The 41462-nt window shown below is 58.1% G+C and carries 32 protein-coding genes, 5 tRNA genes and 1 rRNA gene; 24 read left to right on the top strand and 14 right to left on the bottom strand.

The features are described from left to right. The 10 genes from ABHR75_RS00850 to ABHR75_RS00805 all read right to left on the bottom strand — a co-directional run bounded on the left by ABHR75_RS00850 (position 1) and on the right by ABHR75_RS00805 (position 11562). Positions 1 to 74, bottom strand: a tRNA-Ile gene (locus ABHR75_RS00850). 4 nt (positions 75 to 78) lie between these two features. Continuing rightward, positions 79 to 154, bottom strand: a tRNA-Ala gene (locus tag ABHR75_RS00845). 67 nt (positions 155 to 221) lie between these two features. After that, a tRNA-Ile gene (locus tag ABHR75_RS00840) sits at positions 222 to 298 on the bottom strand. A 300-nt stretch (positions 299 to 598) separates the two neighbouring features. Then, on the bottom strand, positions 599 to 3310 hold the full coding sequence (gyrA, locus tag ABHR75_RS00835; RefSeq protein WP_346963454.1) for a DNA gyrase subunit A: 2712 nt from the start codon (positions 3308 to 3310) through the stop codon (positions 599 to 601). A 41-nt stretch (positions 3311 to 3351) separates the two neighbouring features. Next, the gene (gene gyrB, locus ABHR75_RS00830) at positions 3352 to 5382 is read right to left on the bottom strand and encodes a DNA topoisomerase (ATP-hydrolyzing) subunit B (RefSeq protein ID WP_346963406.1); all 2031 of its coding nucleotides are present in this window, start codon (positions 5380 to 5382) and stop codon (positions 3352 to 3354) included. Between the two features lie 105 nt (positions 5383 to 5487). After that, positions 5488 to 6051 (bottom strand): DciA family protein, encoded by a 564-nt coding sequence (locus ABHR75_RS00825; RefSeq protein WP_346963405.1) that lies wholly within the window; start codon positions 6049 to 6051, stop codon positions 5488 to 5490. Continuing rightward, positions 6038 to 7144 carry a DNA replication/repair protein RecF gene (gene recF, locus ABHR75_RS00820; RefSeq protein ID WP_346963404.1) on the bottom strand — a complete coding sequence of 369 codons (1107 nt, stop codon included), beginning with the start codon at positions 7142 to 7144 and terminating at the stop codon, positions 6038 to 6040. Before recF ends, ABHR75_RS00825 begins: the two co-directional genes overlap by 14 nt. 9 nt (positions 7145 to 7153) lie before the next feature. Continuing rightward, positions 7154 to 8257 carry a DNA polymerase III subunit beta gene (dnaN, locus tag ABHR75_RS00815; protein ID WP_022094338.1) on the bottom strand — a complete coding sequence of 368 codons (1104 nt, stop codon included), beginning with the start codon at positions 8255 to 8257 and terminating at the stop codon, positions 7154 to 7156. A gap of 236 nt (positions 8258 to 8493) precedes the next feature. Beyond that, positions 8494 to 10218 (bottom strand): DnaA ATPase domain-containing protein, encoded by a 1725-nt coding sequence (locus ABHR75_RS00810; RefSeq protein ID WP_346963403.1) that lies wholly within the window; start codon positions 10216 to 10218, stop codon positions 8494 to 8496. A gap of 15 nt (positions 10219 to 10233) precedes the next feature. Continuing rightward, positions 10234 to 11562, bottom strand: a complete 1329-nt coding sequence (locus ABHR75_RS00805; protein ID WP_346963402.1) for an ATP-binding protein — start codon at positions 11560 to 11562, stop codon at positions 10234 to 10236. Between the two features lie 345 nt (positions 11563 to 11907). Between ABHR75_RS00805 and rpmH the strand changes: the two genes are divergently transcribed. The 9 genes from rpmH to ABHR75_RS00760 all read left to right on the top strand — a co-directional run bounded on the left by rpmH (position 11908) and on the right by ABHR75_RS00760 (position 16947). Next, positions 11908 to 12042 (top strand): 50S ribosomal protein L34, encoded by a 135-nt coding sequence (rpmH, locus tag ABHR75_RS00800; RefSeq protein ID WP_019127408.1) that lies wholly within the window; start codon positions 11908 to 11910, stop codon positions 12040 to 12042. Between the two features lie 20 nt (positions 12043 to 12062). Then, positions 12063 to 12401, top strand: coding sequence for a ribonuclease P protein component (gene rnpA, locus ABHR75_RS00795; RefSeq protein WP_006236191.1), 339 nt, complete (start codon positions 12063 to 12065; stop codon positions 12399 to 12401). Then, positions 12398 to 12622: a membrane protein insertion efficiency factor YidD gene (gene yidD, locus ABHR75_RS00790; protein WP_022093804.1), complete on the top strand. Its 225-nt coding sequence runs from the start codon at positions 12398 to 12400 to the stop codon at positions 12620 to 12622. The genes rnpA and yidD overlap by 4 nt, the downstream gene beginning before the upstream one ends. Before the next feature lie 29 nt (positions 12623 to 12651). Then, the gene (locus ABHR75_RS00785; RefSeq protein WP_346963401.1) at positions 12652 to 13422 is read left to right on the top strand and encodes a YidC/Oxa1 family membrane protein insertase; all 771 of its coding nucleotides are present in this window, start codon (positions 12652 to 12654) and stop codon (positions 13420 to 13422) included. 45 nt (positions 13423 to 13467) lie between these two features. Continuing rightward, complete coding sequence (locus tag ABHR75_RS00780; RefSeq protein ID WP_022093802.1) at positions 13468 to 14037, top strand: Jag family protein; 570 nt, start codon at positions 13468 to 13470, stop codon at positions 14035 to 14037. 101 nt (positions 14038 to 14138) lie between these two features. Beyond that, positions 14139 to 14870: a 16S rRNA (guanine(527)-N(7))-methyltransferase RsmG gene (gene rsmG / locus ABHR75_RS00775; RefSeq protein ID WP_346963453.1), complete on the top strand. Its 732-nt coding sequence runs from the start codon at positions 14139 to 14141 to the stop codon at positions 14868 to 14870. 134 nt (positions 14871 to 15004) lie between these two features. Then, positions 15005 to 15805: a ParA family protein gene (locus ABHR75_RS00770; RefSeq protein WP_117746861.1), complete on the top strand. Its 801-nt coding sequence runs from the start codon at positions 15005 to 15007 to the stop codon at positions 15803 to 15805. A 43-nt stretch (positions 15806 to 15848) separates the two neighbouring features. Next, entirely contained in the window at positions 15849 to 16703 is an 855-nt protein-coding gene (locus ABHR75_RS00765) for a ParB/RepB/Spo0J family partition protein (protein ID WP_195622379.1), read from the top strand. Beyond that, positions 16693 to 16947 (top strand): hypothetical protein, encoded by a 255-nt coding sequence (locus ABHR75_RS00760; RefSeq protein WP_346963400.1) that lies wholly within the window; start codon positions 16693 to 16695, stop codon positions 16945 to 16947. The genes ABHR75_RS00765 and ABHR75_RS00760 overlap by 11 nt, the downstream gene beginning before the upstream one ends. 194 nt (positions 16948 to 17141) lie before the next feature. On the opposite strand, the gene rlmN is transcribed toward ABHR75_RS00760, so the two are convergent. After that, on the bottom strand, positions 17142 to 18194 hold the full coding sequence (rlmN, locus tag ABHR75_RS00755; protein ID WP_346963399.1) for a dual-specificity RNA methyltransferase RlmN: 1053 nt from the start codon (positions 18192 to 18194) through the stop codon (positions 17142 to 17144). Positions 18195 to 18279: 85 nt separating this feature from the next. Here rlmN and ABHR75_RS00750 point away from each other — a divergent pair, with 85 nt between their 5' ends. Both ABHR75_RS00750 and ABHR75_RS00745 read left to right on the top strand, forming a co-directional pair. Then, the gene (locus ABHR75_RS00750) at positions 18280 to 19245 is read left to right on the top strand and encodes a D-alanine--D-alanine ligase family protein (protein ID WP_346963398.1); all 966 of its coding nucleotides are present in this window, start codon (positions 18280 to 18282) and stop codon (positions 19243 to 19245) included. Beyond that, complete coding sequence (locus tag ABHR75_RS00745; RefSeq protein ID WP_346963397.1) at positions 19239 to 22133, top strand: helicase C-terminal domain-containing protein; 2895 nt, start codon at positions 19239 to 19241, stop codon at positions 22131 to 22133. Before ABHR75_RS00750 ends, ABHR75_RS00745 begins: the two co-directional genes overlap by 7 nt. Here ABHR75_RS00745 and ABHR75_RS00740 read toward each other — a convergent pair. Together ABHR75_RS00740 and ABHR75_RS00735 are read right to left on the bottom strand one after the other, a co-directional pair. Beyond that, on the bottom strand, positions 22130 to 23047 hold the full coding sequence (locus ABHR75_RS00740) for a helix-turn-helix transcriptional regulator (protein WP_346963396.1): 918 nt from the start codon (positions 23045 to 23047) through the stop codon (positions 22130 to 22132). The two genes, ABHR75_RS00745 and ABHR75_RS00740, sit on opposite strands and share 4 nt — an antisense overlap. Next, complete coding sequence (locus ABHR75_RS00735) at positions 23034 to 24056, bottom strand: helix-turn-helix transcriptional regulator (RefSeq protein ID WP_346963395.1); 1023 nt, start codon at positions 24054 to 24056, stop codon at positions 23034 to 23036. The genes ABHR75_RS00740 and ABHR75_RS00735 overlap by 14 nt, the downstream gene beginning before the upstream one ends. A 198-nt stretch (positions 24057 to 24254) precedes the next feature. On the opposite strand from ABHR75_RS00735, the gene ABHR75_RS00730 reads away from it, so the two are divergent. Then, positions 24255 to 27431 (top strand): prolipoprotein diacylglyceryl transferase, encoded by a 3177-nt coding sequence (locus tag ABHR75_RS00730; RefSeq protein WP_346963394.1) that lies wholly within the window; start codon positions 24255 to 24257, stop codon positions 27429 to 27431. A 21-nt stretch (positions 27432 to 27452) separates the two neighbouring features. Next, entirely contained in the window at positions 27453 to 27671 is a 219-nt protein-coding gene (locus ABHR75_RS00725) for a hypothetical protein (protein WP_022094153.1), read from the top strand. Positions 27672 to 27737: 66 nt separating this feature from the next. On the opposite strand, the gene ABHR75_RS00720 is transcribed toward ABHR75_RS00725, so the two are convergent. Further along, complete coding sequence (locus ABHR75_RS00720) at positions 27738 to 31169, bottom strand: SpaA isopeptide-forming pilin-related protein (protein WP_346963393.1); 3432 nt, start codon at positions 31167 to 31169, stop codon at positions 27738 to 27740. 297 nt (positions 31170 to 31466) lie between these two features. Here ABHR75_RS00720 and ABHR75_RS00715 point away from each other — a divergent pair. From ABHR75_RS00715 to ABHR75_RS00665, 11 genes are all read left to right on the top strand, one after another. Then, a tRNA-Gly gene (locus ABHR75_RS00715) sits at positions 31467 to 31541 on the top strand. 425 nt (positions 31542 to 31966) lie between these two features. Then, positions 31967 to 33313 carry an adenylosuccinate lyase gene (purB, locus tag ABHR75_RS00710; RefSeq protein ID WP_055251306.1) on the top strand — a complete coding sequence of 449 codons (1347 nt, stop codon included), beginning with the start codon at positions 31967 to 31969 and terminating at the stop codon, positions 33311 to 33313. A gap of 128 nt (positions 33314 to 33441) precedes the next feature. Further along, positions 33442 to 33705, top strand: a complete 264-nt coding sequence (locus ABHR75_RS00705; RefSeq protein ID WP_346963392.1) for a TIGR03905 family TSCPD domain-containing protein — start codon at positions 33442 to 33444, stop codon at positions 33703 to 33705. Continuing rightward, positions 33705 to 34916, top strand: coding sequence for a hypothetical protein (locus ABHR75_RS00700; protein WP_346963391.1), 1212 nt, complete (start codon positions 33705 to 33707; stop codon positions 34914 to 34916). Before ABHR75_RS00705 ends, ABHR75_RS00700 begins: the two co-directional genes overlap by 1 nt. Before the next feature lie 153 nt (positions 34917 to 35069). Next, positions 35070 to 35792, top strand: coding sequence for a response regulator transcription factor (locus ABHR75_RS00695; RefSeq protein WP_006236208.1), 723 nt, complete (start codon positions 35070 to 35072; stop codon positions 35790 to 35792). An 11-nt stretch (positions 35793 to 35803) separates the two neighbouring features. After that, on the top strand, positions 35804 to 37369 hold the full coding sequence (locus ABHR75_RS00690) for a sensor histidine kinase (protein ID WP_117584007.1): 1566 nt from the start codon (positions 35804 to 35806) through the stop codon (positions 37367 to 37369). Positions 37370 to 37487: 118 nt separating this feature from the next. Next, entirely contained in the window at positions 37488 to 38366 is an 879-nt protein-coding gene (locus tag ABHR75_RS00685) for a phosphoribosylaminoimidazolesuccinocarboxamide synthase (RefSeq protein WP_250787730.1), read from the top strand. Next, entirely contained in the window at positions 38367 to 38942 is a 576-nt protein-coding gene (locus ABHR75_RS00680; RefSeq protein WP_346963390.1) for a hypothetical protein, read from the top strand. An 89-nt stretch (positions 38943 to 39031) separates the two neighbouring features. Beyond that, entirely contained in the window at positions 39032 to 40312 is a 1281-nt protein-coding gene (locus tag ABHR75_RS00675; RefSeq protein WP_346963389.1) for an aminopeptidase, read from the top strand. A gap of 28 nt (positions 40313 to 40340) precedes the next feature. Further along, a tRNA-Lys gene (locus ABHR75_RS00670) sits at positions 40341 to 40413 on the top strand. A gap of 775 nt (positions 40414 to 41188) precedes the next feature. Continuing rightward, positions 41189 to 41462 (top strand): 16S ribosomal RNA (locus ABHR75_RS00665); the annotation flags it as partial.

Genomic DNA, 41462 nt, shown 5'->3' with positions numbered 1-41462 from the left:
TGGACCTGACAAGATTCGAACTTGTGACCTCCCGGTTATCAGCCGGACGCTCTAACCAACTGAGCTACAGGTCCATCATGGTGGAGGTTAGGGGGATCGAACCCCTGACCTCAGGCTTGCAAAGCCCGCGCTCTCCCAGCTGAGCTAAACCCCCACGGAGAAAGTAATAAACACCCCAGCGGCGACTCGGCTCTCGCTGGGGTGTTTATTGCGAAAGAAAGTGGTGGACCTGACAAGATTCGAACTTGTGACCTCCCGGTTATCAGCCGGACGCTCTAACCAACTGAGCTACAGGTCCATCGCGCAAGGGATATATTAGACGAGTCGTTACGCGCGCGTCAACAACTTTTTTGAAAAACTTTGGAGGGTGTCGGCCCCGGCTGCCCGGCGGCATGCGAAGTCGCCTGCTCAGACAGTCCTGCTCGCACGGAGAGCACATTAAGTGCTCTCCGGCTCGTGCGGAACTCGCGATCGACTTCGCATGCCGCCGGGCAGCCGGGGCCGACGTGGGGTTCAAAGGTTTTCAAAAAAGCGGTCGACGCGCAGTGCGCCGACCGCCGATATATGGGGTCTGATAATTTTAACCAGCTAGAGTCTCTTACTCGTCGAGGAGATCTTCTGGCATGTCGTTGCCGTCGCCTAGGTCGACTGGGGCCTCTTCGGCGTCGGCTGCAGCCTCGGCATCTTCGCCTTCGAGCTTTTCCTTGGCGGCCGTCATGCGGGCTACGGCGCAGATGCGGTCGTTGTCGTCGACGGCCATCATCTTGACGCCCTGGGTGGCGCGACCGGTTTGGCTGATCTCGTCGGTCTTGACGCGAATGACCGTCGCGCCCTCCGTCACGATGAACAGCTCATGCTGCGGGCCCACCGTCTTCATGGCGGCGAGGTTGCCCTTGCGCTCGGTCATCTGGATGGTGTAGACACCCTGACCGCCGCGGTTCTGCTCCGGGTAATCCGAGACCGGCGTGCGTTTGCCGTAACCGCGCTCGGTAATGACAAACAGGTCGCCGTTACCGTTGGTAATCTCCATACCAAGAACGCTCACGCCTTCCTTCATGCCAATGCCGCGGACACCGCTGGTATCGCGACCAGTGGCGCGCACCTGGTCCTCGGGGAACATAATCGCCTTGCCCGCGGTGGTTGCCATGATGATCTTGTCACCCTCGCGCACGCGACGCACAGCGAGCAGCGCGTCGTCGTCCCTCAGGTTGATGGCGATCAGGCCGTCGCGGCGGCTACGGTCGTAGGCGCTCATCACGGTCTTCTTGACCATGCCACTCTTGGTGGCAAACATCAGGTACTCGTCGGCGGGGAACTCGCGGCAGCTGATGACGCTCGCGATCTTCTCGCCCTCCTCGAAAGGCAGCAGGTTGACGATCGCGGTGCCGCGCGCCTGGCGCGTGCCAACCGGCAGCTCGTGCACCTTCAGGCGATAGACCTTGCCCTTGCTCGAGAAGAACAGCACGTACTCGTGTGTGGATGCGATAAACATCTCGTCGATAACGTCGTCCTCTTTAAGGTTGACGCCCGACACGCCCTTGCCGCCACGCTTTTGGGCGCGATAGGCGGCCACCGGGATGCGCTTGACGTAGCCGGTGTGGGTGATGGTCACGACCATGTCCTCGTCGGCAATCAGATCTTCGACGTCCAGGTCCTTCTCGACATGGCTGATCTCGGTGCGGCGCTTGTCGCCGAACTTCTTGGAAATCTCGCGCATCTCTTCCTTGATGACGCCCAGGATTTTCTCCTCGTGCGCCAACAGGTCCTCGTAGTAGGCGATAGCACGGCGCAAGCCGTCCAGCTCTTCCTGAATCTTGTCGCGCTCCAGGCCGGTCAGGCGGCGGAGCTTCATCTCGAGGATGGCCGTAGTCTGCTCGGGCGTAAAGCCAAAGCGCTCGATCAGGCGACTGCTGGCCTCGGAATCGGTCTGCGAGGAGCGGATGATGCTGATGACCTCGTCGATATGGTCGAGAGCCATCAGGTAGCCCTCGAGGATATGGGCACGCGCCTGGGCCTTCTTGAGGTCAAAGCGGGTGCGGCGGGTGACGACGTCGACCTGGTGGTCGATGTAGTGCTGCAGCATCTCGCGCAGGCTCAGGCATTTTGGAACGCCGTTGACAAGCGCCAGGTTGTTGGCACCAAAGGTCGTCTGCAGCGAGGTATACTTGTACAGGTTGTTAAGCACGACCTGCGGGATGACGCCCTTCTTGAGCTCGATGACCAGACGGATACCCTTCTGGTTGGATTCATCGCGCATATCCGAGATACCCTCGATGCGCTTGTCATTGACGAGCTGGGCGATTTTCTCCTGCAGGGTGCCCTTGTTGACCATGTAGGGAATCTCGGTAAAGACCAGGCGGCTGCGGCCGGTCTTGGTGGATTCCACGTGGGCCTTGGCGCGCACGGTAATGGAGCCGCGGCCGGTCTCGTAGCTCTGCCTAATGCCGGCGCTACCCATGATGATGGCACCGGTGGGGAAGTCCGGACCGGGCATGATCTGCATGAGCTCGTCGACGGTGGCGTCGGGGTTGTCGATCAGGTAGCAGGTGGCCTCGATCGCCTCGGTGAGGTTGTGCGGGGCGATGTTGGTGGCCATGCCGACGGCGATACCCTGGCTGCCGTTGACCAGCAGGTTGGGGAAGCGCGCAGGCAGCGCCTGGGGCTCGGCGAGCGACTCGTCGTAGTTGGGCTGCCAGTCGACGGTGTCCTTCTGCAGGTCACGCAAGAGCTCCATGGCGGGCTTCGCCAGGCGGCTCTCGGTGTAACGCATGGCGGCGGCGCCGTCGCCGTCGATGTTGCCGAAGTTGCCGTGACCGTCAATGAGCGGCGTGCGCATGGAGAACCACTGCGCCAGGCGGACCATGGCCTCATAGACCGCGAAGTCGCCGTGCGGATGGTACTTACCGATAACTTCGCCGACCGTCCAGGCCGACTTCTTGTGCGGACGGTTGGGGTAGATGCCGCTCTCGTTCATTGCGTACAGGATGCGACGGTGCACCGGCTTTAAGCCATCGCGCACGTCCGGCAGGGCGCGCGCCGTGATGACCGACATCGAGTACTCGATGAACGACTGCTTCATCTCGCGGCCGAACTCTGAAATCTGGAGCTGGCCGCCGTTTATATCCTCGCCGGCCGAGGCACCACGATCGACTTCGCCAAAGCTCTCCTCGAGCTCACCGTCGTCATCCTCTTCCTCATCATCATCGGCATCGGGGTTATAGGCATCCGGATCGCCGTCCTCGCCCTGCTCGGCGCGGGCGAGCAGGCGCTTCAGATCGTCGGGCATGCCGGCGTCGCTGGCCTCGTCCATACCCTCGTTATTGTTGATATCGTCTGCCACGTTACCTCCTCTTAAGCATCAAGGAATCGTGCATCATGCGCGTGTTTTTCAATGTACTCGCGGCGATAGCCGACCTCGGAACCCATGAGCTCGCGCACGGCGCGGTCCGCCACCACGGCGTCCTCGATCGTCACGCGCTGTAGGATGCGGGTCTTGGGGTCCATCGTCGTCGAGGCAAGCTGCTTGGGATCCATCTCGCCCAGGCCCTTGTAGCGCTGGACGGTGTAGCCCTTGCGTTTCTTGGTGATCTTGCCATCCTTGGCCTTGCCGTCCTCGTCGTTGTCGTCGGGGTTCAGTCCCAGGCTCTGGATGGTGTCGCGCAGGATCTCGTCTTCGGGCTGGCGGCCGTTGGGATACACGTAGTGAATCTTGTTGCGCACCTTGATGCCAAAGATGGGCGGGCACGCGACGTACACGTAGCCGGCGTCAATCAGCGGGCGCATGTACTTGTAAAAAAACGTCAGCAGCAGGATGCGGATGTGCGCACCGTCGACGTCTGCATCGGTCATGATGATGATCTTGTGGTAGCGCGCCTTGGTGATGTCAAAGTCGCCGCCGTCGCCGGCGCTCGTCGTGACGCCGCAGCCGATCGCGGTGATGAGTGACTGGATGGTGTCGCTCGAGAACGCACGATGATCGCCCACGCGCTCGACGTTCAAAATCTTGCCGCGCAGGGGTAGGATCGCCTGGATGTCTCGGCGACGGCCATCCTTGGCCGAGCCGCCTGCCGAGTCGCCCTCTACGATAAAGAGCTCAGTCAACTCGGCGTCGCGCACCGAACAGTCGGCGAGCTTGCCGGGCAGCGACGCCGTCTCGAGCAGGCTCTTGCGGCGGGTCGCCTCGCGCGCCTTGCGGGCGGCGTTGCGCGCCTTGCAGGCCTGTTGGGCCTTCTTGACGATCTCGCGAGCGGGCTTGGGATGCTCCTCGAGGTAATCGACAAGCCCGTCGGTCACGATCTTGAGCGTCAGCGCGCGCATATAGGAGCTGCCGAGCTTGGCCTTGGTCTGGCCCTCAAACTGCGGATCGGGCAGTTTGACCGAGATAACGGCCGACAGGCCCTCGCGCACATCGTCGCCGGTCAGGTTGGCGTCTTTTTCCTTGAGCAGGTTCTGCTTGCGAGCGTAATCGTTAATCACGCGGGTGAGTGCGGTACGGAAGCCCTCGAGGTGCATGCCGCCCTCGGGGGTGTAGATGTCGTTGGCAAACGACATGACGTTCTCACCGTAGCCGCTATTCCACTGCAAGGACACCTCGACCTCGCCCATCTTGGTCACGGGCGCATCCGGATCCGATTTGCCCTCAATATAGATGGGTTCCTTAAAGGCCTCGGGGACATCCTTGCCCTCATTGAGGAACTTAACGAAGTCGATAATGCCGCCGGCGTAGCAAAACTCCTCCACATGGGGAGTCGCCTCGCGCTCGTCGGTCAGCACGATCTTGAGGTTCTTGTTGAGGAATGCCGTCTCCTGCAGACGGTTGTGCAGCGTGTCGAAATCGTAGATGCAGGTCTCGAAGATCTCGTCGTCGGGCCAGAAGCTGACAGTGGTACCCGTCGTCTCCGAAGTGCCCACGACCTCCATCTTCTTGACGGTCTTGCCGCGCGAAAACTCCATCTCGTAGATGTTGCCATCGCGGCATACCCGTACGACCACACGCTTGGACAGGGCGTTGACGACGGAGATGCCCACGCCGTGCAGGCCGCCCGAGACCTTGTAGGCCGAGTTATCGAACTTACCGCCGGCGTGCAGGATCGTCATGACGACCTCGAGCGTCGGGATCTTTTTGATGGGATGCTCGTCGACGGGGATACCGCGCCCGTTATCGACGACCGTGATGGAGTTGTCGGCGTGGACCGTCACCTGGATCTCGGTGCAGAAACCGGCCATGGCCTCGTCGACGGAGTTGTCAACGATCTCCCACACCAGGTGATGAAGACCGCTGGCGCTCGTCGAGCCAATGTACATGCCCGGGCGCTTACGAACGGCCTCGAGACCTTCGAGAATCTTAATCTCGCCGCCATCGTAATCGTTTTCGTTTGCCACACGTCCTCCTTCAGTCAAGAAAATGTGTACAGCCTTACTAGTTTATCGTAAAAAAATACCCTCGGGAACGAGGGTATTTGGCTCTACAAGGCCACCAGATGCGATTTAAGGCTCTTTTTTGCTTTGCACGCCCTTGGCCCACTCGGCACTGGCTCTCATGGCATTCTCGAGGGCCTCGCGCAGTTTTTGGTCTTCGATGGGCGCCACTTGGCGCTCAATCTCGGTGCGCTCGGCCTCACTTAGGTCGGCGTGCGGAGCCGGCGGGCGCTCGGTCGTCGCCGGACGCAGGCGCTCCTTGGCGGCGGGCGGCGTGTGACCGGGCGCGGTGGTTTTGAACACCAGGCCGTCCACATGCGCACCGGCGCGCTCCATGCGCGCGCGGATGATCTCGCGCAACAGCGTCATTTCCTGCGTCCACGAGGGCGAATCGAGATATACCAGCAGCTCATTGGACTCGGGCAGGTAGCGCAGGCCCGTCACATGCCGCCCCTCGCGCGTGCCCGAGCACACCGCGTTCCACGCGCGATAGACCGCGCGCGACTCCTCGGCAGCCTCCATCTGCGCGCGGCGCTCAGGTGTTGCAGCCGCCAGGATGCGCTGGCGCTCTGCGTTTAAAAACCCACTGAAGGCGACCGTTTCGCTCTCGCGCTCGTAATTAGCACGTCTCACCCATGCTCACCACCTTGGATCGATCAAGCAGGTCATCGGTAAAATACCCCAGGTTGGTCGTGGTTATGACCGTCTGGATATCATCGCCGATCAGCCGCAGAAAAGCGCCGCGACGCTCGCCGTCGAGCTCGCTCATCACGTCGTCCAAAAGCAGCAGTGGGGCGGTGCCCAGGACATCGCGAGCCACGGCCACCTCCGCCACCTTCCAGGCCAGAACCAACGTCCGCTGCTGACCTTGGCTGGCAAATGAACGGGCGGATCGACCCGCCACGGCAAACTCAATCTCATCGCGATGCGGTCCCACCAACGTCACGCCGCGGCGAATTTCCTCGTCGGCGTGCTCATCAAGGGCAGCCAGCATGCGCTCGTACGCCCAGCCCTTCAGCTCTTCGCGATCCTCGACCTGGGGCAAATCCCCCAGCGTGGACGTATAGGTCACGTTGGCGGCCTCGCCGGACGCCACTTGCCCGTAGGCAGTGTGCACATGGCCCGCCAGCCGGTCGAGCAGGGCCAACCGGTGCACGAGCAGGGCCGAGCCCGCGCGGGCAATCGAATCGTTCCACGCGCCGAGCATCTCGCGGCAGCACCAGGCCTCCTTGAGCAAGGCGTTACGCTGGGTCACGCAGCGCCCATAGGTGCTCGCAAGATCGGCATAGCGTGCGCTCAGTTGCATGCCAAAGTCATCGAGGGCGGCACGGCGCACACTGGCGCCTCGCTTAACCATGTCCAGATGGTCGGGGCAAAACAGCACGCTCGGCAGGACCCCGCGCACACCGGCGGCAGAGCATCTCTTGCCGTTGCGGCTAAACGAGCGCTTACCGTCCTCCGCGCTCAATCCCATATCAAGCACGCGGCCGTCGCCCTCGAGCCTCAGCTCGACCTTGCACGAGCCCGCGCCGTCATGGACGAGCTCGGCGGCGGTCGGATGCCTAAACGAGGCGCCGCTCGTCAGCAGCTGCAGCGCCTCTATAAGATTGGTCTTTCCCGCCGCGTTGGGTCCCGCAAGTATCGTCACGCCCTCGTCCAGGGCAAGGCGATAGCTATCGAAGCTGCGGTAGTGCGCGACGGAAAGATCGCGGGCGAACATGGTCATGGCGCAACGCTAGATGCGGACCGGCATGACCAGGTACAGGTAGTTGATCTTGTCGTAGGACTTGAAGATGCCCGCCTGCGAGTAGCTCTTGAGCTCCAGCGTGATCTCCTTCTCCTTGGATAGGGCATTGAGGCAGCCGAAGATGTAGTGGTAGTTGAAGGCGATGGTGCCCGACTCGCCCTCGGCCTCGACATCGATCGTCTCCTGCGCAAGGTCCTGGTCATTGGAGATGGAGGACAGGCCCATCTGCCCGTTCTCGACATCGATCTCGAACTTGACGGCGGGGTTGGCGCTCGCGATAACGGCCACGCGCTTGAGGGCGGCGTTAAAGGCGGCGACGTCGATCTTGACGCTCGTCACGCACGAATCGGGGATGAGCTGCTTGTAGTTGGGGTACACGCCCTCGATGCGGCGCGACACGTAGGTGGTGTTGCCGGCCTCGAAGACGACCTGGGTGTCGGTAGCCCCGATCATGATGGTCGCCTGGCTGGCCATGATGTTCAGTGCGTCGTTAAAGGCGTCAGCCGGAACGTTGAGCTCAAAGGAGCCTTCGAGGGTCGAGGTCTCGACCTGCGTATCGCACACGGCCAAACGGAAGGAATCGGTCGCCACCAGGCGCACGGTGTTGTTCTCGACCTTCATGTGCACGCCACCCAGGATGGGGCGGGCCTTGTCGGTCGAGGTGACGCGCCACACGCGGCCGACCATCTCGGACAAGATATCGGTCGGCAGTTCCACGGCGCTCTCGATGGCATAGGCCGGAAACTCGGGGAAGTCATTGGCATCGAGCGTGTTCAGGCGAAAAGAGCTCTTCTCGCAACCAATCAGCACCTGGCGCTCAGACAGCTCAAAGGTGACCGGAGCGTCGGGGAGAGTCTTGGTAATGTTGGAGAGCATCTTGCAGGGGATAACCATCTCACCCTCTTCTTCGACATGTGCCGCGATGCGGTGACGAATCGAGATGGTGTAGTTAGAGGTCTGGAATTCCAAGATGCCGTCCTGCGCCTTAACGAGTACGCCCGAAAGGATGGGAAGGGTGGATGCCGAAGCGACTCCCTTCATGACGACGCCGATAGCTTGTGTAAGCGAGCTCTGGCTGACGGTGAACTTCATCTTTTAATACCTTTCTATAGATATAAATATCTTAATAATAGTAATAGCACTGACGAAACTGTTGATTACTCGCAAAGACGCAGGTCAGACCCAGAAAGAGAATCGACAGTAGCCTGTGTGCAACAGGGGTCGTTTTCCACGTTCAAAACCTGCGCAAAACTTTTCATCACCGCGGGTCGGGTTTTAGACACTTTATGCCCGTGGTTTCGACAAGTTTTCAACAGGTGTCTCTATCCCTACGAGCGCAGTGTAATTTTGTCTCGCAGCGACTTGAGATCCTCGGTGACGGTTCTGTCTTCTTGGATCATCTTCTGGACTTTTTTGTAGCTCGTGCTGACGGTCGAGTGGTTGCGGTTGCCAAATTCGGCGCCCACCGCCGTGGTCGTCATCTCGCACATCTCAATCGCCAGATAGATGGCTATGTGACGTGCCTTGGCGATATTGGCGTTGCGGCGCGGACCGATGAGCTCCTCGTGCGTTACGCCGTACTGCTCCTCGATGACGGACTGGACCGTCTGAACGTTGATTTTCTTGGCCGACGTGTCGAAGTACTGGCTGGCGATCGTGTCGATATCATCGAAGGTGAGCTCCCCGCCCTCGCGTTCGCGGTCGCCCGCTTCGCCGGCGCAGCGCTCACAGAAGCTCTCGAGCTCGCGGATGTTGGTGCCCGAGACCTCGGCCATGTGCTTAAAGTGCTCGTCGGTCAGGTGTCCGCCGTCGCCCCCGTAGGCCGCCAGTAGCGAATCGTCGCCCGCCTCGGGCGCGGCGGCGATGGTGTTCTCGTAATAGCGCTGCAAGATCTTGTATTTCATCTCGTAGCTGGGCTCTGCGACCAAGCAGAGCATGCCGGCATTAAAGCGGCTGGTCAGGCGTTCGTCCATGCTCAAGTCTTTGGGTGCGCGATCGGCTGCGATCACGACCTTTTTGTTGTTGCGGATGAACTCGTCCATAAGCTGGAAAAAGTAGTCCACGCTCGCGCGCTTGCCGATAATGTTTTGGATGTCGTCGATGATGAGCACGTCCACGCCGTGGTATGCCTGCATGATGGGAGCGTTGCTCTTCTTTTGGCGGTCGAACTCGGTCATCAGGTCGTCCAGGTACGCCTGGGAATTGGCGTACTTGACCTTGATCTCGGGAGATTTCTCGGCGAGCTCATTTTTGATGGCGAGCAGCAGGTGGGTTTTACCCAGCCCCGATTTGCCGTAGATGAACAGTGACGTGCACGTGCCGCGCTCGTCCGCCAGGGCGGCAAACTTGAGTGCCGAGCGATAGGCGTGGCTGTTCTCGGGCCCGTAGACAAAGTTCTCAAAGGTGAATTTTGAGTTTGCGGCGAGCGGGGCACCGTCTGTGTTCTGCTCCGCCGGCGCTGCCGGCGCCGCCGTGGGCGAAGCGGGGGCCGCAGCGTGTGTGGTCTTTGCCGGAGCGCCGCCCTTCATCTGGTTCATCATACGGCGGAAGTCATCGGCCGAAAGCGTGTTCTTGATCGCAATGCCCGAGTCCTCGCCCGGCGTCGTGTCGTGGGCGATGGGCATGTGCGTGACGGGTGCGGGCGTTGATGTCACCGGCATCGACGGTGCCGCGGGCGCCTGCTGCACCTCTCCCATGGTTTCACGGGAAACATCGCCGGCCCTGGGCACCGGTACCGTTGCGGCGGCTGCGGCCGCTACCAGGGGAGCGGCCGCAGCCGCCGCGGCAGCGGAATCCGCCGCGGCGCCCTGTGGTGCCACGATGTCGAGTGCGATCGGCGCAAAGGCGATTTCCTCTAGATAGGCCTCGATCGTCGGTTGATGCTTTTTGAGCTGCGCGATGGCAAAGCGCGAAGGGGCCTCGATCGTGAGCGTGTCTTCGGTCAGGCTCACAGCGCGCGATTGCCCCAACATGTTGATGAGGCGTGCATCTTGGCCATCGCGCTGGCAAAAGGCGATGGCATCCCCCAGGATGATGCTTGCTTCCTCGTCCACGGTCTCTCCCGTCCTTTAGCTCTGAGCTCGCACGCGAGCTGCGCCGAGTTCGGTCAGATGGTATTTTTGGCCATGCTTGATGACCAAGCCGGCCTGCGCCAAATCATTGAGCGTTCGCGACCAGGTGGGGGCCGAATTTCCAAACGCCCTCGCCAGATCGGTCGCGCCGCACGCCTGATTTTGCGCCAGATAGCCTAGCGCGGCGTTGCCGCGGTCGCTTACGAACACGTCCGGCTGTGGCTGTGCATACTGATTTGCCGCATTAGGATACATCATTTGAGCTGCTGGTTGTTGAGAACTCTGCATGGGTGGCATCTGCTGTTGAAAACTTTGCGGCCACTGTTGGTAAGGCTGCGCCGGTGCCTGCTGTGCCCAGGGGTTGTACTGTTGCTGGGGCATCTGCTGGTACGGCTGCTGGTATCCCTGCGGGTACTGTTGCGGATACTGCTGGGCGTACCCGTGCCCCTGCTGCGGTACTTGTTGATATGGATACCCTTGCGGGTACGGCTGATAACCCATTTGCTGGCCGCCCGGCATGCCTGTCGATTGTTGGACGGCGACATCCTGGTCTGTCGGAGGCATTCCCTCTGGAGTGTTTGGAGGCACCGGCATCGACATCGCCTGGAACCCCTGCGCGGGGAGCATCCCAGACTGCTGCATCTGTGCCATGGGCGGCTGTGTAAAAGCTCCCGGCAGGGGATAGACTGTCTGCTCGGTCTCGGGGCGCACGGCGGCACCGCGTCCGCCGGCACGCTCGATTTCCTGCACGCGCTTGGGGTTCAGGCTCACGGTCACCACGGTGCCGTTGCCCATGTTGTCTTCGATGGAGACGGCGCCGCCGGCTTTTTCCAGGTACTCCTGTACCATGGGAAACCCCGCCCCGGTTCCGCGGATATACCGCTTCATCTTGCTGTTTGCGCTGGTCACGCCAAAGTCGAAGGCGCGTTCCTTGTCATCGATGCCCGGCCCCTGATCGGCAAAGCGAATCGTGTCTCCGCCGTCCAGGATCGAGATGATGGGCTCTGCAAAGTGGGCGTGGATAAAGTTTTCGACAATCTCGCGGATGACCATGAGCGAGATGTGGCCGCCCTGTTCCTTCATGCATTGGTAGACGGTGTTGGTCGTCTCTTCCAGATACGTGCGGACGTCTTGCGGCTCGATGACAATCACGCGCGGGGTCGATAGCATGTCGTCGTATACCGCTATGCGCGCCGCATACATCGCTGCAGGCGCTTTTACTGCGGTCTGTTCGTCCTCGTCGCGCTCTTCGCGTACGCCGGTGATGTGCTCGTTGTCGGGTGCCGGATCTCCGGAGTCGACCATGGTGTAAAAGTCGTCAGACATGCCGCTCGCAATCTTTCAAAAGGTTTCGAACAGATAGTAGCTCACCGTGCAATGTTTCTCATCTTTCGACAACTTTTCAAAACCTGTTGAAAACTTTGGAAATCGGACGAAAAGTTCTCAACATTGCCAACATGACCTGTTGAAAACTCGATGAAATATCGTGAAAAGTTGCCAACTGTCTCAAATACCGAATCTGCTTATGGGGGAACCGTGTACTCTTTGCAACCTTTTACCTTTGATTTCTTGACATTTGAACATTGATTTCCCTACAATCTTCAAGCTCACGTGTCTATATCTGCGTCCGCGTCCCCGCGGACACTCGAAATGCAGCAGGAGGAACTTAAGATGAAGCGTACGTATCAGCCTAATAAGCGTAAGCGTGCCAAGACCCATGGCTTCCGTGCCCGTATGGCCACTAAGGGTGGTCGTGCCGTGCTCGCCCGTCGTCGCGCCAAGGGCCGCAAGCGTCTCACTGTCTAGCAGCGATACACACATCTCGCATGAAGACTATTAAGTCTCGGCAAGATTTCGAGCATGTGTTCAGTCAGGGGCGTCGTTTCAATCATCCTCTGATTCGAATGACCATATGTGAATCGGTTGGCGAAGGCGACTCCGGAAGGGTCGCCTTCGTTGGTGCTAAACGGCTCGGTTGTGCGGTCGTGCGCAACCGTTCTAAGCGTGTGATGCGCGAGGCCGCCCGCAGCTGCGGATTTCCCGTTGCGGGTTATGACATCATCTTGTTCGCAACTCCCAAGACGAGGGTTTCCTCGCCGCAGGAGATGGACAAGGCGTTGCGTTCGCTTATGAAACGCGCCGGCGTTGCCGGGGAGGAGCGATGAGCAATCACGTCTTGCGGCGTGTTGCCATCGCTCCTATTCGCATATATCAACAGGTTATTTCGCCCTTATTGCCTGACGCCTGCATTTATTATCCAACGTGTTCGCAATACGCCGTTCAGGCGATTGAGAAATACGGTGTTTTGAGAGGCTGCTGGCTTGCCGTGAGGCGCATCGCTCGCTGCAATCCCCTGCACGTCGGCGGTTATGACCCTGTGCCCTAGCGGGCACTCGCTATCGGAGGAAAACTTACATGTGGGATTGGATCGTTAACATCCTTTTTGAGCTGCTCAAGCTCATCCAGACCTTTGCGGTCGACTGGGGCCTGTCCATCATCGTCCTGGTGGTCATTATCCGTCTGCTGCTGACGCCGCTTATGCTCAAGTCGACCAAGTCGACGGCCCGCATGCAGGTGCTGCAGCCCAAGATGCTCGAGATCCAGGAGCGCTATGCAGACGATCCCCAGCGTCAGGCCGAGGAGATGCAGAAGTTCTACAGCGAGAACAAGTTCAACCCCATGGCTGGTTGTCTGCCGCTGCTGATCCAGATGCCTATCCTGTTCGCCCTGTTCACGTTGCTGCGCAATCTGCCGCAGTACTTTGACGAGGGCACGTTCTCGTTCTTCAACATTCTGCCCGACCTGACCACGACGCCGAGCGCTTCCTTTGCCGATGGCTTTATGGTTGCACTGCCTGCGCTGGTCTGCCTGATCCTGTTTGCCGTCCTGACCCTGATTCCGCAGCTGTATATGTCTCGCAATCAGACTGGTCAGCAGGCCCAGAGTATGCGCATGATGGCCGTTGTTATGACCGTCATGATGCTCTGGATGGGCTGGAGCCTGCCCGTCGGCGTCCTGCTCTATTACGATGTATCTTATGCTTGGCAGGTTATCCAGCAGATCTTCGTGACGCAGAAGGTTATCGACAAGGCCAAGGCCGATGAGGAGGAGCGTCTTAAGAACGCCCCGCTGCAGGTCGAGGTCACGCGCCGCGAGAAGAAGCCGCGTCCGCACAAGAAGAAGTAGTCGGGATATCAATCTTATTTAGGTACCTAACTTTTGGAGTACGTTATGTCTGAAGAGATCATCGAGGATATGCTTGAGGAGGTTGCCCCGCAGGTTGCGGGCGATTATCCCGAGATTGCACAGCGCTACAAGGCTGGTGAAGAGCTGACTGATGAGGAGCTTGACACCATTGCCGATGTTGCGATTTCTATTCTGCGTTCCATCCTTTCGCACTTCGATGCCGCCAACTCTCCTATCGATGAGTATGAGGGCGATGAGGGCGAGCTGATTCTGGACGTAACGGCTCCTGACCTTGCTGTTCTCATTGGTCGTCACGGTCGTACGCTTGATGCCCTTCAGGTCATGTTCTCGCTTCTGGTGAGCCGTAAACTTGGCTTTAGGTATCCCGTTGTGGTGGACGTTGAGGGCTACAAGAGCCGCCGTCAAGACAAGGTCGCATCCATGGCTCAGTCTGCTGCCGAGCGTGCTATTCGCACTCATAAGAGTGTTTCGCTTCCGCCTATGAATGCCTATGAGCGTCGACTGGTTCATATTGCACTTCGTGGCAACGATGCGGTCGATACCCATTCTGAGGGCTCTGACCCCGATCGTCACGTAGTGATTGTTGCTCGATAATCTGCTTGAGCTTATGCTAAGGGGACGTGGTTTCCACGTCCCCTTTTTTTGTCAAAAGTTCTCGATACACTGATTTTTGTCAGAAAGGAGTCGTCTTGTTTGTGTTGACTGATGAGCAAGCAAACCAGATGCTTAGCCGTCTTGCTTCGTATTGCAAAGACTATTCATTGAAGGTTTCCGATGACGAGCTTCGGGCCTGTATTCAGCACCTGGATCTTGTATTGGAGACCAATAAGGCTACTAATCTTACGCGCATTCTGAATGTTGACGATGCTGCAGTTCTTCACATTCTGGACTCACTTGTATTACTTCCTTATATCAATAAGGCCCCTGAGGGTGCGCTGCTTGATATGGGTACTGGTGCTGGTTTCCCTGGTATTCCTCTGACTATTGCCAGTGGCCGTAAGGCAACCTATATCGATTCAGTTGGTAAGAAAGTTGATGCAGTTAACTCTTTTGTTAAGAGCCTTGGCCTGAAGCACGCCCATGCTGTTCATGATCGTCTAGAAGAATATGCACGTTCTCATAAGAAGCAATTTGCTGTTGTTACTGCTCGTGCACTTGCTCCGTTCCCGGTTCTTGTTGAATATGCTTCTCCTTATTTGAAAGACGGTGGACTCTTTGTCATTACTAAGGGCAATCCCACAGATGAAGAGCTTGATTCTGGAGAGGCTGCTTCTAAGATCTGCGGCTTTACAGCGCTTTTCACCGATGAATTAGATTTGCCTGATGGCTTAGGGCATCGTGAGTTCATCATTCTTAAGAAGTCTCGTCCAGCATCCGTTACTCTTCCGCGTGCTAATGGCATGGCGAAGAAGAATCCGCTTGCTTAGATGTTTCACGTGAAACATAATGGATAGTGTCGACTCAAAATGTTTCACGTGAAACATCGTAGTTGATAACAAATCGGAATGTTTCACGTGAAACATCCTCCGTTTAACGGCATTAATACACACCAGGAGGGACCGTGGGATTTCGCGACGTTAAGCGTTCCAAGAGCGCAAAAAACACGCGTATCATTGCAATCATCAACCAAAAAGGCGGTGTTGGTAAGTCGACGACGGCTGTAAATCTTGCCGCAGCACTGGGTGAACAAGGTCGGAAGACGCTCATTGTCGATTTTGACCCGCAAGGTAATAGCACGAGTGGTTTTGGAATCGAAAAAGAAGACCTTGATCACTGTATTTATGATGCATTGTTGAATGACGTGCCTGCAGAATCGCTCGTTCTTGATACGAACTGTAAAAAGGTGTTCGTTATTCCGGCAACAATTCAGCTTGCAGGCGCAGAAATTGAGCTTGTGAGTGCAATTGCACGCGAAACACGTCTAAAAGATCTGCTTGAGCCGATTCAGGACGAGTTCGATTTTATTTTCATTGACTGTCCTCCTTCGCTCGGCCTGCTTACTATCAACGCCTTGACCGCAGCGGATAGCGTTTTGATTCCGATCCAGTGCGAGTATTACGCACTCGAGGGCGTTACGAAGCTGCTTGAGTCTATGAAGATGGTTAAATCACGTCTTAACAAGGGCTTAGACACCTATGGTGTGCTTATGACCATGTATGACTCGCGTACTTCACTATCGAATCAGGTTGTTGAGGAGGTTCAATCGTACTTTGGCGACAAAGCATTTAAAACATTGATTCCTCGTACAGTTAAAATCTCCGAAGCTCCGTCTTTTGGTGAGCCTGTAATTACCTATGCACCCCAAAATAAGGGTGCAAAAGCATATATGAACCTTGCAAAAGAGGTGATCAAGCGTGCCTAGTGTGAAGAAGCGCGGTGGATTAGGCCGTGGACTAAACGCGCTCGTGTCTGAAGCTGAATATGAGACCGGTGGTTCTGCAGCTTCAGCTTCAAATGCTGCAGCAGAAACGAAGCTTCCGATTGAAGATATCGTTCCAAACCCGAATCAGCCACGTATTCACTTCAATGAAACTGAACTCAGGGAGTTGTCCGAGTCAATTCAGGAACACGGTGTTTTGCAACCGCTGTTGGTTCGCAAACATGGTAACGGTTATGAGATCATTGCCGGTGAACGCCGTTATCAGGCGTCGAAACTTGCTGGTCTTGAAGAACTGCCCGTCATCATTAAAGATGTTAATGATGAAGAGATGCTTGCCCTGGCGCTTATCGAGAATCTTCAACGTTCCGATTTGAATCCTGTTGAAGAGGCAAAGGGGTATCGCCAGCTTATCGATGCAAGTGGTATGACGCAGGAAGCCCTGTCAAAGGCTGTCAGTAAGTCGCGCTCTGCAATCACCAATTCCCTCCGTCTTCTAGATCTTCCTGACGTTGTTCAGCAGATGATTTTTGAAGGAAAGCTTACCGCTGGCCATGCTAGGGCGATTCTGGCTGTTCCCTACGAAGATGCTCGGATTCGACTTGCCGAGAAGGTGGTTGCAGAAGGTCTTTCGGTACGTGCGACAGAAAATCTTGCTCCATTGTTTTCTGCCGGAGAGACGCCGAAGACACCCAGACCCGCAACGCCTCAGTCGTTTAAGAAGGCTGCTCGTGTTCTTCGTCAGGTTTTCAATACCAACGTGCGAGTGAAGAGCTCCCGCGGTAAGAATAAGATTGAGATTGAATTCAAAGACGAAGAAGAGCTTTCCCGCATTCTTGGCGAAATGATTCAATTTGGTCAGGAGGATCAGGATGAAGAATAAGTTCCTCACAGCGATTGCTTTGGTAACCACCGTCGCCGCTGGTGCCTTTGCCGGATATAAGATCGCGACAGACGAGGAGTTGCGAGGTCGACTGCTTCGTGGAGCGCAGGATATTGTCGACACATCTAAGAAGAAAATGGATATAATGACGGAAGATGTCGCTATGCGAACCGCTCAGGTAACTAAGAATCCCAAGATTAATCAGGATTGGGTTAATCATCAATGGGAGAACGTTGGTTATTAGGTACCTAACAATTACTCAGCAATTCTAAAGGGGTCCTTGTCTGATACTTAAGACAAGGACCCCTTATTTCGACTCAAAATTGTTTAATAAGTTTGAGTGTCTAAGTTCTTTGGATATAAATGAAACGGCCTCGATTGCAATTTCTGCAATCGAGGCCGTCGATGTTTCACATGAAACGCTGTCGGGTGTCTCCCCTACGCGTTCTTTTGAACTTTGAATCGCTGCTTCAGCTGACCGCAGGCAGCGTCAATGTCGTTGCCACGTGAATTGCGGATCGTGGTCTCAATACCGCGGGACTCAAGGCGACGCTGAAGATCTTCGACCTTGTGGATCGGAGACGGCTTGAGCGGGCTGCCCTCAATGTCGTTGAGCTGAATCAGATTGACGTGGCACAGCGTTCCCTCGCAGAAGTCGCAAAGTGCCTGCATCTCAGGATTAGTATCGTTGACGCCTTCAATCATTGCGTATTCGTAGGTCGGGCGGCGTCCGGTCTTCTCGGTGTAAAGCTGCAGGGCCTCGTGAAGGCGCAGCAACGTGTATTTCCTAACGCCGGGCATAAGCTTGTTGCGCGTAGACTGGATAGCGGAGTGCAGCGAGATGGCGAGCGTAAACTGTTCGGGAATGTCGGCGAACTTGCGAATGCCGGGAATAACGCCGCTGGTGGACACGGTAAGGTGGCGTGCACCAATACCGATACCGTCGGGATCGTTAAGAATGCGAAGGGCCTTAAGCACCTCATCATAGTTGGCGAAGGGCTCGCCCTGGCCCATAAAGACGACGCTCGTCGCGCGCTCGCCAAAATCGTTAGAAACATGGAGCACCTGGTCGACGATTTCCTGTGCGGTCAGCGAGCGTTTAAGGCCGTTGAGGCCGGTGGCGCAAAAGGCGCAGCCCATGCCACAGCCGGCCTGGGTGGAAACGCAGACGGACAGCTTGTTGCGGCGCGGCATACCAACCGTCTCAACGGAAATGCCGTCGTGATACTCGAGAAGATACTTGCGAGAGCCGTCCTTGGAAGCCTGCTTGGTGAGCTCTGTCGGCGTATCGAAGGCAAAGGCGTCTTTAAGCTGCTCACGGAAAGCCTTGGGTAGATTGGTCATATCATCAAACGAACAAACGTTCTTCTCAAAGACCCATTCGACGAGCTGCTTTGCGCGGAAGGCGGGCTGGCCAAGTTCGGCAACAAGCTCGCGGATATCGTTTTGGCTCAAGTCGCGAATGTCCTGAGATTTAGTCCTGGGATTCATGGAAGCCTTTCGATTTTGGGGAAACGTAGAGGGTATCGCTACAATATGGTATCAGCTGCAGAAATTATAGAGGAGGAGTCTGCCCATGCCGGGTAAAAGCCTAGAGAACATGCACGTAGCGGTCTTGGCGGGTGGTCATTCCGCTGAGCGTGAGATTTCGCTCAATTCGGGAAAGAACGTCGTGGCGGCCCTGAAGGAGGCCGGCTACACCTCGGTTGAACTGCTGGACACGGCTGCCGATAACTTTATGGTGACCATGGCAACCAGCGGCTTTGACGTGGCGTTTATCGCCATGCACGGAGCAGGCGGCGAGGACGGTGCCATGCAGGGCGCCATGGAGACCTTGGGTATCCCCTACACGGCCTCGGGCGTGCTTGCGAGCGCCTGTGGTGCCGATAAGGAGGTCTCGAAGCTCCTGTACGCCAAGGCAGGAATCCCCATTGCCCCTGGTCTGGCACTCGAGACGGGCGACGAAGTCGATATCGATCGCATCGTCGAGATTTGTGGCGAGCGCTGCTTTGTGAAGCCCGCCGTCAACGGTTCGAGCTATGGCATCTCCCTGGTTCACGAGCCTTCCGAGCTGCCCGCCGCCATCGCCAAGGCCTTTGAGTACGGCGATAAGGTGCTGGTCGAGAAGTGCATCGAGGGAACCGAGATCACGGTGGGCGTGTATGGCGAGGATGAAGTTCGCGCCCTGCCGATCGTGGAGATCCGCAAGCCCGAGGACTGCGAATTCTACGATCTGGACGTTAAGTACGTCGACCCCACGGATATCCATCGCATTCCGGCTCAGATTTCGCCCGAGAACTACGCTCGCGCCCAGGAACTTGCCTGTGCTGCCCACAAGGCCCTCGGTTGCCTGGGCATCTCGCGCAGCGACTTTATCGTGAGTGAGGACGGCCCCGTTATCCTCGAGACCAATACGATTCCGGGTATGACCGATACGTCGCTGTATCCGGATGAGATTCGCCATACGGACGATATGACGTTCCCGCAGGTCTGTGACAGCCTGATTCGCATGGGCCTTCGCCGAGCGGGCATTGCATGCTAATCAAGGACGCCGTATCTCCTGGAACGCCGCAGTTTGTCATCGATTCCTATGCCACGCTTGCCGAGCGTGCCAAGACGCAGTCGTTCGGGCTTATCGAGGAGGATGTCATCGTCCTCGACACCGAGACCACGGGTCTTTCGGTGCAAGACAATGAGCTGATTGAGATTTCCGCGGCCCGACTCTCGGGCCGTGAGGTCGTTGACCGCTTCGATACCTTTGTGCATCCCAAGCAGTTGATTCCCGCCGAGATTACCGAGCTCACGAGCATTACGAACGCCGATGTGGCTGACGCTCCGTCGGCCGTCGACGCCGTGGCTGCTCTCGCCGATTTTGTCGGCGGTTGCCCAGTCATCGCTCATAACGCCACCTTCGACCGCTCGTTTATCGAGTCGGTCAAGGGCGGAGTTAACGTCAGCGATATTTGGATCGATTCATTGGCGCTGTCTCGCATCGCACTGCCGCGCCTGGCGTCGCACAAGTTGTCCTTTATGGCCGACCTGTTCGGCTGTGACTCGGTGTCGCATCGTGCGAATGCCGATGTCGACGCTCTGTGTGGGGTGTGGCGCGTGCTGCTCGTGGCGCTCACCGACCTGCCTCAGGGTCTTATGACGCGCTTGGCCGATATGCATCCCGATGTGCCTTGGTCTTATCGTCCCATCTTCTCGTTTTTGGCGGGTCAGAACCCGGGCTCCATCTTCTCACTCAGCGCCGCACGCGCCGACGTTCTCAAGGCCGACCGTGCCGACGATCGCGTGGATGCCGACGAACTGCCGGTCCTCAAGATGCCGAGCCGCGAAGAAATCGAGGCGGATTATGCTCCGGGTGGCCTGGTCAATCGCATGTATCCCACCTACGAGCCGCGTGATGAGCAGATTGCGATGGCACTCGAGGTCCGCGATGCGCTCGTCACGGGTACGCACCGTGTAATCGAGGCGGGTACGGGCGTCGGTAAGTCGATGGCCTATCTGGTGCCTTTTGCCGAGGCTGCACGCCGTAACAACATTACCGTTGGCATTGCGACCAAATCGAATAATCTCGCCGACCAACTCATGTACCATGAGCTGCCAAAACTTGCCGAACAACTGGACGCCGGCCTGTCATTTTGCGCCCTCAAGGGCTATGACCACTATCCGTGCCTGCGCAAGCTCGAGCGCATGAGTCGCGGCCAGGTCGAGATCACCACCAAGCGCGATCCGGCTGACACGCTCACGGCAGTTGCGGTCATCATGGCGTACGTGTGCCAGTCGGCAGACGGCGACCTCGATTCGCTTGGCATTCGCTGGCGTAGCGTCAATCGTCCCGACTTTACGACGGCCTCGCGCGAGTGTGCCCGTCGCCTATGCCCGTTCTTCCCCGACAAATGTCTGGTTCACGGCGCGCGTCGCCGTGCGGCGCATGCCGACGTGGTGGTCACCAACCACTCGCTGTTGTTCCGCAATGTCGCTGCCGAGGGTAGGATTTTGCCCCCGATTCGCCATTGGGTAGTCGACGAGGCCCATTCCATCGAGCGCGAGGCTCGCCGCCAGTGGGCGCGCGTGGTCTCGGCCGATGAGTCACGCGTTCTGTTTGAGCGCCTGGGCGGTTCGAGCTCCGGTGCGCTGAGCCAGGTTTCCCGTGATTTGGCGACTTCTGAGGGCTCCACGCTCTATCTTGGCCTAACCGCCAAGGCGACATCCACCGTCGCCCGTGCGAGCATGGCAATCGCCGACGTGTTCGATGGCGTTCGTGAGCTCGGCCGCCGTGCCCGTGGGGGTTATGACAATGCCAATCTATGGATTGGCCCCGAGCTGCGCGAATCGGACGACTGGCATGATTTTATGCAGTCGGCGCATGCCGCCATCGACGCACTGGAGCAAGCGGACAAGAGTGTCGATGCGCTGGTGCAAGCCGTCGCCGGCGATAAGCCCGAGATCGTTATCGACCTGAGTGATATCTCGCATCGTCTGCACGAACTAACGGAGAACCTCAAACTCATCATCGATGGTACCGATGAGCACTACGTGTACTCGCTGCAGGTTAACCGCAGACTGCGTGCCGGCGGCGAGTCAATGACCGCAGAGCGCATCGACATTGGCGAGGCCTTGGCAACCGAGTGGCTGCCTGAGGTCCACACGGCTATCTTTGCCTCGGCGACCATGACGGTGTCTAAGAGCTTTGAGCACTTTAACCACGCTGTCGGACTCGACCGTATCGGTGCTTCGACGTCCTCGTCGCTGCATCTGGATTCGAGCTATGACTTCGACTCAAATATGGCCGTGGTCGTTGCCGGGGATATTCCCGACCCGCGCGATCGCGAGGGCTATCTGTCGGCACTCGAGCGCGTACTGGTCGACGCCCATCTTGCCATGGGTGGATCGGTGCTCACGCTGTTCACCAACAGACGTGACATGGAGGATCTGTTCGCCCGTGTGGAGCCCAAACTGGCCCGTGCAGGCCTGGAGCTTAACTGCCAGCAGCGAAATTCGTCCCCGCGCCGTCTGCGGGACCGTTTTATCAACGAGCCGACCTCGTCGCTCTTTGCGCTCAAGGCCTTCTGGGAGGGGTTTGATGCCAGCGGCGAGACGCTGCGCTGCGTCATCATCCCCAAGTTGCCGTTCTCGAGCCCCACGGACCCGCTCTCGTGCGAGCGTAATCTGCGTGAAGATCGCGCCTGGGCACGCTATTCGCTGCCCGAGGCTGTGCTCGAGGTCAAACAAGCCGCCGGCCGCCTCATTCGCTCGTCGACCGATTGTGGCGTGCTCATCTTGGCCGACCCACGCCTAGTGACGAAGGGCTATGGCAAGAAGTTTTTAACTTCGCTGCCCACGAGTTCCTATCAGCGCATTGAATCGGCGCAGATCGGTCACTATCTGCAGTTGTGGCGTGCACGCCACGAGCGGCGCCGCTAGAGCGGGCAGACTAAGGTCTTCGCCATATCGCATAGACGCTTTGACAGAGCGGGGTCATCCAGAATGTGGATGGCTCCGCCCGCTGCTATTACCTGGCTGAGCAGCCAACGCTCGGAGCCGTAACGCACGATCACTGTTGCCGCACCTGCCCCGTTTGGCTCGATCGACATAATACCTGCCCAGTCTAGACGCTCTGCCATGTCGAGCGGCATGAGGAGCTTTGCGCTCTGCTCCGCTTGGGAGAGGGAGTCGTGAAGGGATGCGGTCGAAGGCGCGTGGCGCTCGACGGAATCCTCGGTGAGGGAAAGACCTTCGATTTTGTCCATGCGGTAGGAACGTTGCCCATCAACCTCGATGTCCCAGGCAATCAGGTAGGTCTGATCGCCATGCGTCGCGATGCGCAAGGGGTCGATGAGGCGCTCGCGCGGCTGTGCATCGTCCATCGAACGATAAGTAATGCGGCAACGAACGCCGTCCTGAATAGCGCTGCTGAGCTGCTGCCAGTGCGATCCGCGGACAACAGTGTCGACGACGCGCTGATTGTAGCCGAGCTCTTCGGGAAGGAGAGCATGTCGAATCCGAGCCGCCGCCTGGGGCTCGATCCCCAACGATTCAAGTTCGTGGTTGAGCACAGCGCCCTCGGCTGCACTCAAGCGCAACGGTAGCACACGCCCGGCGTCACCAGTGAGGACCACACGCTCGCCGTGGCATTCGCAGATGATGCGCGCACCAGATTCTCGGTCCGCGAGCGTCGAGACGATCTCGAGAATCTCGTCGAGCGATACTCCCGTGATGTCAAAGCGGCCGCAAATCTCGGTTCGTGTCATGCCGCTCTCGCCGGCGGCGTAGAGGGCCTCCATGATGTCGATGGCGCGCGAGAGTCTCTGCTCGCTGGTGAGTTTACGCACGGGCATACTCGTGCACCGTCCTTTCAATGAGGTGGTTCCACGCCTGCTTGAGCGATTTGGGGGCCATGGGCCTCATGCCGTCCATGGCGTGGGCCATGCAAAATGAGGCGGCGGCTTCAAGGTCGCGCACGTCAACGGTCCAGATCCATCCCGCATCGGTGTGTGTGGGCTCACCTCGCCCGCGCGTGAGGCCGTTGATCATATCGATCTGCGTCTGAGGGGCGAACGAGAACGTGGCTGCAACGGGCGGTCGGTCGGCGAAATCGAATTCAAAGAACAGATAGTCGTTGAGATTGAAGTCCGCAGGGATGGCGTAGGCCTTCGAAGGACGCCATGCGCGAACGATACGGTCGCAGCGGAATGTCCTGATGTCGTCGGTGACATTGTCGAGGCCGCAGAAGTACGCCACGCCCTCGCGTTCGAACATGCCGTAGACACAGACGGTACGTTCTTTCTGCTCGCCGCGTCCGTTCTGATATAAAAATCGCAGCGCGCATCGCTCGGCAAAGGCGCTCCATACCGCATCGACGGTGGGAGAGCGGCGGATCGGTACTTCGTCCACCGTCGTCCTGCCGGTGAGGTAGGCAATTTTGGAGCGAATATCGGCAAGCGGCGCGGCAAAGGTGGAAGAGCCGGCCGCTAGCGTCTGGTCGATGGCGTTGAGTAGGATATCGGCGTCGTCTGCGGTGATGAGGCCGCCTGCAGCAAACGTGTGCTCGCGGTCGATTGTCCACGAGCTTTCCTCGGTCTCCTGCGCACCGGCGGGGCGAACCTCCTTGATTAAGATGCCACGCTCGAGCAGTTTGTCACGATCGCGCCGAAACTTGCGCTTATCCGAGTCGATATTGCCCGAGCCATATCCCAGGTCAGAATCCAAGACGATCTGCTCGGTCGTCAGCGGTTCGGGGGAGCTGTTGAGCACAAAGAAAAGATTGAGGATGCGCTGAGCCGTTTTATCGAAACCGGGCTCCGAATTCCCCTTTTTAATTGTCGCGGTCGCGTCGCTTGCCGTCATAGAGTCCTCGCATGAGAAGGTGGTTTGCTGCCATGATTTTAGTCCGATATGGAGATTAGGCTATATCCTTGTCCGCTCGAGGCGTTAAGATGGCCCGAATTCGGTCGTTTGCGCTCGCTCGGGGTATACTTTCGACTATATACGGTTCTAATGTGCATGCATTGGGCCTATTTGTCGGATTATGGATGTGGAGCGCACATGGCGAACACCCAGAACTATATTAACCACCTGCTGCAGAACACCGGCATTACGCCGGCATGCAGCGAAGAAGAGCGCTTGGCTGCCGAGGATATCGCTCAGATCTTCCGCAACCACGGCTTTGACCCCGAGGTTCAGGAGTTCAATGCCCCGGCGCCCAGTAGATTGGCATTTGCCGTTACCGGTATTCTTGCGTTTGCCGGCGCCCTGCTGATGGGCATCGGCGGCGGTATCGGCTTGGTCGGCACCTTGCTGGCCATTGTCGGCGCCGTTCTTTACGTGCTCGAGCGCACGGGCCACCCCGTGGTTTCGCGCCTGGGCAAGACGGGCGTGAGCCAAAATGTCATCGCCTACCACAAGGCCTCGGGCCCGCTCGCGTCTCCGCGCAACCGCCCGGTGGTCGTTGTCGCACACTACGACTCTCCCCGTGCTGAGCTGCTCGCCCGCGAGCCCTATGCTTCGTATCGTGCGCTCATCGCCAAGCTGTTGCCCGTTGCCACGATTGCCCCTGCTGCCGTTGCCATCCTGCGTATCCTGCCGCTCCCCGGCGCGCTCAAGGTTCTGCTGTGGATTGTCGCGATCCTCGCTTCCCTCGTTGCACTTGCCAACGCGGCAAACATCATCTCTAACCGCCACGTTCTTCCCTATACGTCCGGCGCGGTGTGCAACAAGTCTTCTGTCGCCGCTATGCTCGGCGTTATGGACAACGTTGCTCCCTTCCAGGGCGAGAACGAGTTTCCCGACGATGTTCCGTTCGATACCTATTTTGGGGAGCAGAAACGTCGTGCCGAGGAAATGGCGCGCGCGGCGGCGGAGTATGCCGCGGCCCAGCAGCAAAACGACTACGGCAACACCATCGAGTACGAAGAGCCTACCTACGCCGAGGACGAGTTCGGTCAGCCGATTGCTCCCGACGCTCAAACCGAGCCCGAACAGGGCGAGGCTTTTGACGAGCAGATTGAGGGCTTTGAGGGTGCGTCTGCCGACGAGACGCTGATTGGCGCCATCGTGCCCGAGGATCAGAATCAGGCTGTCCAGGCCGAAGAGTTCAATGACGAGGTTCCCGCTGCTGAGCCGGCGGAGGAGCCTGCCGCGGCCGAGCCCGAGCCCAAGCTCTATCGCAACGCCGCCGGCAACATTCGCTTTGGTTCGGATGCCATCCGTGCACTCGGAATGCTTCCCGAGTCCTGCACGCTCGATTACGAGGAGGGCGAGGAGCCGACGTTTGAGCCCGAGCCTGCGCCCGTTGTCACTGCGGATGATGAGTCTGCCGCGGTTACCGCTGCCGTTGCCGAGCCCGAGGCGGTGTCCGCGATCGATCCCGCGGCAGGACTGGACATTTTGGCTCCCGCCGCGCCGGCGCAAGACGTTGCGGACGAGTCTGACGACGATTACGTTGAACAGCCGAGGCGCGTGTCTTACGAGAGCGATACTGATTTCTCTGCCGAGATTCCCGCGGCAACGCCCCATGCCGATATTGCATCCGCGTTCTCTTCGATTGGCGCCAGCGCTTCCAGCTTCTTTAAGGGTGCGCTTGCAAAGGGCAGGAAATTTGTCGACGATTTCGAGGAGAAGCGCGCTGCCGCACGCGAGGCTGCCGAGCAGGAGGCTATCGCTCAGCAGCAGGCAGCCGAGGCGGCACGTGAGCGCGCGGCGCAAGAGTTCGAGCAGAACGAGGCTATGCAGTCCGGGCCCGTCGACGCTGCCGAAGCTACGACGTCCTTTGAGTCCCAGCAACCGACGTCAGCGGATGTTGTTGAGGCAACAACGTCTTTCGAGGCTCAGCAGCACGTCGATAGCACCATGTCGTTTGATGCCGCGCAGTTCGATTCCACGATAACGTTTGAAAAGCAAGGCACCGCAATTGCCGAGCCCCTTCCTGTTTCCGATGAGCAGGGCGACGCGGCAGACGATGACGAGCCCATTGATGCTGCCGAAATCCAAGATGCCGCCGAGGACGAGTCCGTCGAGGCCAACTCTGACGAAGAGCAATACGCGGCAGCCGATCAAGGTGATTCGACCGAGGTCGAGCAGGAGGAAGTGCCTGCGGTTTCCGAGACTCCCGAGACGGATGAGTCGAGGCCTTACTCCACGCAGATTTTCACCATGCCGACCCCGAGTGGTTCCGGTGCCACGGTTGCCAATGTCGCTCCCACCCAGGACGAAACGGTCGATTCCCTTATGGCCCAGATTTCCTCCCAGGCATCGCCGCGTCCGCAGATGAATGTTCCCGATCCGGCGTCGGCACCGTCGCCTGCACCTTCCTCGTCTCCGCTGGCTTCGGTCCCCGATCCGTCGCTGCCGTCTATGAAGCAGGCAAACGTTGCGTCTCGCACGTCGCTGTTCGACCTTCCCGATCCCTCTGCCCAGGTCAACGACCCCTTTGCTACTGCCCAGGGTCCCGAACCCACATCGGCACCCGTTGCGCCTTCTATGCCCGTTGCGTCGGGCGCGCAGCCGATCGAGACCATTTCGGCTCCCGCCCCGGCGGCGCCCAAGTCTCGCAAACGCGGCCCGGGTGGCCTGTTCGGTCGTAAAAGGAAAAACGAGCAGGACAGCATGAGTGATTGGCTGGGCGTCGAAGACGATTACGATGCCAAGAAGTCCGGTCGCGGTATCGGTTCGTGGGATAACTTCGAGGACGATAACGATGGCTGGAAGGGCGGCGCTACGTCTTCCGATGGCGCTTCTTCCGAAGATATGCTCTCGGCTGTCGCCTCTATGGGCGATGATGAGCTGCTCGGTCACGATATCTGGTTTGTGGCAACGGGCGCCTCGGATTGTGATGGCGCCGGCATGAAGGCCTTCTTGGCTTCGCATCGCGATAAACTCCGCGGCGTATTCTTCATCAATCTTGAATCCGTCGGCGCCGGTAGGCTTTCGGTGGTGACGGTCGAGGGCGAACAGCAGCTGCTCAAGGGCGATCGCCGCATCATGAACCTGGTCAGCAAGGTGTGCAAGTCGTTCCATGTCGATTGTGGCGCGCTCGAGATGCCCTATGCCAAGACCGATGCCTATGCCGCGCTCGAGGCGAGCCGCCGAGCCCTCACCATCGCCGGCGTGGACGGCACGCGTCTGGCTTGCGCTCGTACCGAGGACGACCTGCCCCACAATGTCAACCCGACGAACATTGCCACGGTATCCGAGGTCGTGACCGAGGTTATCCGCCGTTCGTAGACGGAGCTCTAAGGAGTCAACGTGTTTTCGTATATTAAGCGCCATTGGCCTGTCTACGTGATTTTGACCTTGATTGCCATTGCGTTAGGATTTGGGGCTGCCTACATCGTGGGTGCAAAGGGCTCGACCCCCGCCTCCGCAATCAGCGAAGAGGTGGAGCAAGAACAGAGTACGGGTGCCGATGGGATTCCTGAGTCCGAGCAGGCAATCGTTGATGGTGGATCTTCGTCTGCAGAGTAGATACGGCGATTTACATGATTGAAAGCGGGCGAGCCAGGGGACTGGCTCGCCCGCTTTTTCATCGCGCTAGCGCTTCTTTGGGGTCGACCTAAGGCGAGCGAACCATAGGGCTGCGGCACCCGAGGTCAGGAGCGCGGTGATGCAAGCGGCGATGGGAACTGATCCTGTTGCCGGTAGGTCCTGCAGTAGGGTACAGCGTTGAATGACACGGTCCTCGTCATGTGACTCAAGTTTATCGCCGCCGCCGTTGCGGCAAAGATCGACGCGTGCGCTGTTGGTGAGTGCGGTTTGGGGCGTATAAGCCGACGTCGCCTGCATGTGCACGATTGCGCCCCGAGCGTCTGTGCCAAGGATTGCTTTGGCATCGTCAAGGTCGTCGTGCTCATCTTTGAGATCATCGCGGGTCCAAGAATCCGCATCGCTTCGAGTCGTAAAGTCGGCGGCTACCGCACCGTATTCAATTCGAATGCCCGTTACGACGGTATTGGGTGTAAGGTCGAGCTCTTCCGCCTCGAGTGTGGTGGATTCCGTGGTCGAGACATCCGCCTTCCAGAGGCGCCAGCCGTCGTAATCGACGAGGCGACAGTCCTCACCAAGGCTCTCTTTTACTTCGTCGGACTCAAGCCAAGGATTTTCGTGTCCATCGTCAAGTGTCGCGTTCGCCGGTTCATCGACGTCTGTCGAGTCCAACGGCGTCGTGCGATACCACACGTTGCACAGACCGTTGAGGTCGCCGATGGCGACGGGGGTTTCGATTGAGATGAATCTCGCCGTGCCGTCTTTGGCGCACTCAAGATCATCGATAATCGTAAACTCATCAACCCAAGTAGCGGAATCGTTTCGAGCATCGATGGTATAGGAGAAAAGCCCATCACTATTGGTTTGCGTCGTGGCGCGGTTTTTACCATCGCCGTTAGCCAACAGGCCCTTTTCGATAGGTTGGACAAGTTCCTGACGCTTGTCGACCTGCCCCTTGATCTCGATGGGCGCATCCTTCATCGCGACGGATTGGACTTCTCCCGTATCTTTTATTTCAAACGTTATCTCCTCGGCAAGGTCATAGGTCCGCGGAGACATCATTTCGCGCAACGAGTAGGTGCCGGGTGCAAGATGTTCGACGCGGTGTGGCTTGTCAGATGAGGTCCAGGAGTCTATTTCGGTTTTATCGGGACCATATAAGGTGAGCTGTGCGCCTTCCACTTCCTGCTCGCCGCTTGCATCGACCTTGGAGATATCTACCTTGGTGTAATCGTCGGATACGTTAAGCCGTGCTTCTACAACGGGTGTTTTCTGGTCGGCATAAGTAAGGTCGACAATATGGGATGTCCGATCGAGTAAGAAGCCTGCCGGCGCTTGAGTCTCGACAACCTCGTAGCGTGCGGTGCCAGATCCCAGTGGGAGGTTGTCCGCGCGTGCTTCTCCAGTTTCATCCGTCGTGACGGTCGCGACGGTCTCACCGTCGAGCGCGGCAATGCTACCGTCGGGGCGCACGATATCACCCGAGGCACGGATCTCAAAGACGGCGCCCGCGAGGCTGCTGCCGTCTATGGCATCGGTTTTAACGATCCTGATGTTTCCGGTCGCGGCGTGGTCATAATACGAGGCGATTGCAACGGGCGTTAGGTTCATGTCGGCGGGTATGTTTACCTCGATCTCTTCGCCGACAAGATAGGGCTCTTTGGCCGAGGTTTCGCGTACATAATAGGTGCCCGGCATGAGCGATTCGGGCAGTGTGACGGTGCCGGTCGCGTCAGTCGTAAAGGTGTCCATTACGTTATGTGCTGGATACCAGCAAGTTTGTGAGACAGGTTCGTGATTGCTGTCGAGGAGTTGGAAGGTGAATCCGGCTAGGGGAACAGAAGCGCCTGTTTGGGCATCGCGTTTTACAATCTGGAGATGCGTCGACAGAGCGTGGTTGTCCACGATATATTGAAGCTCGGCGCCGTCGGAAATCTGATTGGCCTCGACGGTCCATTCCCCCGCACGTTTAAAACCCTCGGGGACGGTTTCCGGAACCTCACGAACCGTGTAGCCGGCGCGGTCGTATGGGACGGCTCCGTGGACACCGGATGGTCGCTTGCCTGTGCCAAACCATGCTTCGGGCTGGTCTTTGGTGGAGGCAAAGCCATAGATGTTTGTAGTCAATGTGCCAACAACCTGCTGAGAGCTGTTACTGACAACCTCAAAGACAACATCTCCTGCCGGCTGCTCCAGGCCGGATTGATCGCTATTGCCGTAGTCCTTGAATTTTGAAATCTCAAGGTCAAACGCAATGGGGATATCGGAAACGCGAGATTCGATCTCGACCACGCCTGAATCGCCGAGTTGGTCGGCTCCAACGGTGTAAGACCAACTGTCACCGGAGGGCAAATAGCCCTCGGGCGCCTTCGATTCATAGATGGTAAAGGTTCCCAGGGGGACATCGGTGAGGGTAGCTCGACCGCTTTCATCGGTCCTGAGAGTTTGTGTCCATCCAGGGGTTGATTGCGATACGCACACGAATTCTGCTCCTGCGAGCGAAGCCCCAACTTGGGGGCCTGCATTCGTTGCGGCGTCGAGCTTTACAATGCGCAAGGTAATGGTGCCGGGTTGTTCATCAATGGTGACGTATCCGCCGTTATCCGTCGTGGTAAAGGCAATGCGATCGTGCAGGGGGATATAACCAGCTGGCGCTGTTGTCTCAACTAGGTAGTATGCCGTGTTGGGTAGGAGTGTTGCCTGCGCTCGACCGTTGCTGTCCATCTGGACGGTGGCGACACGCGCGCCGCTGGCGCTCTCAAAAACATCGAATGTTGCCCCGTCAAACTGATAAGTATTGTTTCCGCTGGTAATGGCAGCGTTTGCAGACTGCTTTTGGAAGGAAACAGAGACCGCCGGCAGCACATAGAGCATGTCTTGACGTTTGCTGCCGCCCGATATGGGTCCCAAATAGCGCCGTGCGCGGTGCGGAGCGGCTTTGATGCCTCCCGATTTTGCATTGTCGTGAAGCCACCGTGCGGCAGTCACAACCTCATTGTCGGCGGTAAAATGCCCGCTCTTTGTTTTGCCTTGAGCTGTTGTATAGGAGTAAGTGCCGTCGACATGGGTGGTGCCGTTAAGCATCCATACGGCAAGTTGAGTGGCGGCACGGGCGCGATCGGCCGACAGGCTGTAACCGCCAAATGACGTTGCGGAAGGATATCCGTGACAAACGATCGCCGCGAACTCGTCGTCGAGCCATACCCAGCCCTGATCAAAGTTGAGCCATGGGCCACCCGGCTTGGTGGGACCGGGACGTTCCTGGTTCATACAGTACGCGATTGAGGCGTCTTGAGCCTCGTACTTACCGATGAAGAAGGGCCCACAATCGTCGCTAATGGTGCGAAAGCCGAGCTGATCGTACCCGTCGATGGCAAGTGCGGGTCTCGGAGCCAAGCAACTGATGAGTAGGAAGAGGAGTAGGAGCAGCGGGCCTGTTGCGATTGCGCTGTGGACAGAGTGCGTGGGTGCGTTGGACATGGCTGCTCCTTATCCCTCGTGCGCCGCACGGGGAGGCTGCGGCGCTTGGGACGAGGCTACCCCCGAGGTTCATGCGGGTAAGTACCGGAAGCTGACCAAAAGCTTGCCCGATTTCCGACAAATTGGGTTCATATGGAACAATCAAATAAAACCGCAGGTAAAAGATGGTGAAATAAGGACACCAGAGGTCCCTATCTCCACAATTGGACTGTTTTTCAGACGATTCTCCACAGCTAAAACAAGCATCGACACCCTTGTATCGAACAAGACAACCGCGTTATACTAGCCAACACACAAGCGGGCATCGCCAAGTGGTAAGGCATCAGCTTCCCAAGCTGACACTCGCGGGTTCGAGTCCCGTTGCCCGCTCCAGTAAAAAGCACAGGCACGACACCGTTCCGGTGCCGTGCTTTTTTCAATATAGTGCCGGGACTCGAACCCGACAGGGTGCGAGCGTTAAATAAACGCGAAGCGTTTATAGCGAGCAGGCAAGGTCGCCGATAGGCGACCGTAGCCGGTGCGGATTTGCGAAGCAAATACGCGGACGTCCCGTTGCCCGCTCCATCGAGCGCGGGAGACTTTGGGGCGGCCAATTCAACAAAGTCTTCCCCATCGTCTCCGTGAATCCGAGGAGATCGACCGCAGCCGGTGCGGATTTGCGAAGCAAATGCGCAGACGTCCCGTTGCCCGCTCCAATTCCAAAATGTTAGGTTAATGCCTGCTGCCCATACTTGCACCTGCGCACGGTACAATGGTTGGGTTACGACCAACGTGCCAATAACCAAAAAGGAGCCGCTATGATCGATCGCTATACCCGCCCGGAGATGGGACACATCTTCTCCCTCGAGAACAAGTACGCCATTTGGCAGGAGATCGAGGTCCTGGCCTGCGAGGCCCAGGCGGAGCTCGGCAAGATCGGCATTTCTAAAGACGAAGCCCAGTGGATCCGCGACCATGCCAACTTTGAGAAGGCAAAGGTCGACGAGATCGAGGAGGTCACGCGCCACGATGTCATCGCCTTCCTGACCAACATGAAGGAGTACATCGACGCCGATGTTCCCGAGGGCGACCCCAAGCCCAGCCGCTGGGTTCACTATGGCATGACCAGCTCCGATCTGGGCGACACGGCTCTGTGCTACCAGCTCACCCAGGCCTGCGACCTGATCATCGAGGACGTCAAGAAGCTCGGCGAGATTTGCAAGCGTCGCGCCTTTGAGGAGCGCAACACGCTCTGTGCCGGCCGCACTCATGGCATCCACGCCGAGCCGATGACCTTCGGCATGAAGTTCGGCTCTTGGGCCTGGGAACTCAAGCGCGATCTGGATCGCCTTGAGGACGCCCGCAAGAATGTTGCCTTCGGTGCCATCTCGGGTGCTGTCGGCACGTACAGCTCCATCGAGCCGTTTGTCGAGGAGTATGTCTGCGAGCACCTGGGCCTGGTTCATGACCCGCTGTCCACGCAAGTTATCAGCCGCGACCATCACGCCTATCTCGCCGGCGTTCTTGCCACCACCGCGGCCACCTGCGAGCGCATCGCTACCGAGGTTCGCAATCTGCAGAAGACTGATACCCTCGAGGCCGAGGAGCCGTTCCGCAAGGGTCAAAAGGGCAGCTCCGCCATGCCGCACAAGCGCAACCCGATCACCATGGAGAAGGTCTGCGGTCTGTCGCGCGTCGTGAAGTCCAACGCTCAGGTTGCCTTCGATAACGTCGCCCTGTGGCACGAGCGTGACATTTCGCACTCCTCTGCCGAGCGCGTCGCCCAGGCCGACAGCTTCATCGCGCTCGACCACATGTTCCAGTGCCTCATCCGCGTTATCGACGGCCTGCAGCTGTACCCTGCCCGCATGATGGCCAACCTCAACAAGACCCGTGGTCTCATCTTCTCCTCCAAGGTTCTGCTGGCCCTCGTCGATACGGGCATCACCCGCGAGGACGCGTACGCCATTGTGCAGGAGAACGCCATGGCAACCTGGCATGAGGTACAGGATTGTGTCTCCGGCCCCACCTTTAAGGAACGTCTCGAGGCCGACCCGCGCTGCACCGTCAGTCAGGAGAAGCTCGACGAGATCTTTGATCCGTGGGACTTCCTCACCCGTATCGACACGGTCTTTGATCGTCTGGAGCAGCTGAGCTTCGAGTAGGTTCGGGCATAACGTTAGCTTTTTAGGGCGCTTTGCTGGTAATGTGTGTTGCCGGCAAAGCGCCTCGTTGCATTTAGGGAAAGACGGGGATAATAGTCGTCTCGAATAACATTCTGAGAGGGGATCGCATGATTTCGTTTGATTACAAGCCTCAGGGCGTGTGTGCTCGCAATATTCACCTTGACCTTTCCGATGACGACAGCAAGGTGCTGGGCGTTGAGTTTACCGGCGGCTGCGATGGCAACCTCAAGGCCATCTCCAAACTGGTCGAGGGCGCTCCTGCCGACCGTGTGATCGAGGTTCTTGCCGGCAATACCTGCGGCATGAAGAAGACCTCTTGCGCCGATCAGCTTACGCGCGCTATCGAGGCCGCTCGCGCCGAGATCGCCTAATGGGTATCGCCGACCACATCAAGAACGGAATATCGCGCCGCGGCTTTGTGCTCGGTGGAGCTGCCGCGGGCGCTGCCACGGTGCTTGCCGGATGTTCGAAAAAAACAGGCACCAGTGATGATGCCGCTGGCGAGCCGCAGGTTATCAAGGACGATTCGAAGATTGTCTCGATCACTGATGAGTACGAGGCAGTTGACATCGATCTTGAGCCGGCGGCATCGTGGACGCTGCCGCTGGGCACGTTGCTGTACTACTGCGATGGTGACTATGCTGCGGCAATGATGGCGCCCGCATCGGCACTGCACGCCAACACGCTCGGCGTGCTCAACCTGGGCGATGGCTCGCTTACCACATTAATTGAGAATCCTATCGAGGGCACGGGATATGCTTTTTACGATGTCCGTGCCGGCGACGGCGTGTTTGCGTGGGTTGAGATGAACTTTGCCAGTTCATCGTGGAAGCTCTACGCTCAAAATCTGTCGGGCGCTTCGCTCTCTGGCGACGTGGTTGAGCTCGATCGAGGTGGCAAGGACTATGATCCGCCCCTGTTTACGGCGTTCGGGTCATCAGCCATCTGGTATAAAATGCCTTCGGCAGGCGGCAATAAAACGGGTAGTGATTCGTTTTGCTATCGTCGCTCGCTTGATGAATCCAAGGCCGAGACAATTTGGAAATCGACGGGCCGCTTTGCGTCGGCCCCGCGCGTGAGCGACGGCATTTTGACCATCTCGCCGCGTGTCCGCAACGACGAGGGCGTCTACTACGGCATAACGGCAATCGATCTGACCGATGACAACAACACCAAACGTGCCCAGCTAGTCCTTCCCTCGTCAGTCTCGCCTTTCGAGGCCGTATATATGGGCGATACCTTCGTGTTTTCTATCGAGGCGACCTATAGTGGCGTGGGCAGCCTGGGCAACATGGGCACGTATATCGGTAATGAGGGAGGGCCATACCTCTTCCTGTCCCGCGAGCCGCTCGCATGTGCTGCCGGCAAGAAGAATAAATATCTCGTTAAGGTACAGTCATCGCATTTTCTCATCGACACCTCTGCCAAGACCTATGGCTCGCTACTGTCGCCCGACCGCGCTTTGGAATATGGCGATTATCCAGCTACGGCGGGAAAATCGGACTCATTCCTTACGTACGCCACGGTGCGCAACAGCCAGGGTATACCCGAGACGGTCACCGCACGCCTATTCTCTCTTTAAGCTTAGAGGGGTTAAAAAGGCGCCAACAGGGGAATAAACGCGTTGTAATTGTGAGTACCGCCCGCCGAGCTGCCGCGTCATAGTGGCATCCGGCGGGCTCAGGTGCGTTAAAATGGGCTTGTTCTTAGCTGATTGAGACAGGGGGGCCGTGTTATGGCTTCAGATGCAAAAAAGATTCTGCTGGTCGAGGATGAGAAGGCAATCCGTGACGCCGTCGCTGCCTATCTCGAGCGCGAAGGCTACTGGGTTGTGGGTGTCGGCGACGGCCAGTCCGCGATCGAGGAGTTCGAGAAGCATCAGTTTGACCTGGTCGTGCTCGACCTTATGCTCCCCAAGATCCCCGGCGAGCGCGTTTGCCGCACCATTCGCGATACCTCGGATGTCCCCATCATCATGCTGACTGCCAAGGGCGAGATCGAGGACCGTATTATCGGTCTTGAGCTCGGCGCCGACGACTATCTGATTAAGCCGTTCTCGCCGCGCGAGCTTGTCGCGCGCGTACGCGCCTTGTTCCGCCGTGCCCATCAGGCCGACGAGCCAGCCGTCGAGGTACTCGACTTCGGCGATCTGGTCATCGATATCTCGGGCCACAAGATTTTGGTCGAGGGCAAGGAAGTCGACCTGACGGCTTCCGAGTTTAAGCTGCTCACCACGCTTGCCCGTCACCCCGGTCGCGTCTACAACCGCATGGAGCTGGTCGAGAAGGTGCTCGGCTACGACTTTGAGGGCTATGAGCGCACCATCGATAGCCACGTGAAGAACCTTCGCGCCAAGCTGGGCGATGATCCCAAGAAGCCCAAGTGGCTCTACACCGTCCACGGTGTCGGCTATCGCTTCGAGGCTCCGGCCAAGACCGATAAGTCGGACGAGAAATAGGGAAATCACATATGACACCTGCGCGCTTTGAAATCGGACAAAAGCACAAGCAGGAGAGCGAGGCGGGTTCCAAGGCTAGTTGGAACACGCCTCGTTCCGATTCACGGCCAACGATGAGCTATCCCTCGCGCATGGCACTTGCTTTTGCTCTGACATCGCTCATGACGGTATTGGTGCTGGTGGGCGTGGTCTCTGTTGTGTGGGGCACGGTCTTTTCGGATTACACGCGCTCTAATATCGTCGAAATCGCAAATTCCGCTGCCGAAAAGCTTGCGACGTCGTATGAGGAAAACGGCAATTGGACTGCGGGCGAGCTACGTACGGTCGCGACATCGAGTTTGGTGTCCGACGATTTGGGTATGCAGGTCGTCAACAAGAAAGGCGTTGTCGTTTATGACGACTCATGGCCTTCGGCAAGCGCGACCGCCGATGTGCGCGAGAACGAATCGCCGTCGAGCAGCTCGAGCGGGAAAAAAGCATCGCATAGTCCGGTCTCGTCGGCTCCCACCGGCTCCGATAGCGTTGCAAACGTCGAAATCATAACGTCTTCCGGCGAGCATGTCGGACAGGTAAAGCTGTGGGCCATCGGCTCCGATGCCTTGCTCACCAAGGCAGATTCTGCGTTTAGGGAGAAGACCTTTAACGCCATGGCCCTTGCTGCGGTTGTTGCAGTTTGCATTTCGGTCGTTATCGGATCACTCGTGTCGCGCATGCTCACCAAGCCGATTCACCGTATTACCAGCACGGCCAAGCAAATTCGCGATGGCGATCTGTCTGCTCGTACGGGCTTGCGCGGCGATGACGAGATTGATCAGCTGGGTGAGACCTTCGATGAGATGGCCACTTCGCTCGAGAAGGATATGAAACACGAGAAACGTTTGACCTCGGACGTGGCTCACGAACTTCGTACTCCGCTTATGGCCATGCTCGCAACGGTCGAGGCCATGCAGGATGGCGTATATCCTACCGACGATGAGCACTTGGAGACTGTTGCTTCCGAGACGCGTCGCCTGGCTCGTCTGGTGCAGCAGATGCTCGACCTGTCGCGCATGGAAAACAGCACGGCTCCGCTCAACCTTGAGCCGGTGGACATGGTTCCTTTCGTGCGTTCCATCGTCAATGCCCAGGAGCGCCTGTTTGTCGACCGTGATCTGCGCTTGCGCTTTGCCGACGAGACCCAAGGTCACGACGATGTCGTCGAAGCCGATCCCGACATGATCACACAATGCGTCATCAATCTCATGAGCAACGCCATGCGCTATACCCCCGAGGGCGGTTGGGTCGTGGTGTCGGTGCTCAGTGATCGCAAACACGTCAGCGTCGCCGTTTCTGATACCGGCATCGGTATTGCCAAGGATGACTTGTCGCGCATCTTCGGCCGTTTTTGGCGCGCCGATGCCAGCCGTGCCCGTGAGGCGGGCGGTCTGGGCGTGGGCCTCGCCGTGACCAAGCAGATCGTCGAGCGACATCATGGCTACATTTCCGTGGAGTCGGAGCTTGGAAAGGGTACGACTTTTACGATTCATCTGCCTCGCGAGCACACGGCGGACGCGGCATCTACTACAATGGAGCACTAGCTTTTCGCTATTCGGTGAAGGAGGGGCCGCGTCCCTGCCGCTCCGAGTTTGCGAAAACGTGCGGGAAAGAACCCGCATTACTGTCGTATTTTGGTAAGGAGTGACTCACGTGACAACGATGGAGCGTCGTCCGGATTCCCGTGGCAAGGTTCGTGATATTTACGATGCCGGTGAAAACCTGCTGATGGTCGCCACCGACCGCATTTCTGCGTTCGACTTCATTCTTCCCGACGAGATTCCGTTTAAGGGAGAGGTGCTCAATCGCATCTCGGCATTCTGGTTCGATAAGTTTGCCGACATCGTCCCCAACCATCTCGTTTCCATCGACCCGGCGGATTTCCCCGAGGAGTTTGCTGAGTATCGTGACTACCTCGCTGGCCGCGCCATGCTGGTTAAGAAGGCCCAGACGATTCCTATCGAGTGCATCGTCCGCGGCTATCTGACCGGTTCGGGCAAGAAGACCTATGACGAGAACGGCACCGTCTGCGGCATTCAGCTGCCCGAGGGTCTGACCGAGGCCTCAAAGCTTCCCGAGCCGCTGTTCACGCCGTCCACGAAGGCCGAGATCGGCGACCACGACGAGAATATCTCGTTTGAGCGTTGCTGCGAGATCGTGGGTGAGGACATCGCCGCGCAGATTCGCGACCTGTCCCTCAGGATCTACAAGGCCGCTGCCGAGTACGCCGCGACCCGTGGCATCATCATTGCCGACACCAAGTTCGAGTTTGGTGTTATTGATGGCAAGGTCACGCTGATCGACGAGTGCCTCACGCCCGACTCCAGCCGTTTCTGGCCTGCTGCCAGCTACGAGGAGGGCAAGATCCAGCCTAGCTACGACAAGCAATTCGTCCGCAATTGGCTCAAGGCCAACTGGGATATGACGGGGGAGACCCCGCACCTGCCCGCCGAGGTCATCGATGGCACGTCCGAGCGCTATCGCGAGGCCTTCCAGATCATCACGGGCTCCCAGTTCACAAGCATGAAGGAGAACGCATAAGTGAGTACCCGTAGCGCCACGAACAAGCGCACGCAATCCCACGAAGTTACCGGGGTTGCGCGCAAGTCTGCCGCATCTGCTAAGCCCGCCCGCCAAGCAGCGAGCTCCGTTCGCGTCGTGCCGGCTTCGTCTAAGGCACGCCGCAAAGAGCTCGAGAAGGGCGAGAACCTCGAGGGCCTCTCTAAAGAGGAGAAGCGCGCCCGCAAGGCTAAGCAGCGCGCCAAGGAGGACCGCATCTATACGGTGTCGAATATCCTCCTCAAGCAGGACGAGGACTACACCAAGCGCCGTCGCATCTGGTGGATTGTGCTCGCCATTGGCATGGTGCTCGTCGTGGCCATTTGGGCTTCGCTGTACTTCGCTCCCGCTGGCATAGTGTCCAGCCCCGTCCAGATGGTCGGCATCGTTTTGTCCTACGTCGTCATTTTGGGTGACTTTATCTACGACTTCGTTCGTATTCGTCCCCTGCGCAACATGTACCGCACGCAGGCCGAGGGCATGTCCGAGAACAAGCTCAACGCCCTTATCGAGCGCTCGGCTGCCGAGGAGGACAAGAAGGACTCCAAGAAGAAGTAGCGTTTGCATGCATACTTATCGCTAAGATATAAGGCGCGTCGTTTTTGCGGCGCGCCTTTTTACTGTTCTATAGATAGATGGAGTGGCACATGATTCGAGCTGCCCTGACGGTCGAAGAGGCTCTGGAGGGCATGAAGGTCCTAGAGCCCAAGATTAAAAACTATGCGCGCCTGGTTGTCCGCAAGGGCGTAAACGTCAAGCCCGGCCAGGAGGTTGTCGTTCAGTCTCCGGTCGAGTGCGCGCCGTTTGCGCGCGTGGTGGTCGCGGAGGCCTATGCCGCCGGTGCCGGTCACGTGACGGTTATTTGGGCCGATGATGCCGTGACGAGGCTCACGTACGAGCATGTCGAGAAAAGCTATTTTGAGCAGACGCCCGAGTGGAAGCGCATGCAGCTGGATTCGTTGGCCCAGGACGGCGCCTGCTTTATCTTTATCGAGGGCGCGGACCCTGCGGCTCTGAAGGGCATCGATCCCGGTAAGCCTGCTGCAGCTTCTAAGGCAAGGAACACGCAGTGCAAGGTCTTCCGCCGCGGACTGGACTACAACATCAACCCGTGGTGCATCGCCGGCGCGCCGGTCGTCGCCTGGGCGCGCGAGGTGTTCCCGGGAGACGCCGATGAGGTTGCAATCTATAAGCTGTGGAATGCGATTCTGCACACCGCTCGCGCCGATGGCCAGGACCCGGAGAGCGACTGGGAACTCCATGACGCCGCATTCGAAAAGAACCTGCGTTTCCTGAACGACAATCGTTTCGACTACCTGCATTACACCTCGGCAAATGGAACCGATCTGACGATTGGCATGACGAAAGGTCACGAGTGGGCCGGCGGCAAGGGCAAGACGCCCGATGGGCACCCCTTCTTCCCCAACATTCCCACCGAGGAAGTCTTCACCTCGCCTGATCGTATGCGTGCCGACGGTATCGTGTATTCGGCTATGCCGCTCATTCACCACGGTAACAAGGTTGACGATTTTTGGATTAAGTTCGAGGCGGGCCGCGTAGTGGACTACGATGCCCGCGTGGGTAAGGCGACGCTCGCAAGCATCATCGATACGGACGAGGGCGCTGCTCATCTGGGAGAGGTCGCGCTCATTTCCAAGAACACACCGATCCGTGAAAGTGGCGTTTTATTCTATGACACGCTCTATGATGAGAACGCCAGCTGCCATCTCGCGCTGGGTGTCGGTTTCCCCGAATGCATCGAGGGTGGGTATGACATGTCCAAGGAGGAGCTCCTGGAGCATGGCGTTAACGTCTCGAGCACGCACGTCGATTTTATGATCGGCACGGACGACATCGATATTACGGGCATTACGCCTGATGGACGTGAAGTTGTGATTTTCCAGAACGGCCAATGGAGTTGGGAATAGTCCCAGACCGTGGTACAATGCCACCCGCGGGCCGTTAGCTCAGCTGGCAGAGCAGGGGACTTTTAATCCCAAGGTCCAGGGTTCGAACCCCTGACGGCCCACCCAAAGATTGTTGAGACGGTCAACTTCGGTTGGCCGTCTTTTTTGTCGCCTTTTCATGGGTTCGAACCCGTCGGGGCGCGGAGCTGAGTAAACGCGTGAGCGTTTGCCAGCGCAGCGCGCAAGGCGCGAAGCGCCGCAGCGGCCGCCTGGGGAGCAGGCTGGACCCCTGACGGCCCACCATAGACTAAAAAAGCGACTGGCGGATGCCGGCCGCTTTTTGTTGCCGCGACACGGGTTCGAACCCGAACTTCTCTATATATAAGAACGCTTGGCGAACAAAACCTGCCTTTTACCGACGGGAAACAAATAGCTGATGCTTTTGGAGTAAAGTGGCGCTCCAGAGATGACCGATGCCTTAACACCTATAAACCAGCTGGTCATCGCCAATATCAGAAGCCACTGCTTCAGTTTTAACCTCAGTGATGCGACTGAGGGACCTATTCATTTGTGAACAAAATATGGAGTGCGCGATTCCCGCCCCCGGGGCCCCTCCGGTCTGGCAATATATCTCCTTGCCGCGCGGCCCGGTGGAACCGGGAACCAGCGCAGGCGTGCACCTTGAGAACCGGATACTGCGAGGATGGACACACCAGATGTGTCGCATCCGGGCAGACATCGAACCATTTGAAATGGTCTAACTTGGATTTGTTTTTCGCAAGGCCGCCGAGAGGCGGCCCCGAGAAATTCCTTTTCCTATACTAGAACCATATGAATCGAACGGAACCGATCAGCGAATGACTGAGAGGACCGGACGGGCTCGAAGCCCAACATATTTGGACGGAGAGTTCGATCCTGGCTCAGGATGAACGCTGGCGGCGCGCCTAACACATGCAAGTCGAACGGCACCTATCTTCGGATAGAAGCGAGTGGCGAACGGCTGAGTAACACGTGGAGAACCTGCCCCCTCCCCCGGGATAGCCGCCCGAAAGGACGGGTAATACCGGATACCCCCGGGCGCCGCATGGCGCCCGGGCTAAAGCCCCGACGGGAGGGGATGGCTCCGCGGCCCATCAGGTAGACGGCGGGGTGACGGCCCACCGTGCCGACA

Source organism: Collinsella aerofaciens, assembly GCF_039752955.1.
GTDB classification, from domain to species: Bacteria; Actinomycetota; Coriobacteriia; order Coriobacteriales; family Coriobacteriaceae; genus Collinsella; species Collinsella aerofaciens_BI.
This window is presented reverse-complemented; position numbering and strand designations above follow the sequence as displayed.

Coding starts and splice junctions, on each gene's coding strand:
- ABHR75_RS00805 (WP_346963402.1), bottom strand. CDS start 11,562: ATGTCTGACGACTTTTACACCATGGTCGACTCCGGAGATCCGGCACCC.
- yidD (WP_022093804.1), top strand. CDS start 12,398: ATGAGCAATCACGTCTTGCGGCGTGTTGCCATCGCTCCTATTCGCATA.
- ABHR75_RS00785 (WP_346963401.1), top strand. CDS start 12,652: ATGTGGGATTGGATCGTTAACATCCTTTTTGAGCTGCTCAAGCTCATC.
- rpmH (WP_019127408.1), top strand. CDS start 11,908: ATGAAGCGTACGTATCAGCCTAATAAGCGTAAGCGTGCCAAGACCCAT.
- ABHR75_RS00735 (WP_346963395.1), bottom strand. CDS start 24,056: ATGACGGCAAGCGACGCGACCGCGACAATTAAAAAGGGGAATTCGGAG.
- ABHR75_RS00695 (WP_006236208.1), top strand. CDS start 35,070: ATGGCTTCAGATGCAAAAAAGATTCTGCTGGTCGAGGATGAGAAGGCA.
- purB (WP_055251306.1), top strand. CDS start 31,967: ATGATCGATCGCTATACCCGCCCGGAGATGGGACACATCTTCTCCCTC.
- ABHR75_RS00760 (WP_346963400.1), top strand. CDS start 16,693: ATGAAGAATAAGTTCCTCACAGCGATTGCTTTGGTAACCACCGTCGCC.
- ABHR75_RS00690 (WP_117584007.1), top strand. CDS start 35,804: ATGACACCTGCGCGCTTTGAAATCGGACAAAAGCACAAGCAGGAGAGC.
- rnpA (WP_006236191.1), top strand. CDS start 12,063: ATGAAGACTATTAAGTCTCGGCAAGATTTCGAGCATGTGTTCAGTCAG.
- ABHR75_RS00780 (WP_022093802.1), top strand. CDS start 13,468: ATGTCTGAAGAGATCATCGAGGATATGCTTGAGGAGGTTGCCCCGCAG.
- ABHR75_RS00745 (WP_346963397.1), top strand. CDS start 19,239: ATGCTAATCAAGGACGCCGTATCTCCTGGAACGCCGCAGTTTGTCATC.
- recF (WP_346963404.1), bottom strand. CDS start 7,144: ATGACCATGTTCGCCCGCGATCTTTCCGTCGCGCACTACCGCAGCTTC.
- ABHR75_RS00740 (WP_346963396.1), bottom strand. CDS start 23,047: ATGCCCGTGCGTAAACTCACCAGCGAGCAGAGACTCTCGCGCGCCATC.
- gyrA (WP_346963454.1), bottom strand. CDS start 3,310: ATGGACGAGGCCAGCGACGCCGGCATGCCCGACGATCTGAAGCGCCTG.
- ABHR75_RS00705 (WP_346963392.1), top strand. CDS start 33,442: ATGATTTCGTTTGATTACAAGCCTCAGGGCGTGTGTGCTCGCAATATT.
- rlmN (WP_346963399.1), bottom strand. CDS start 18,194: ATGAATCCCAGGACTAAATCTCAGGACATTCGCGACTTGAGCCAAAAC.
- ABHR75_RS00730 (WP_346963394.1), top strand. CDS start 24,255: ATGGCGAACACCCAGAACTATATTAACCACCTGCTGCAGAACACCGGC.
- ABHR75_RS00700 (WP_346963391.1), top strand. CDS start 33,705: ATGGGTATCGCCGACCACATCAAGAACGGAATATCGCGCCGCGGCTTT.
- ABHR75_RS00685 (WP_250787730.1), top strand. CDS start 37,488: ATGGAGCGTCGTCCGGATTCCCGTGGCAAGGTTCGTGATATTTACGAT.
- ABHR75_RS00720 (WP_346963393.1), bottom strand. CDS start 31,169: ATGTCCAACGCACCCACGCACTCTGTCCACAGCGCAATCGCAACAGGC.
- ABHR75_RS00750 (WP_346963398.1), top strand. CDS start 18,280: ATGCCGGGTAAAAGCCTAGAGAACATGCACGTAGCGGTCTTGGCGGGT.
- dnaN (WP_022094338.1), bottom strand. CDS start 8,257: ATGAAGTTCACCGTCAGCCAGAGCTCGCTTACACAAGCTATCGGCGTC.
- ABHR75_RS00675 (WP_346963389.1), top strand. CDS start 39,032: ATGATTCGAGCTGCCCTGACGGTCGAAGAGGCTCTGGAGGGCATGAAG.